Origin of the sequence: Streptomyces sp. RKND-216 (genome assembly GCF_004795255.1) — a bacterium.
Taxonomy (GTDB): Bacteria; Actinomycetota; Actinomycetes; order Streptomycetales; family Streptomycetaceae; genus Streptomyces; species Streptomyces hazeniae.
This window is the reverse complement of the sequence record NZ_SSBQ01000002.1, coordinates 4,667,583-4,723,574: the sequence shown is the minus strand read 5'-3', so window position 1 is coordinate 4,723,574 and position 55,992 is coordinate 4,667,583. Positions and strand designations below refer to the sequence as shown.

51 protein-coding genes and 8 pseudogenes (2 of these 59 running past the window's edge) are annotated in these 55,992 nt (G+C 71.5%); 28 read left to right on the top strand and 31 right to left on the bottom strand.

Annotated features, from left to right (window positions below):
* The 3 genes from E4198_RS20655 to E4198_RS25065 form a co-directional block, all read right to left on the bottom strand.
* Positions 1-388 carry the 5' portion of a CBS domain-containing protein gene (locus tag E4198_RS20655; RefSeq protein WP_136184471.1) on the bottom strand. Its footprint begins 287 nt before the window's first position, so only the first 388 of its 675 coding nucleotides appear in the window; its start codon is at positions 386-388; the stop codon falls past the left edge of the window.
* Between the two features lie 28 nt (positions 389-416).
* Positions 417-1,295: a universal stress protein gene (locus E4198_RS20650; RefSeq protein WP_136184470.1), complete on the bottom strand. Its 879-nt coding sequence runs from the start codon at positions 1,293-1,295 to the stop codon at positions 417-419.
* Positions 1,296-1,407: 112 nt separating this feature from the next.
* The gene (locus E4198_RS25065; protein WP_168711484.1) at positions 1,408-1,584 is read right to left on the bottom strand and encodes a hypothetical protein; all 177 of its coding nucleotides are present in this window, start codon (positions 1,582-1,584) and stop codon (positions 1,408-1,410) included.
* 380 nt (positions 1,585-1,964) lie between these two features.
* On the opposite strand from E4198_RS25065, the gene E4198_RS20645 reads away from it, so the two are divergent.
* Positions 1,965-2,963: a nitroreductase gene (locus tag E4198_RS20645; RefSeq protein ID WP_247597776.1), complete on the top strand. Its 999-nt coding sequence runs from the start codon at positions 1,965-1,967 to the stop codon at positions 2,961-2,963.
* 265 nt (positions 2,964-3,228) lie between these two features.
* Positions 3,229-4,950, top strand: a complete 1,722-nt coding sequence (locus E4198_RS20640) for a GAF domain-containing protein (RefSeq protein WP_247597775.1) — start codon at positions 3,229-3,231, stop codon at positions 4,948-4,950.
* A 64-nt stretch (positions 4,951-5,014) separates the two neighbouring features.
* Here the strand turns inward: E4198_RS20640 and E4198_RS20635 are convergent, their stop codons facing one another.
* Genes E4198_RS20635 through E4198_RS20625 form a run of 3 tightly spaced genes read right to left on the bottom strand, consistent with a single transcriptional unit; the run spans position 5,015 to position 6,883 of the window.
* Entirely contained in the window at positions 5,015-5,722 is a 708-nt protein-coding gene (locus tag E4198_RS20635) for a response regulator transcription factor (RefSeq protein ID WP_136184469.1), read from the bottom strand.
* A gap of 25 nt (positions 5,723-5,747) precedes the next feature.
* Positions 5,748-6,473, bottom strand: coding sequence for a CBS domain-containing protein (locus E4198_RS20630; protein WP_136184468.1), 726 nt, complete (start codon positions 6,471-6,473; stop codon positions 5,748-5,750).
* Positions 6,470-6,883 (bottom strand): cyclic nucleotide-binding domain-containing protein, encoded by a 414-nt coding sequence (locus tag E4198_RS20625; protein WP_247597774.1) that lies wholly within the window; start codon positions 6,881-6,883, stop codon positions 6,470-6,472. Before E4198_RS20625 ends, E4198_RS20630 begins: the two co-directional genes overlap by 4 nt.
* Before the next feature lie 484 nt (positions 6,884-7,367).
* Here E4198_RS20625 and E4198_RS20620 point away from each other — a divergent pair.
* From E4198_RS20620 to E4198_RS20605, 4 genes and pseudogenes are all read left to right on the top strand, one after another.
* Positions 7,368-8,041, top strand: a pseudogene (locus E4198_RS20620) (HAD family hydrolase).
* Positions 8,042-8,070: 29 nt separating this feature from the next.
* Positions 8,071-8,184: pseudogene (locus tag E4198_RS25730) on the top strand (hypothetical protein); the annotation flags it as partial.
* Positions 8,185-8,653: 469 nt separating this feature from the next.
* Positions 8,654-9,529, top strand: a complete 876-nt coding sequence (locus tag E4198_RS20610) for a universal stress protein (RefSeq protein ID WP_136184466.1) — start codon at positions 8,654-8,656, stop codon at positions 9,527-9,529.
* Positions 9,530-9,803: 274 nt separating this feature from the next.
* Complete coding sequence (locus tag E4198_RS20605) at positions 9,804-10,175, top strand: hypothetical protein (protein ID WP_136184465.1); 372 nt, start codon at positions 9,804-9,806, stop codon at positions 10,173-10,175.
* 60 nt (positions 10,176-10,235) lie between these two features.
* Here the strand turns inward: E4198_RS20605 and E4198_RS20600 are convergent.
* The 5 genes and pseudogenes from E4198_RS20600 to E4198_RS25830 all read right to left on the bottom strand — a co-directional run.
* Positions 10,236-10,669, bottom strand: a pseudogene (locus E4198_RS20600) (alcohol dehydrogenase catalytic domain-containing protein); the annotation flags it as partial.
* 27 nt (positions 10,670-10,696) lie between these two features.
* A complete protein-coding gene (locus E4198_RS20595) occupies positions 10,697-11,254 on the bottom strand; it encodes a flavodoxin domain-containing protein (RefSeq protein WP_136184464.1) in 558 nt (185 codons plus the stop codon).
* 533 nt (positions 11,255-11,787) lie between these two features.
* A pseudogene (locus E4198_RS25840) lies at positions 11,788-11,874 on the bottom strand (hypothetical protein); the annotation flags it as partial.
* 17 nt (positions 11,875-11,891) lie between these two features.
* Complete coding sequence (locus E4198_RS25835) at positions 11,892-12,209, bottom strand: hypothetical protein (protein WP_348771315.1); 318 nt, start codon at positions 12,207-12,209, stop codon at positions 11,892-11,894.
* A gap of 142 nt (positions 12,210-12,351) precedes the next feature.
* Positions 12,352-12,588: pseudogene (locus tag E4198_RS25830) on the bottom strand (hypothetical protein); the annotation flags it as partial.
* Positions 12,589-12,964: 376 nt separating this feature from the next.
* Between E4198_RS25830 and E4198_RS20585 the strand changes: the two are divergent.
* Positions 12,965-13,828 carry a universal stress protein gene (locus tag E4198_RS20585; protein WP_136184463.1) on the top strand — a complete coding sequence of 288 codons (864 nt, stop codon included), beginning with the start codon at positions 12,965-12,967 and terminating at the stop codon, positions 13,826-13,828.
* A gap of 125 nt (positions 13,829-13,953) precedes the next feature.
* On the opposite strand, the gene E4198_RS20580 is transcribed toward E4198_RS20585, so the two are convergent.
* Both E4198_RS20580 and E4198_RS20575 read right to left on the bottom strand, forming a co-directional pair.
* Entirely contained in the window at positions 13,954-15,750 is a 1,797-nt protein-coding gene (locus tag E4198_RS20580) for a hydrogenase maturation protein (protein WP_136184462.1), read from the bottom strand.
* Between the two features lie 206 nt (positions 15,751-15,956).
* Positions 15,957-16,442, bottom strand: a complete 486-nt coding sequence (locus tag E4198_RS20575) for a DoxX family protein (protein WP_136184461.1) — start codon at positions 16,440-16,442, stop codon at positions 15,957-15,959.
* A 178-nt stretch (positions 16,443-16,620) separates the two neighbouring features.
* Between E4198_RS20575 and E4198_RS20570 the strand changes: the two genes are divergently transcribed.
* On the top strand, positions 16,621-17,637 hold the full coding sequence (locus E4198_RS20570; RefSeq protein ID WP_136184460.1) for a sigma-70 family RNA polymerase sigma factor: 1,017 nt from the start codon (positions 16,621-16,623) through the stop codon (positions 17,635-17,637).
* A gap of 37 nt (positions 17,638-17,674) precedes the next feature.
* Positions 17,675-18,034, top strand: a complete 360-nt coding sequence (locus E4198_RS20565) for an arsenate reductase family protein (RefSeq protein WP_136184459.1) — start codon at positions 17,675-17,677, stop codon at positions 18,032-18,034.
* A 110-nt stretch (positions 18,035-18,144) separates the two neighbouring features.
* On the opposite strand, the gene E4198_RS20560 is transcribed toward E4198_RS20565, so the two are convergent.
* Both E4198_RS20560 and E4198_RS20555 read right to left on the bottom strand, forming a co-directional pair.
* On the bottom strand, positions 18,145-19,119 hold the full coding sequence (locus tag E4198_RS20560) for a Gfo/Idh/MocA family oxidoreductase (protein WP_136185516.1): 975 nt from the start codon (positions 19,117-19,119) through the stop codon (positions 18,145-18,147).
* 158 nt (positions 19,120-19,277) lie between these two features.
* Positions 19,278-19,715, bottom strand: coding sequence for an SPW repeat protein (locus E4198_RS20555; RefSeq protein ID WP_136184458.1), 438 nt, complete (start codon positions 19,713-19,715; stop codon positions 19,278-19,280).
* A 296-nt stretch (positions 19,716-20,011) separates the two neighbouring features.
* Between E4198_RS20555 and E4198_RS20550 the strand changes: the two are divergent.
* Positions 20,012-21,037 (top strand): annotated as a pseudogene (locus E4198_RS20550) (histidine kinase); the annotation flags it as partial.
* Here E4198_RS20550 and E4198_RS20545 read toward each other — a convergent pair.
* Entirely contained in the window at positions 21,009-21,773 is a 765-nt protein-coding gene (locus E4198_RS20545) for an SDR family oxidoreductase (protein ID WP_136184456.1), read from the bottom strand. The pseudogene E4198_RS20550 and the gene E4198_RS20545 sit on opposite strands and share 29 nt — an antisense overlap.
* A gap of 203 nt (positions 21,774-21,976) precedes the next feature.
* Between E4198_RS20545 and E4198_RS20540 the strand changes: the two are divergent.
* Positions 21,977-22,593, top strand: a pseudogene (locus E4198_RS20540) (response regulator transcription factor).
* 44 nt (positions 22,594-22,637) lie between these two features.
* A complete protein-coding gene (locus E4198_RS20535; RefSeq protein ID WP_247597772.1) occupies positions 22,638-23,366 on the top strand; it encodes a TetR/AcrR family transcriptional regulator in 729 nt (242 codons plus the stop codon).
* 13 nt (positions 23,367-23,379) lie between these two features.
* Here the strand turns inward: E4198_RS20535 and E4198_RS20530 are convergent, their stop codons facing one another.
* The 3 genes from E4198_RS20530 to E4198_RS20520 all read right to left on the bottom strand — a co-directional run bounded on the left by E4198_RS20530 (position 23,380) and on the right by E4198_RS20520 (position 30,958).
* Positions 23,380-24,024 carry an HAD-IA family hydrolase gene (locus tag E4198_RS20530; RefSeq protein WP_168711483.1) on the bottom strand — a complete coding sequence of 215 codons (645 nt, stop codon included), beginning with the start codon at positions 24,022-24,024 and terminating at the stop codon, positions 23,380-23,382.
* Between the two features lie 92 nt (positions 24,025-24,116).
* Positions 24,117-29,486, bottom strand: coding sequence for a pullulanase-type alpha-1,6-glucosidase (gene pulA, locus E4198_RS20525; protein ID WP_136184454.1), 5,370 nt, complete (start codon positions 29,484-29,486; stop codon positions 24,117-24,119).
* Between the two features lie 140 nt (positions 29,487-29,626).
* A complete protein-coding gene (locus E4198_RS20520; protein ID WP_247597964.1) occupies positions 29,627-30,958 on the bottom strand; it encodes an alpha-amylase family protein in 1,332 nt (443 codons plus the stop codon).
* Between the two features lie 403 nt (positions 30,959-31,361).
* Here E4198_RS20520 and E4198_RS20515 point away from each other — a divergent pair, with 403 nt between their 5' ends.
* From E4198_RS20515 to E4198_RS20505, 3 genes are all read left to right on the top strand, one after another.
* Positions 31,362-31,850 (top strand): VOC family protein, encoded by a 489-nt coding sequence (locus tag E4198_RS20515; RefSeq protein WP_136184452.1) that lies wholly within the window; start codon positions 31,362-31,364, stop codon positions 31,848-31,850.
* Positions 31,851-31,997: 147 nt separating this feature from the next.
* A complete protein-coding gene (locus E4198_RS20510) occupies positions 31,998-32,222 on the top strand; it encodes a hypothetical protein (RefSeq protein WP_136184451.1) in 225 nt (74 codons plus the stop codon).
* Positions 32,223-32,403: 181 nt separating this feature from the next.
* A complete protein-coding gene (locus E4198_RS20505; RefSeq protein ID WP_136184450.1) occupies positions 32,404-32,664 on the top strand; it encodes a hypothetical protein in 261 nt (86 codons plus the stop codon).
* A gap of 40 nt (positions 32,665-32,704) precedes the next feature.
* Here the strand turns inward: E4198_RS20505 and E4198_RS20500 are convergent, their stop codons facing one another.
* Entirely contained in the window at positions 32,705-33,151 is a 447-nt protein-coding gene (locus E4198_RS20500; RefSeq protein WP_136184449.1) for an ATP-binding protein, read from the bottom strand.
* Positions 33,152-33,250: 99 nt separating this feature from the next.
* Positions 33,251-33,688 (bottom strand): hypothetical protein, encoded by a 438-nt coding sequence (locus E4198_RS20495; protein WP_136184448.1) that lies wholly within the window; start codon positions 33,686-33,688, stop codon positions 33,251-33,253.
* A 201-nt stretch (positions 33,689-33,889) separates the two neighbouring features.
* On the opposite strand from E4198_RS20495, the pseudogene E4198_RS25600 reads away from it, so the two are divergent.
* Positions 33,890-33,979, top strand: a pseudogene (locus E4198_RS25600) (transcriptional regulator); the annotation flags it as partial.
* 15 nt (positions 33,980-33,994) lie between these two features.
* Positions 33,995-34,237 (top strand): hypothetical protein, encoded by a 243-nt coding sequence (locus tag E4198_RS25060; protein WP_168711338.1) that lies wholly within the window; start codon positions 33,995-33,997, stop codon positions 34,235-34,237.
* Between the two features lie 84 nt (positions 34,238-34,321).
* Here the strand turns inward: E4198_RS25060 and E4198_RS20485 are convergent, their stop codons facing one another.
* The 3 genes from E4198_RS20485 to E4198_RS20475 all read right to left on the bottom strand — a co-directional run bounded on the left by E4198_RS20485 (position 34,322) and on the right by E4198_RS20475 (position 35,877).
* The gene (locus E4198_RS20485; protein ID WP_136184447.1) at positions 34,322-35,011 is read right to left on the bottom strand and encodes a tellurium resistance protein; all 690 of its coding nucleotides are present in this window, start codon (positions 35,009-35,011) and stop codon (positions 34,322-34,324) included.
* 152 nt (positions 35,012-35,163) lie between these two features.
* A complete protein-coding gene (locus E4198_RS20480) occupies positions 35,164-35,472 on the bottom strand; it encodes a VOC family protein (protein WP_281727997.1) in 309 nt (102 codons plus the stop codon).
* Positions 35,473-35,595: 123 nt separating this feature from the next.
* On the bottom strand, positions 35,596-35,877 hold the full coding sequence (locus E4198_RS20475; RefSeq protein ID WP_136184445.1) for a metal-sensitive transcriptional regulator: 282 nt from the start codon (positions 35,875-35,877) through the stop codon (positions 35,596-35,598).
* 81 nt (positions 35,878-35,958) lie between these two features.
* Between E4198_RS20475 and E4198_RS20470 the strand changes: the two genes are divergently transcribed.
* From E4198_RS20470 to E4198_RS20435, 8 genes are all read left to right on the top strand, one after another.
* Positions 35,959-36,528, top strand: a complete 570-nt coding sequence (locus E4198_RS20470) for a rhodanese-like domain-containing protein (protein ID WP_136184444.1) — start codon at positions 35,959-35,961, stop codon at positions 36,526-36,528.
* A gap of 264 nt (positions 36,529-36,792) precedes the next feature.
* Positions 36,793-37,113 (top strand): rhodanese-like domain-containing protein, encoded by a 321-nt coding sequence (locus E4198_RS25215; RefSeq protein ID WP_136184443.1) that lies wholly within the window; start codon positions 36,793-36,795, stop codon positions 37,111-37,113.
* A complete protein-coding gene (locus E4198_RS20460; RefSeq protein WP_136184442.1) occupies positions 37,110-38,534 on the top strand; it encodes an MBL fold metallo-hydrolase in 1,425 nt (474 codons plus the stop codon). Before E4198_RS25215 ends, E4198_RS20460 begins: the two co-directional genes overlap by 4 nt.
* A gap of 124 nt (positions 38,535-38,658) precedes the next feature.
* Complete coding sequence (locus E4198_RS20455; RefSeq protein WP_210732863.1) at positions 38,659-39,450, top strand: sulfite exporter TauE/SafE family protein; 792 nt, start codon at positions 38,659-38,661, stop codon at positions 39,448-39,450.
* Positions 39,451-39,538: 88 nt separating this feature from the next.
* A complete protein-coding gene (locus E4198_RS20450) occupies positions 39,539-39,955 on the top strand; it encodes a hypothetical protein (protein ID WP_136184441.1) in 417 nt (138 codons plus the stop codon).
* Positions 39,956-40,012: 57 nt separating this feature from the next.
* On the top strand, positions 40,013-40,513 hold the full coding sequence (locus tag E4198_RS20445; RefSeq protein WP_136184440.1) for a hypothetical protein: 501 nt from the start codon (positions 40,013-40,015) through the stop codon (positions 40,511-40,513).
* Positions 40,514-40,569: 56 nt separating this feature from the next.
* Positions 40,570-41,319, top strand: a complete 750-nt coding sequence (locus E4198_RS20440) for a DsbA family protein (protein ID WP_136184439.1) — start codon at positions 40,570-40,572, stop codon at positions 41,317-41,319.
* A complete protein-coding gene (locus E4198_RS20435; RefSeq protein ID WP_136184438.1) occupies positions 41,316-42,239 on the top strand; it encodes a cytochrome c biogenesis CcdA family protein in 924 nt (307 codons plus the stop codon). The genes E4198_RS20440 and E4198_RS20435 overlap by 4 nt, the downstream gene beginning before the upstream one ends.
* A gap of 414 nt (positions 42,240-42,653) precedes the next feature.
* Here the strand turns inward: E4198_RS20435 and E4198_RS20430 are convergent, their stop codons facing one another.
* Genes E4198_RS20430 through E4198_RS20410 form a run of 5 tightly spaced genes read right to left on the bottom strand, consistent with a single transcriptional unit; the run spans position 42,654 to position 48,535 of the window.
* Positions 42,654-43,676 (bottom strand): LacI family DNA-binding transcriptional regulator, encoded by a 1,023-nt coding sequence (locus E4198_RS20430; protein WP_136184437.1) that lies wholly within the window; start codon positions 43,674-43,676, stop codon positions 42,654-42,656.
* Positions 43,673-45,322: a glycoside hydrolase family 13 protein gene (locus tag E4198_RS20425; RefSeq protein WP_136184436.1), complete on the bottom strand. Its 1,650-nt coding sequence runs from the start codon at positions 45,320-45,322 to the stop codon at positions 43,673-43,675. Before E4198_RS20425 ends, E4198_RS20430 begins: the two co-directional genes overlap by 4 nt.
* Before the next feature lie 47 nt (positions 45,323-45,369).
* The gene (locus E4198_RS20420) at positions 45,370-46,200 is read right to left on the bottom strand and encodes a carbohydrate ABC transporter permease (protein ID WP_210732862.1); all 831 of its coding nucleotides are present in this window, start codon (positions 46,198-46,200) and stop codon (positions 45,370-45,372) included.
* Positions 46,201-46,202: 2 nt separating this feature from the next.
* Complete coding sequence (locus E4198_RS20415) at positions 46,203-47,252, bottom strand: sugar ABC transporter permease (protein ID WP_136184434.1); 1,050 nt, start codon at positions 47,250-47,252, stop codon at positions 46,203-46,205.
* Positions 47,253-47,266: 14 nt separating this feature from the next.
* On the bottom strand, positions 47,267-48,535 hold the full coding sequence (locus E4198_RS20410; protein ID WP_136184433.1) for an extracellular solute-binding protein: 1,269 nt from the start codon (positions 48,533-48,535) through the stop codon (positions 47,267-47,269).
* A gap of 194 nt (positions 48,536-48,729) precedes the next feature.
* Between E4198_RS20410 and E4198_RS20405 the strand changes: the two genes are divergently transcribed.
* Together E4198_RS20405 and E4198_RS20400 are read left to right on the top strand one after the other, a co-directional pair.
* On the top strand, positions 48,730-49,746 hold the full coding sequence (locus E4198_RS20405; protein WP_136184432.1) for a LacI family DNA-binding transcriptional regulator: 1,017 nt from the start codon (positions 48,730-48,732) through the stop codon (positions 49,744-49,746).
* Between the two features lie 93 nt (positions 49,747-49,839).
* Positions 49,840-50,721 (top strand): phosphatase PAP2 family protein, encoded by an 882-nt coding sequence (locus E4198_RS20400; RefSeq protein ID WP_136184431.1) that lies wholly within the window; start codon positions 49,840-49,842, stop codon positions 50,719-50,721.
* A gap of 45 nt (positions 50,722-50,766) precedes the next feature.
* On the opposite strand, the gene E4198_RS20395 is transcribed toward E4198_RS20400, so the two are convergent.
* Complete coding sequence (locus tag E4198_RS20395) at positions 50,767-53,784, bottom strand: bifunctional [glutamine synthetase] adenylyltransferase/[glutamine synthetase]-adenylyl-L-tyrosine phosphorylase (RefSeq protein WP_136184430.1); 3,018 nt, start codon at positions 53,782-53,784, stop codon at positions 50,767-50,769.
* Between the two features lie 522 nt (positions 53,785-54,306).
* Positions 54,307-55,668, bottom strand: a complete 1,362-nt coding sequence (glnA, locus tag E4198_RS20390) for a type I glutamate--ammonia ligase (protein ID WP_027763001.1) — start codon at positions 55,666-55,668, stop codon at positions 54,307-54,309.
* A gap of 280 nt (positions 55,669-55,948) precedes the next feature.
* Between glnA and E4198_RS20385 the strand changes: the two genes are divergently transcribed.
* Positions 55,949-55,992, top strand: the beginning of a protein-coding gene (locus tag E4198_RS20385) for an aromatic acid exporter family protein (protein WP_136184429.1). Its footprint extends 1,159 nt past the window's final position; the window shows 44 of its 1,203 coding nt (coding positions 1-44); the start codon lies at positions 55,949-55,951; the stop codon falls past the right edge of the window.

Genomic DNA, 55,992 nt, shown 5'->3' with positions numbered 1-55,992 from the left:
ACAGTCGGTCCGTCTCGTCCACCACCGGGAGACGCTTGACCAGCTGGGTCTCCATCAGCTGAGCGGCCTCGACGACGGACCACTCCGGCCGCGCACAGATCGCCGGGGCGGACATCAAGTCCTCGGCTCGTTCTCCTCGCGCCTTGGCACGCTCCCATGCCTCCAGCGGAGGCACCGGCGCACGCCCGGCGATGCCGGGCTGATCACTCTCCTTCCGCAGCAGGTCCGCCTCGGAGACCACTCCGAGGGGCCTGCCTCCGGCATCGATCACAGGAAGCGCGGTGATCTCGTTCTCGGTCATCAGGCGGACGATCTCCTTGAACGAGGTGTCGTAGCGGGCACTGACCACGTTCCGCGTCATCAGATCCCTCACCGTGCGGTGCCGCATGCTCTTTCTCCCGGGTCGGGGCCGGATCTCAGTAGTGCGGGACGACGGCGACGGGCACGGACGCGTGATGCAGCAGAGCGTGTGTCACCGGGCCCACGAAGGTGGCGATCTTGACGTGCCTGCGCATAAGGCGCCCGGCCACGATCAGGTGCCCGTTCGTGCCGGCTTCCAGCAGGCGAGGGGCGGCCGAGCCGTCCAGCAGCACCCGCTCGATCTCCACTTCGGGAAAGGAGTCCTGCCAGGCGGCCAGGGCGGCGTCCAGGTCCTTCCGCGCGTTCGCTTCCAGGCCGGCTCCCACGTGCGGGTCCGGTAGCGCCGACGGGTAGGCGTACACGGACGACCTGGGCCAGACGTGCACCACACGAAGCCGCCGGCCTGTGCGTGCCGCCGCCCGCAGGGCGAACTCCAGCACCGGGTCGACCCGGTGCTCCAGGTCCAGACCCACCACCACCGGCCGACGCCGCTCGTCCTCCCCGTTCTCTGCCGACGGCCTCTCACGGACGAGAACCACCGGCCCGGTGGCGTGAGCCACCACCGGCAGGGCCACGCTGCCGGTCAAGAACCCCGACACCATTCCTGTGCCCCGAGAGCCGAGAACGAGCAGCTGCGACTCGCGTGACGCTTCGAGGAGCACCTTCGCCGGTGCCTCCAGCGTCTCGTCGCTGCTGATGTCCAGCTCGGGGTGCTGGGCGGAGGCTTGCCTCCAGGCGTCCCTGATCCTGTCCCGGGCCCAGTCCTCCTGAGCCGAGAGGCCGATGGAGAACTGCTCGTTGCTGCCGCGCCACACACGGGCATGCACGAGGCGTAGCGGTGCCCCACGCGCCGCTGCCTCGTCCGCCGCCCATTGCACGGCCGCCATGCTCGGTTCGGAGCCGTCCACTCCGACCGCAACCGGTCGATCCGTCATGTCGTCCTCCGCGGTGCCGCTCGTGCCGTCACGGGCCGATGGTCGCGAGCCCACCCGAAGAGTGCCGATCGGCGGCGACGGGACCAGGCGACATCGACCGGCACGTCCTCACTCATTCGGGGCCCTGCACAGCGATGGTGCGGCAGCCCTTCGCGGACTCCTCGGGCACGGGCACCGTGACCGTGAGGATGCCGCGGACCCCGGACATCACAGGGAACTCCGGCACGATCCGGTCGAACAGGTCGGGGAGCGACATCGTGCCGTGACGAGGCTCCATCGATGTGTGCATGGCGTCCTCCCTGGATGCGCTGGTGCTCTCGTCTTCACGGTGCCGTTCCTGCGGCATGGCCGGCGAGGGCCGAGCGGGTGCGGGCCTGGGGACCTTCGGTACCTGCTCGGGCATGCGGCGCACCGGGCACAGCTGAGAATTCCCCGCCGCCCGACGAGGCCCCCGCCCGTCCGGCCCTGTCAGAACGAGGCCGGTCGGCCCCTGGCACGCCGACCGCCGACGCGGTGCACTGAGAAGCGGGTCGGGGGCCCACCGGTAGGCGCGGAGAAACGGACGTTCCCGGCCGCTCACCGCGCGATCAGGGTCCGCGAGAAGCGGACGAACCCTCGACCCGTCCTCCATCCAGCCGGGGGCCACTACAGCAGTCGAGGAGATCGGCCGTGAAGCAGACGCCGCCAGCCGATGACCAGCATGTGCGGGCACTGGCTCAAGCCGCAGTCGCTGCCCCCTCGCTGCACAACGCCCAGCCGTGGCGCTTCCGCTACACCCGCAGCACCGCGACCTTCCACCTCTACGGCGACTTCACCCGGGCCCTGCCGCACACCGACCCCCAGGCACGGGCACTGCACATCGGATGCGGTGCCGCGCTGCTGAACCTGCGCGCCGCGGCATGCCAGGCCGGGCACTCCACCCTCACCCGGCTGCGGCCCAGCGGCGACGAGCCGGAACGGATGGCCACAGTGCGCCTCACCTCCCCTTCACTCGGCGCCGACGAGGATCTGGCCGTGCTCCATCCGGCCGTCGCCCGGCGCCATACCAGCCGCTATCCGTTCGCCCCGAAACCCCTTCCCGACCATATCCGCAGCGAGCTGATCGAAGCGGCCGCCCGGGAGGGTGCGATCTTGACCTTCCCCTCCGACTGGCACCTGCGATGGGTGCTCGAACTCGCTCAGGAGGGGGCGTCGCGGAACAGGGAGGACCCCGGACGAGCCGAAGAACTGGCACGCTGGACACGTGTCGGAGCGGCAGCCTCGGACATTGCGACCGACGGAGTGCCGCAATACGCGTTCGGGCCGCGCCGGCGAGGAGGACGGGCGCCGGTGCGCGACTTCGCCGGGAATCACCCTTCGTCCGACCTGGGTGCCACATCGTTCGAGAACCACCCGCAGGTCGCGTTGATCAGCACCTACTACGACGGCCCCACGGACTGGCTGCGCGCCGGACAGGCCATGGAACGTGTCCTGCTCACCGCGACCCTCCACGACGTGGCCACCTCCTTCGCCACCGAAGCGCTCGAGTGGACCGACACGCGGTGGCCGCTGAAGGACCCCATGACCGGGGTGGGACATGTGCAGATGCTGATGCGTCTGGGGTACGGCCCTCGCGGAACCGGCGCTCCGCGCCGACCGGTCACGGACGTTCTCGTCATCGAGCCCTGACGCCGGGCAGCGGGCGAGTCCTCGGCGGACGGGGCGCGCACCGCCACGCGGCGTGTGAGGGCGGCGTCGAGGGGCCCGGCCGCTGTCGGCGTGCGTGGCACCGGTGACGCATCTGGTCGTTGGACTGCCCCTCTTCTCGTTACGCAAGGCATCGAGATGACTACGCAGGGTCTCGCGTGCGGTGTCTTCGGCAGCGCCGCCGAAGACGAACCGCTACGGTTGTTCTGAGAGTCTCCGACGCGTTTCGGGTACCTCTGGAGGGCCGGTGACCCAGGACAGCCGAACCCCCGACCACCTGCCGCGACTCCACTTGGACCAGTTGCTGGAGGAGCTGCAGGCGCGCATCGAGGCGATGCGCGGTACCCGCGACCGCATTCATCATCTGCTCGAAGCGGTGTTGTCCGTAGGGAGCGAACTCGATCTCCCTCAGGCCCTGCGACGGATCGTCGAGGCGGCAACGGTCCTCGTCGATGCCGAGTACGGCGCCCTCGGGGTCATCGGGGAGGAGGGAGGGCTGTCGCAGTTCGTGCCCGTGGGGCTCACCCAGGAGCAGATCGAAGCCATCGGCCCCCTGCCCACTGGCCATGGTCTTCTCGGCGAACTCATCCGCCACCCCGAGCCCCTGCGCCTTGCCGAGATCTCCCGCCACCCGGCCTCCCGGGGCTTTCCGCCGCGGCACCCACCCATGCACACCTTCCTCGGCGTACCGGTGAAGATCCGCGGAGAAGTGTTCGGGAACCTGTACCTCGCCGGGAAGCGGGACGGCCGGGAGTTCGACAGCGAAGACGAAGCGGTCCTGTCCACTCTGGCTGTCGCCGCCGGCATAGCCGTCGACAACGCCAGGCTGTACGAGCAGGCCCGCAACCGGCAACGATGGCTGGAAGCCAACGCGGAAGTCACCGCCAGCCTGCTCTCCGGGACCGAGGAACCGGCAGTCCTGGAACTCATCGTCGATCACGCTCGTCGGATTCTGAAAGCAGACCTGGGCGCCCTCGCACTCGTCGAAGACGACCCGAGCACCCTGCGGGTGGCGCTGGCCACAGGAGCAGAGGCCGAACGACACCAAGGGCTCGTCCTCCCGCGCCGCGGGTCGTTCGCGGGCGCCGCCGTCGCTGCCGGAAGGCCCATCACGAGCCACAACATCTCCCGCGACCCCCGCATCACGGCCGGCCCCCCACGTTGGCGTGCCTTCGGCCCCGCCGCCGCCGTGCCCATGGCTGCCGAAGACGGAGCCCGCGGAGTGCTCCTCCTGGCGCGCAAAGACCCCCTCGCCGTCTTCACCGACCTGGAGACCGCCCCTCTCCTCGCTTACGCGGGGCAGGCCGCACTGGCGATGGAACTCGCCGACCGTCGACGCGACGCCGAGCAGATCACCCTGCTCGAGGACCGGGACCGCATCGCACGGGACCTGCACGACCTTGCCATCCAGCGCCTGTTCGCCACCGGGATCTCGGTGCAGAGCGCACTGCGCTTCGTCGAACACACCGAGGCACGCGAGCGACTGCTCCGGGCAGTCGACGACCTGGATGAGACGACGAGGATCATCCGTTCCACGATCTTCGGGCTGCGCCGACGAGAAGGAACCGGGAAGAACGGGCTGCGGTCGAGAATCGTCAAGGCCGTGGAAGACGCGGTGGCACCCCTTGGCTTCACCCCCGCGCTGCGCATGCATGGACTGATCGACACCGACGTCCCCGCAGATGTCGCCGACGCCGTCGAAGCAGTCCTGAGGGAGGCCCTTACCAACGTGGTCCGGCACGCGGGGGCGGCCGCCGTGGAGGTCTCCCTGACCGCGGCGAACGGCTCGGCGATCCTGTCGGTGGAGGACGACGGGGTGGGCATGCCGGAGAACGGGGGCCGGCGCAGCGGCCTGCGGAATCTGGCCGAGCGCGCAGAGAAACTCGGTGGTCGCCTCCGCGTGTCCAGGCGGCGCGAGGGCGGCACCTCCCTGGAATGGTCCGCTCCACTGACCGGTGGACCGGGCTGATCCCGTCCGGCCGGAGCCGGGGGAAGCCGGCCGCTCCGGCCTCCGCGAACCCCACGCGCCCTCGTCAGCCCCGGTGCTCTTCCGGCGCCGGACGGAGACCCGACTGCGTCGCGATCACCGCCGCCTGCACCCGGCGCTCCACACCCAGCTTGCTCAGCAACCGGGAGATGTTGTTCTTTACGGTCTTCTCCGACAGATAGAGCCGCTTCCCGATCTGCCGGTTGGTCAAGCCCTCGCCGATCAGTGCCAGGATCTCGCGCTCGCGCGTCGAGAGACCTGCCAGGCTCTCCTGCTCCGCGGGTTCCTGCGTCTCTCCCCGCAGGCTGTTCATCAGCCGACCGGTCGTCGCCGGGTCCAGCATCGACTGCCCCGCTGCGACCGTCCGCACGGCGGCAAGCAGATCGGATCCCTTGATCTGCTTGAGAACGTACCCGGCGGCTCCGGCCAGAATCGCATCGAGCAGAGCGTCGTCGTCGTCGAAGGAAGTGAGCATCAGGCACGCGAGATGCGGCATCCGCGAACGCAGTTCCCGGCACACGACGATCCCGTTGCCGTCCGGCAGCCTCACGTCCAGGACCGCCACGTCGGGCCGGAGGGCGGGCACTCGAGCGAGAGCCTGATCGGCGGTGGAGGCCTCACCCACCACCTCGATGTCGGATTCGCTTCCCAGGAGATCACTCAGGCCACGCCGGACGACCTCGTGGTCGTCGAGCAGGAACACACGGAGCGGTTGTTCGGGGGCCGCGGCCGGATGAGCACCTGTGTCGGGCATCGCCAGTCACCTCGAGGAGGAGCGGTTACGTAGCCTCATCATCGCCGGAACGTCCCGGTGACGCAGCAGCTCTCCGCTCTCCAGGCAGCGTACGGCCCGGTGCGTCGCCCGGGTGGCTGAGGCGGAAGTCGACATCGACCACTCCCTCGACGGAGCGAGCCATGCGTGCCGCCATGGGAACCAGGGAAGTGTCCCGGAACCAGCCGAGGAACGTCACCACGCCTCCCTCGACGGTCACGTGCACCGTCGCCTCTTCGAACGGGAACAGCGGAGCGATCACCTGTTCACGGACTTCCTCGGCGATGCCCTCGTCGGAACGCAGGAACACCTTCAACAGATCACTCCGGCTGACGATTCCCGTCAGGTGCCCCTCTGCATCGACGACCGGCAAGCGCTTGAGCCGTCGGCGGGCCATCGCGCGCGCCGCCTGGGCCAGCGTCGAATCCGAACGTACCGACACTGCGGGCGCCGTCATCAGATCGTGAGCCACCAGTGCTCCGGCCTTCACGAAGTCCCCGGGATACCGCGCCTCGTCAGCGAGGGTCGGCGGACCGTTCCGGTACTCCTCCTTGAAGAGCAGATCGGCCTCCGAGACCACCCCCACGACCCTGCCGTCACCTTCCAGCACCGGCAGCGCACTGACCTTCCACTTCTCCATCGTTTCCACGATCTCCTTGAACGAGGCGTCAGGACCCACCGCGACCACCGTGTGGGTCATCACGTCGTTCACTACATGAGGAGAGTGCTTCACTCCGCCCCCTCCGACGTCATGGCGTGCCTCCATGGGCCGTACGTGTGCAGAAGACGCATGCGAGCCGTCTGCAGCCGATGCGCGACGATGCGGGCCACCTGCCATACGAGAGACCGGCCGAACTCCGGATCGGAGTCGCACAACTCACGCGCCGCCGCAGCGTCGAACTCCCATGCCGTGACATGGCCTTCCGCCCGCGCGGTGAAATGCCACTCGTGCGGGGGAAACAGCCACGACCACCCCACAAGTTCCCCGCGATGCAGCCGCTCCACCGTCACGGGTGCCTGCAGCGGAACCTCCCACGCCAAACGGACCGAGCCACTGCGCAGAACCCAGAAGCGGTCTGCTCGCTGCCCCTCACGGAAGATCCGGGCACCGTCGGGGAACTCCACCGGCTTCGCCTCCCGCATCAGGGCCTCCCTGCCCGCTGGGGGAAGAGCTTCCAGCAGCACAGGACCGACCTCCACCATTGGGACTCACCTCCCTGCGGCACGGGCCCCTGCACCACCATCGTGGAATGCGGCAGAGCCGACCGGTAGGGGCCACTCGTCCCGAGGACTCTCTTGAGAGCACGGCCTTCCCCCGTCCATCGGACCTCCGCCGACGGAGAGCCGCACCGCGACGCGCCCGACCAGTGCGGCACGCCCCCGGTGAGAAACGCCACGGGAATCGGGCCACAGGTCCCGGCGTCCGGTACGGGAAGGCCCTGCATGCCGAAGGAGCAGCCGCGGCACCGTGGGGACCGGACCGTCACAGCCCGTCCGGTCCGGTGCGCCGAAGCGTCGCCGGGGCGGGAAGCTTGCTGACCCCGGCGTGCGGCGAACACGACGTGCGGAAGGAGGGCCTTCCCCGTGCGGCTGCCCCTTGCCCCCGCCGCTCCACGCGGTTCGCGCGATGATCTCCGACACGGACGGCGTGGTCACCGACTCGGCGCAGGTGCATGCGGCGGCCTGGAAGGACGCCTTCGACGACTACCTGGCCGCAACGGGGGCGTCCCCTTCGACGCGGCCGAGGACTACCGCTGCTACGTGGACGGCAGGGCCCGGACGGACGGTGTGGCGTCCTTCCTCGCCACACGAGGCCTGGAACTGCCGATGGGCACGGCGGACGACCCGCCGGGGTCCGCCACCGTTCACGCGCTCGCGGCCGCCAAGGAACGCGCCTTCCTGTGCCGACTGCGCCACTGCGCCACTGCGCCACTGCGCCACTGCGCCACTGCGCCACTGCGCCACTGCGCCATCGTCGCCTGGCCGGGGACGCTGCAGCTGCTCCACACCCTGGCAGAACTCCGCGTCCCCATGGCAGCGGTCTCCGCTTCCCGCCATGCCCGAGGACTGCTGCACAAGGCAGCGGTCCTCGCCTTGTTCACCACCGTCGTCGACGGCAACGAAGCGGCCAGGCTGAACCTGCCGGGAAGACCCGACCCGGCGCTCTTCCTCGAGGCCGCGCGGCGGCTCGATGTCCGCAGCAGAACCCCCACCCACACGGGCGACCTCCGCTCGCGGGGCGCCGACATCGTCGTCGACGATCTCGATCAACTCATCGCGCACACGGAGACGGCGACGTGAACGACCCCTCGCCTCAGGACCCCGGCTCTTTGTCGGCCTGGTCGTGGACCTACCAGGGCTACTCCCCGGAACAAGAACGTCTGCGGGAGACACTGTGCACCCTGGGCAACGGCTATTCCGCCACGCGCGGGGCAGCTCCCGAAGCCGCGCCCGCGGACCACGGCAGCGGGCCGGTTCTCCCGGAGCCGGGTTCTCCGAGCCGCGCGCCCGTCGGCGGAGCGTGATGCAGCGGGTCAGCGTGCCCGTCGTGCCGGGACACACGGTCACCTTAAAGAAGGCCGTGACCGTTCACACCTCACGGGACAGCGCCATCAGCCAACCGCTGCAAGCCGGGAGGTCTCCCGGGGCCTGCTCGCCTACCGGCACCGCCGGCTTCCACGAGCGGTTGAGGTTGGCACAGGCGGCCGGACACGCGGGTGCGATGTACCCCTGGCTCACCGGCGCGCCCGGCGGCTGCTACGTACTCGACACCCTCGAGGGACCCGTGCCGGGGCCCCTCGGATCGGAGCAGGGACCTGTGGCCCCTCCACCTCCCACCTCGCACGGCGGACGCTGAAGACGAAGACCCGTGGCCCGGGTGCCCGTCGGCTTGCTGCAGACAGGAGGTAGACCATGACTCCCACCGTCACCGTGGGTATCGACGGCTCGCGCGAGAGTCGGGCGGCCGTCGACTGGGCTGCGCGAGAGGCCCTCAGCCGGGACGCCGAACTCAACCTCGTCCAGATCAGGGAGACCGGCCCCTACCCCTACTCCCCCCTCATGGACGACGAGGTCGAACGCGAATGGGGGGAGGAGACCACCCGGGAGGCGGCGACCGACCTGGCCCGCCGCTACCCCGGCCTGCGGACAGCGACGCATCACTACTCCGGGCGCCCTTCGAAGGTCTTGGTGAGTTTCAGCGACCGCGACAACCTGCTCGTTCTCGGATCCCGGGGGCTGGGGCCGGTCACAGGATTCCTCGTGGGCTCCGTGGGACTGCCCACCCTCGCACATGCGCGGTGCCCCGTGGTGGTCGTACGGAATCAGGAAGCCGAGGACGACGCACCGCAGCAGCCTCAGCAACGACCGGTCGTACTGGGAGTCAAGCTGGAGGAGTCCGCCGACGAACTCCTCTCCTTCGCCTTCCGGACCGCGGAGCGCTGGGAAACCGCTCTGCGTGTCGTCCACGGATGGGAACTGCCGCCTGCCTTCGGGGTACGCCCGATCGCGGCCCCGCCCCGACTGGTGGAAGAACTGGTCGAAGAGAAGACGGAAGCGGTACGTAAGCTGCTCCTGCCGTGGCAGGAGAAGTTTCCCCGTCCCACCGTCTCCTGTCAGGCCCCCGTCGGATGGCCGGCCCGCACTCTCCTGACCGCCTCCGCCGACGCATCCCTCGTCGTCGTCGGACGTCGCAACCGCCGGTCGCGCTTCGGCACCCACATCGGCTCCGTCACCCACGCCGTGCTGCACCACGCCGAACCGCCGGTGGCCGTCGTACCCCACGACTGAACCGTGGGCGTCGCAAGGGGAAGGGAATCCGATGAACCCGAGTAGGTCACCGTTTCCTTCTGCACCAGAACCGCCACCGCACCGGAGTTCGCGACGCGAGAACCCTCTGCGCCGCCCCTCCGACCGTCTGTGGTCGTGGCTTCGAGTGATTCTGGCGGCGGTACTCGTGGTCGGCGCGGTGACCGCCGGCATCGTGGCCGCGAACGCCGGACACTCGGCGCACACGGCGCGTGTTCAGACAGAGCTGGCGGAGCGACGAGCAGTCACCGCGAGGGTGGTCACGGATCCGACGGAATCACAGGAATCCGGTACCCGGGACCCGTCGACATGGGCGCAGGTCCGCTGGACTGGCTCCGACGGTGAGACCCACACCGGTACGGCCCAAGTTCCCACCGCCTCCGAGCGCAACGAACGCGTACGCGTCTGGCTCGACCGGGCCGGTGGCCTCACCAGCCCTCCGGAGGCCCGGCCCTCGCCCGAGGCCGAAGCCTGGGCGATGGGCCTCATGGCCGCCGGCGCCGTCGTCGCCCTGACGCTCACTGCCAACGTTGGACTGCGCCGCCTCTTCGAGAGGCACCACGCCACATGTTGGGAGAAGGAGTGGGACGCGGTGGAACCGCATTGGTCGGGACGCGCGCACCCGTAGGTGACAACGGCCGACAGGAGGGATGACCGTCGTGCGGGCGCGCCTGACCATGCGGGTTCACATCTCGAAGGTCTCCGGTACACCGACGGCCTCCATCACCACATCCGCGCCCAGCCCGCCAGTGAGGTCCTGCACCACGCGTTCGGGCTCCTCTGCCGCTTGTACGACGACCTCGGCGCCGAGTTGCTCGGCCGCCGCGAGCCGGCTCGGCGCGAGGTCGGTGACGATGATTCGCCAAGGCATTGCCCATAGGAACCCTCCTGGCTGAAACCCGGTCACGTTGTGGCCTGCTGCCACGATTTCGCCTACGGCCTCGTGCCCGAGAACCTTCCAGGGACGACATCGGGCACGTCCCCCTTGAGGATGTGCAGGTCGGTGCCGCAGATGGTCGTGCAGTCGACACGGACCACCGCGTCCTCGGCGTCCTTGACCGCCGGATCGGGGACGTGCCCCCAGGCGAACTTCTCGGGACCGTAGTGGACGAGGGCGTGCATGATCTCACCTTTCTCAAGGGAGTTCGGCTACGCGGTCGGCTCAGAAGGGCGGCGGGGAGGGGAAGACTGCACCGCACCGGCGACTCCGTTCAGACGGCCGGCGATGCCCGCGGCCCATCTGTCGGCTTCCTTCGGATCGCAGTAGTCGCCGTACCGGCCTCCGAGTAGACGGAACAGCAGGCGTGCGCGCAGGGGTATGCGGTCGGGCATCACGATTCCTGAGAACACGTGGTGCCCACGAGGATGGACGTGGGGCAGGGAAGCGAGAACGATGTGCTCCTGCCTCATCGCCAGAGCGTGCATGCGCGGAGGAAGGGCGGCAGCCATGCCGACGCTGAACAGCCACACCGGGCATCGGGACAGCAGCGCGTGGTGGCGCTGCACGAAGTCCTGCGCCTCGGGCAACCAGGCCTGGTCGTGAATGGCGCTTCCGACGAGGAACGCATCGAACCGCGACACGTCCTCGACCATGTCGACGGCGCGCACCTCGACGTGAACTCCAGACGCTCCGAGCCGGGCTCCGATCCTCTCCGCGATCTGCCGGGTCGAGCCGTACACAGTGGCGTAGACGACCAGTATCCGCATGTTGTCGCCGACCTCCTCGGCTCGTGCGCCAGGTCCGGCTCCGGTCCGTGGCCACGTCCCGTCCTCTCCCAAGCATCGGCCGAGGAGTCGGTGGGGTCAGTGGGCCCAAGGTCCCCACAGCCGGGCGGACCGGCCCCGCCTCGTCCGGCCCACCTCTCCGGCCAGAGCCGGGACTGCACGCGCATCAGGAGGTAGCCGAGCACCGACATCCGCAAGCGGCCAGCAGCTCCGGCATGGTCGGCGCCGTGGTCCCCAGCAGAGAGCGCAGCGGCGGCAGATGGATCGCCGCGCACTGCAGGCCCAGAGCCGCACAGACCGTCAGGAGCAGGAACGGATTCGCGAGGGTTCCGGCCCCCGGGACCCCAGCGCGACGCCCAGTTGACTGACGCCGAGCGCGACGTCTTGTCCGTGGCGATGACCGTCACAGAACCCAGCGTCTCCACGGCCGGCAAGCGCCGCACGATCGCCCGACGCACGGCCATCCTCCGTGCACCCAGGGCCAAGGACAACGTCACCACCGCCGGCAGCGACTCCGGCACCGCCGCCACCGCGAGACTGACCGCCGTGACCGCCATCAGCTCCAGCGGTTGCCCCCGCACCAGCCCGGTCGCGAAGACCACGGTGCACAGCAACACGGTCACGGCAGCGAGGAGCCGGCCGAACCGTGCCAGCCGGTGCCCCCCGACACGATGTCGCCCTCCCCGTCACCCGCCGCCTTGTCCACGGGAAGGGATTCACCCGTGAGCGAGGACTCGTCGACAAGCAGCATCGCCGCCTCACGGACCCGGCCGTCGGCGGGGACGACATCGCCCTCCGCGAGGAGGACCACATCACCCGCGACGACCCCGTCGGCGGCCACCGAACGCGCCCGGCCGTCCCGCAGCACTCTCGCCGCCGGGGCGCTGAGGACGGACAGCGCGGCGACAGCACGCTCCGCCCGCACCTCCCGAGACACACCGACCGCCCTGTTCACCACCACGATGAAAAGCGATGACCACCGTGTCCGAGACGTCACCCGTGGCAACGGTCAGCAGCGCGGCGGCCAGGAGCACCAGCACCACGATCAGGGGGACCCGCAGCTGGAGCAACACCCGCCGCCACAACGGGGCCGGTGGCGCGGAAGGCACTGCGTTCGGCCACCAAGCGGCAAGCCGCAGCGATGCCTCGGCTTCCGACGGACCCGGATCCCGCGCGGCCGCCTGTGCCTCTCCCGCCCGGTCCCTCACCGCACCACCGCCCCACCACGCAGATCCCGACGCAGCCCTGGCCCCACCGGGAGCTGGAAGCACCGGCACGGGCCGAGCCAGGGCCGTCAGGACCACATCGAAGGACATTCGACCTCTGCGGACACCAGATGCCACCCGGCATCCTCAAAGGCACACACCCGCCACCGGCAGGAGGAGCCGCCCCATCGCAGGTGGACAAAGGCGCGCCCGCGGTACCCGGAGCGACGGCGCGACCTTCGGCGTCCTCGTGACGGCCGGGCCGGACCCCGTGGCGGCCCGGCCGACCACGCCTCCCTGCGATTGTCCGGCCTCTGCACCGGTCTGGCTGCCACCCCCGCAGGCCACTCGGGACATCTCCTTGCGCGGAGGCGCATTGGCGCCGGACACAGAGCAGGAGGTCGGCACCGATGCGCAATACGAAGTTCCGGATGAGAACGTCCGGTCACCCGTATCCGCGGGGAACCGGTGAATCGAAGGAGTGGTCATGGTGGGTCCGGTCGTGGTGGGAGTGGACGGCTCCGAGTCGAGCATCAGGGCGACACAGGCGGCAGCCGACGAGGCACGGCTGCGCGGGGTACGACTGCAGGTGGTGCACGCATACGGCATGCCCACCTGGGAACCGCCGCTCGGGTTTCCGCCCGACCGGCTTCGTGCCACCGCCGAGCAGGTCGCCGCTGACGCCGCCGCTTGCGCGCTGGCCGAAGAACCGGAAGCGGAAGTGATCGCCGAGGTGGAACAGGGCGACCCGCTGGTGGTGCTGGAAGCACACTCGCGTGCCGCGGCTCTCGTTGTGGTCGGCAACCGCGGGAGGGGCGCTTTCGCGGGACTCCTGCTCGGCTCGACGGGGGTTCAGCTCGCCGCTCACAGCCACTGCCCTGTCATGGTGGTCCGGGACGGGGCCCCGGGGCGGGGGGCCGTGGTCGTGGGCGTCGACGGCTCCGCGCCGAGCGACGCGGCACTCGACTTCGCGTTCGCGGAGGCGTCGTTGCGCCGCACCGGAGTCATGGCCGTGCACGCCTGGACCGTCTGGAACACCGAGGCCCCGGCCCCTCAGGATCCGTCCATGCCCTACGCGGCCAAGCCGGGCGAGCTCGCGGCCCAGGAAGAGCGCCTGCTCGCCGAGGCGGTCGCAGGCCACCGCGAACGCTATCCGGATGTCCGGGTCGAACAGGCGCCGCTGCGCCACGACACCCGTGAGGCGCTCATCGAGGCGAGCCGCCAGGCACAGCTCGTCGTCGTCGGAAGCCGCGGACGGGGTGGCTTCACCGGCATGCTGCTGGGATCCGTGAGCCAAGCGGTTCTGCACCACGCCCACTGTTCGGTCGTCGTCGTCCCCCACCGGGACTGACTCCATCCGGCGACCGGACGGCAGGCATGGAATTCAGCCGGGGAGAAGAACAGCTCTTCCCCGGCGGGGATTCCACGATGCCTCCCGGCGCCCGGGTGTTCCGGGGCGATGCCGGGTCTGCGGAGTCAGACGGGGCGATGGGCTTCCGTGGAGGGACGACGTGGTGAAGCTTCGCCGTCGCCTGCGGCCGGTGCACGGGCGGCGAAGCGAGGCTGCGGGGCCCCGGCGGGCGGGGCCTCCTTGCGGACGAACGCCGCCCGCAGCGCGTGGTACGGCGCGCCGGGGTCGTCGAACACGGCCCGCATCGCGGCGAGTTCCTCCGCACGGTGGTCGGCCAGGGGCCTGCGCGCCTCGCGCGCCTCCAGGTCGGACTTCTTCGCGCCGATGCGGCGTTCGGTCTCGGCCGAGCCCGCCGTCCGTGCGGCCCGTGCGGCCGTCTCCGCGGCGAACCCCTGCGGGGAGGTCTCCAGGACGCGGTCCACCAGCCCGATGCGGTGGGCGGGGTCCGCGCCGACCGGCAGCGCCCGCTCGGTGAGGTCGCGGGCGGTGTGCGGGCCGACGCGGCGGGGCAGGGTGGCGGTCCAGTACTCGGAACCGGGCAGGCCCATCAGCCGGTAGTGCGGGTTGAGCACGACGCCGCGGCGGCACCACACCTCGTCGGCGGCCAGCGCCAGCATCACGCCCCCGGCCGCCGCGTTGCCGCAGAGGGCGGCGACCGTCAACCGGTCGGTGGTGGTGAGAACGGCCCGCACCAGGTCGTTCATCGCCTCGATGTTGGCCCACGACTCGGCGGCGGGGTCGGCGGCGGCCTCGATGACGCCGAGGTGGATGCCGTTGGAGAAGAAGTCGCGGGCGGGGCCCAGGACCAGCACCCGGGTGGGGCGGGTGCAGGCGTAGCGGTAGGCGTCGAGCAGGCGACGGCAGTGCGCGGTGCTCATCGCGCCGCCGGGGAAGGAGAACTGCAAGAATCCGGCGGCGCCCTGCTCCCGGTAGCGGATGTCCGACCAGGCCGTACGCGCGTCCGGGTCCCCGTGGGCACCGGGCCCGGGCGGCGCCTCCTGGGCCAGCGGGACCGGCTCCTCGGGCAGGTCGGGCAGCCGGTCTCCGAGGGCGGTGACGGCGGGCAGGGCGATGCCACGACGGCCGTCCGTGCGTCGTTCGCGCAGGACGGGCAGCCACACGGCGCCGTCGGCGGTGGCCCGGCACACCGCACCGGCGCGGACGGCCAGGAGCGTGCCGGGCCGCCCCCGCAGCCCGTACTCGGGGTGCCCGCCGTGCAGGAACCATTCCGCGCCGAGCAGGGTGTCGCGGACGCCGGGCTGGGAGTCGGCGGCGCGAAGAATGCGCAGCACGTCGGCAGTGGTGTGCCGGTGCCAGTCCAGGCGCCGGTCGGCCTGCCGCATCCCAGGCCGTACGCACACCCCGGCGCCCAGCGCCGGGTCGTCCTGCCGGGTTGGGGTGTGGGCGCCGGAGGCGAACCGTTCGACGGCGAGGTGCACGGCGGTCAGGGCGGCGTCGGCGATCTCGCCGCGGTACAGGTCACTCTTCCCGCGTTCCGGGAGCGGGCAGGGCGCCCAGGCCCAGACACGTCCGGCGTCCATCTCCGCCTCGGCCTCGAGGACGGTCACGCCCCAGCGGCGCGCTCCCCCGGCGATGGCCCAGTCCAGGGAGGACGGACCGCGGTCACCGGGCGGTCCGGGGTGCACGACCAGGCAGGTGTGGGCGGTGAACACCTCGCGCGGGATCGCGGCCTTCAGCATGGGCGCGAGCACCAGTCCGGGGCGGTGCCGCCGTACGGCCGTCCGGATCGCCTCGCCGTCGGCGACCGTCTCCACGGCGACGGCGTGACCGCGTGCGGTCAGCTCGGCGTGGACGCGTTGGGTGAGGCTGTTGAAGGCGCCGGCCACCAGCAGAATGTGCAACGTCGACCTCCCGGCCGTCCGGGGCGCGGCCCGCGGAGCGGGCCCGATCCGCGACGATCATGCCCCGGACGTGCGCCGGACGGCCGGAAGGCCCGCCCACGGGTCACCCGATAGCCGTGCGTTCCCTCCCCCGACGAGCGGAAGGGGGCCGCGACGCCCGGTGACCGTCCGCGCCACGCCCCCGAGGGCGCGGCTCCGGCGGACGGTCATGGGCGGCGGACGGCGCGCAGCAGCCGCAGCGCGCTGTCCCGGCGGAACCGCGCGAGGATCGCGACGAAGATCAGCGCGCCGAGGGGCGGGACGGCCATGACCGGCCCGTGCACAGCGAGCTCCAGGACGATGGCACCGGCCATCATCGGCACGAAGCACAGCGCGGCGAGCCCGGCCAGGCGCGGCACCAGCAGGCCGATGCCGCCGGCCAGCTCGGCCATGCCCACCAGGTACATGCCGGGCAGGCCCAGCCCCAGCTCCGCGAACGCCTCGGGGGATCCAGCGAGTCCGCCGAGCTTGAGCACGCCGCCGTTGACGAAGAGGAGCGCGGTGACGATCTGGAGCGTCCACAGCGCCACGTTCGCCTTGCGGCTGCGGGGCGGGGAGCCGAGGGTGGAGGGGGTGGCGTTCGCCCGGGTGGCGGTTGCCGAGGTGGCTGCGGCTGTGGTCGTGGTCGCTGTGTCCGGCGTCGGAGCGGTCATGGTCTTGGCCTCTCGTAGCGAGGGTGTCGCGTGTCGCACAGGGAGACGGCGGCCGGGCCGGAAACTCATCGGTGGGGTCGGCGAAGGGCGGTCGCGGTCGTTTCGGGGGCGATTGTCAGACCCCGGTGCCAGGATGTCCCCATCCGCATCGGAGCTCCTGCGAGAGAGGGCGTGGACCATGGCGGAGAACCAGGTCAGCGAGGATTTCCCGAAGCTTGCCGATCCCTTCCGGCGTGAGCTGCTGGCCCACTGCTACCGGATGCTCGGCTCCGTGCACGACGCGGAGGACTTGGTGCAGGAGACCTACCTCCGCGCCTGGCGGGCGTACGACAGGTTCGAGGGCAGGTCCTCGATGCGCACCTGGCTGCACCGGATCGCCACCAACACCTGCCTGGACGCGCTGGAGAGCCGTGGCCGGCGCCCGCTGCCGACCGGCCTGGGAGCTCCGAGCACCGACCCGGTGGACGACCTGGTCGAGCAGCGCGAGGTGCCCTGGCTGGAGCCGGTGCCGGACGCCATGGTGGGTGCGGAAGGCGCGGACCCGGCGGCGATCGTGACGTCGCGGGAGAGCATCCGGCTGGCGTTCGTCGCCGCCCTCCAGCACCTGCCGCCGCGACAGCGTGCGGTGCTCCTGCTGTGCGAGGTGCTGAAGTGGAAGGCCGCGGAGGCCGCGGACCTGCTCGGCACCACGACCGCGTCGGTGAACAGCGCACTCCAGCGCGCCCGCGCGCAGCTCGGCAAGGTGGCCCCCAGCGAGAGCGGGACGAGTGAGCCGGTCTCCGCGGAGCAGCGCGAGCTGCTGGACCGGTATGTGACGGCCTTCGAGAAGAAGGACATGAAGGCCATCGTCGGGCTGTTCACCGAGGAGGCGGTCTGGGAGATGCCGCCGTTCATCGGCTGGTACCAGGGCCCGGAGAGCATCCGCACGCTCATCGACCTCAACTGCCCGGCCGGTCCGGACGAGCTGCGCCTAATACCGACGGGGCTGAACGGGCAGCCCGCGTTCGCGATGTACATGCGCGGCGAGGACGGGCGTTTCCTGCCGTTCAGCACGATGGTGCTGTCGCTGGAGGGCGACCGCGTGTCGCACGTCGCCGCGTTCTTCGACCTGAGCCTGTTCGAGACCTTCGGGCTGCCGGACCACCTGCCCGCGGGCACCGCGCCGGCGCACGCCGGGGCGGTGGAGCACGCCTGACCGGCGGTGCTCCGCGCCCGGCGCTACCGTTGCCGGCATGGAGATCTGGATCAATCCCGCCTGTTCGAAGTGCCGCAGCGCGGTGAAACTGCTGGACGAGGAGGGCAGGGACTACACCGTCCGCCGCTACCTGGACGACCCGCCGGGCGAGGAGGAGCTGCGCGCCGTGCTGGACCGGCTGGGTCTGGAGCCGTGGGACATCACGCGGACCCAGGAGGCGGCCGCGAAGGAACTGGGCGTGAAGGACTGGCCGCGCGACGCCGCGTCCCGCGACCGCTGGATCGCCGCCCTGGCCGGGCATCCGAAGCTGATCCAGCGGCCGATCATCACGGCAGACGACGGTACGGCCGTGGTGGGCCGCAGCGAGGAAGCGGTCCGGGACGTGCTCTCCCGCTGATGAAGCCCCGCCGGGGTAGGGGGTGCGGGGGTACGTCGCGGGGTTCCGGATCTGCGGCGCGGCGACGCCGCGCCGCAGCGCCCCCCTGCGGGCCGGACGGCCCGTCCGCGTCAGCGCGCGGCGGCGCGCTCGGTGTCCTGACCGGGCACGGCGCCGAGGGCGGCCTCCGCCCCGGCCAGGATCTCCGTCACCCGCCGGCCGAAGCGCAGGTCGCAGGCGTCCGGCGTGCCGCTGCGCACCGCGCGGAGCAGGGCGTCGAGCGCGTGGGCGAAGGACTCGGCCGGGGGCTCCTCGCGCTCGGGCAGCACGGCGACGCCGGCGGGCCCGCGCACCTCGGCGGTGACGCCCGCGGCGCCCGGCGGCACGGTGTGGCTGACGGTGACCGTACTGGAGGCTCCGCCGTGGTGCCGCAGCGTCAGGTGCACGGTGTCGCCGGGGCCGGCCACGGCCGCGACGTCGGCGACGTCGCCGAGCACCGGCAGCAGGACGGACAGCGCGTGCGGGCCGACGTCCCACAGCGCGCCCTTCTCCTTGCGCCAGGGTGAGGCCGCGTACGGGGAGTCGGCGCCGCCAAAGACCGGCGACAGCCAGTCGGCGCGGCCGAGCAGCCAGTCGCCCGCGGCAGCCCGGGCGTCGATCCAGCCGGCGGTGGTGGGGCTGAACCGCAGGGTGAAGAACACCACGGAGGCCACGCCCGCGCGTTCGGCGGCGGCGGCGACCTCCGCCGCGCCGCCGGGAGTGGTGGCGACCGGCTTGTCGAGCAGGAGGTGGCAGCCCGCTTCGGCGGCCCGTACGGCCAGGGGTGCCTGGATGTCGGGTGGCAGGGCGACGGCCACCGCGTCGCAGCCGGCGAGCAACGCGTCGACGTCGGAGTGGGCGCGGGTGCCGAACCGGTCCGCGAGTTCGGCGGCGGCTTGGGGCCGCCGCCCCCACACGCCGGCGAACTCCACGCCGGGGTGGGCGTCGAGCGCGGGCGCGTGCGTGGCGTGGGCCCACGGTCCGGTGCCGAGCAGACCGAAGCGGAGAGGTGCGGGCGGCGGCGCGCCGTGCGGGGTGCCGGGCAGGTCGTCGTGCGGCGTCGTCATCGGCATGCCGACAGCGTAGGCCGTCCCGTACGCCGGGCGGCGCGCCGCTTCTCGCGCGAGCGGCGCGCCAGCCGTGCCCGGGCCCTTTCACCTCCGGGCTCTTGCGGGGTTCGGGGTGTGTGTCGTCGGTGCCTTCCCCGGCCTACGCCGGGCTCCGGTCACGTGGCGCGGCCGCTCCTGGCTACCACGCCGACGCAGGCCACGCCCAGAAGGAAGGCGAGCCCGCCGACGATGATGTTGTTCCAGATGATGCCGGCGTCGGGACTGTCGCCGACCACCCAGGACGAGACGATGATCCATGCGCCCATCGCGCACATGGCCCAGCTCAGGCCGTACATCCGCTCCGGCGTCACGGTGAATCCGAGTGCCAGCAGGGCGATCGCGATGCCCATGATCAGGGCGTGCGTCGTCAGTGCGGGCTGATTGCCGGAGTAGTGCACCACCCAGGGGGACACGGCGCAGTACAGGCCGACGAGGAAGACCGGCCCGTCGACGAACGCCACGTCCCTTCCCTTGAGTACGCGGGAGTACCTCTCCCGCATCTCCATCGCGTCGGGGTGACCCGCCAGGTCTCCCCGGTGAGACACATCGGCCATCCGACTCGCCTCCTACTCGTGTCGCAAGTCCGACCGCGTGGTGCTCAGCCGGGCGACATATACATGTCGCCTTCTCCCATTGTGCGCGCCGGAACGCCGAAGAGGTATATACCCGGGCAAAAAGGTTGACCGGGTAACCACGTTCCCCGCCGGGGGTGGTGACAGCACCACCCCCGGCGGGGCGGCGGCATGCATCCGCACCAGCGTGAGCACGGCGGGCGTCGTGAGGAAGCCGACGCCCAGCAGCAGGAAGGCGAGCGAGACCACCGTGACGATGAACAGCGCGAGCGACACCCGAGCGGTGCACACTGCTCCTGCGCGACCCGGCCACCTGGCGCGACGTGCTGTGGCTGCTGGTGGACGCGGTCGCCGGTTTCGTCACGGCGCTGCTGCCGGTGGCGCTGATCGCGTACGGCGTCGAGGGGCTGGTGCTGCTCGCCGGGCTGTGGCACGCGGTCTCCGGCGCCTACTGGTACGCGTTCATCCCCGTCTCGGGCTTCGGCAGCGCGGTGCTGTGCGCCGCCCTCGGTGCGGCGCTGATCGCCCTCGGGCTGGTGGCCAATCCGGCACTGCTGCGCGCCCACTTCCACCTCGTGCGGGCGCTGCTCGCGCCGACGCGGGAGGCACGGCTGGAGCAGCGGGTGCGGCGCCTGGCCGAGACCCGCCACGACGCGGTGGACGACTCCGCGGCCGCCCTGCGGCGCATCGAACGGGACCTGCACGACGGCGCGCAGGCCCGGCTGGTCGCCATGGGGATGGACCTGGGCACCGCTCTGGCACTGATCGAGAAGGACCCCGCGGGCGCCAAGGCACTGCTGGCGCAGGCCCGTTCGTCGTCCGCGGCAGCCCTGACCGAACTGCGCGACCTGGTGCGCGGCATCCACCCGCCGGTGCTCGCCGAGCGTAGCCTCGCCGACGCGGTGGAGGCGCTGGCGCTGCACTGCTGCGTGCCGGTGGAGACCGACATCGACCTGCCCGGCCGGTACGGCGAACCCGTCGAGGCGGCAGCCTACTTCGCGATCAGCGAGGTGCTGACCAACGCGGCCCGGCACGCGGGCGCGCGACGCGTCTGGCTGGACCTGCACTTCGCCCCGGCAGCGGGCGGCGGGGGCGCGCTGTGCGTCGCCGTCACCGACGACGGACGGGGCGGCGCCGACCCGTCCGCCGGCAGCGGCCTGCGCGGGGTGGAACGCCGCCTGGCCGGGTTCGACGGCGTCCTCGCGGTGAGCAGCCCGCCCGGCGGCCCGACCATGGTGACCATGGAGGTGCCGGCCGCCCCCGCGGCGGAGCCGGTCAGTTCCCCTTCCGGGCACCGCCGTTGACCTGCACGATCTGGCCGGTGACGTGACCCGCGCCGGGCGAGCAGAGCCAGTGCACGGTCTCGGCGGCGTCCTCGGGGACGCCGGCCCGGCCGGTGTCGGTCTGCTCGACGAGGACGCGCCTGCGTGCGTCGGTCATCCCGCCGCGGAAGAACTCGGTGTCCTCGATGTAGCCGGGGGCCACGGCGTTGACCGTGACGCCACGCGGTCCGAGGGACCCCGCCAGGTCGTAGACGTACGGGTGCAGCGCGGCCTTTGCGGCGGCGTAGGAGCCGGTGCCGGAGCCGCGGAAGGCGGCGATGGAGCTGAGCAGCACCACCCGGCCGCCGGGCGAGGCGAGCGAATCGCGCAGCCCTTCGGTGAGCAGCACGGCGGTCAGCACATTGGACCGGAAGTTGCCGGTCCAGTGCGCGGCGGCGCCCGCCAGTCCCTTCGTCGCCTCCGCCGGAGCGCCGATCTCCACGTTGCCGCCGGCGTTGTTGACCAGCACGTCGACGCGGCCGTACCGCTGGGCCAGTTCCGCGCAGAGATCCTCGACCTGCGCGGGCTCGGCGAGGTCCACGGCCCGGGTGCTCACTTCGGCTCCCGCGACACGCGCCCGGAGGTCGTCCGCCGCCGTCTCCAGCACTTCCGCCCGCCGCCCGAGCAGCACGACCCGGTCGCCGTCCCGCGCGAAGCGCTCCGCCGTCGCCCGGCCGATGCCGGTGCCCCCGCCGCTGATCACGCTCACACGTGCCATACCCGGTGCTTCTCCTCCGTGCCCGATGTGTTCGATCCGCACACGCTATGTCACCGCGCGCCGCACCGCAGGGTCTTTCGGGGCCCGCCCGGCGACCCGCCCGCCGGGCCACGCGCCGGGGAGGTGGTGACGCCGTGACGGGCGGTACCGCGCGCGTCGTGCTCGCCGAGGACCTGTTCCTGCTGCGGGACGGCCTGGTGCGGCTGCTGGAGGCGTACGGCTTCGAGATCGCGGCCGCCGTCGACACCGGCCCCGGGCTGACCCGCGCCCTGGCGGAGGATGTCCCGGACGTGGCGGTGGTGTGGACGTACGACTGCCGCCGACCTTCACCGACGAGGGCCTGCAGTGCGCGCTGGCCGCACGCCGCGCCCGCCCGGGGCTGCCGGTACTGGTGCTCTCCCAGCACGTGGAGCAGCTCTACGCGCGCGAACTGCTCGCCGACGGCTCCGGCGGCGTCGGGTACCTGCTCAAGGACCGGGTGGTCGACGCGGAGCAGTTCGTGGACGCGGTGCGGCGGGTGGCCGCGGGCGGCACGGCCATGGACCCGCAGGTGATCCGGCAGCTGCTGTCCCGGCGCGAACGGGACGAGGGCCCGGTGGGCAGGCTGACGCCGCGGGAGCGCGAGGTGATGGAACTCGTCGCCCAGGGCCGCTCCAACGCCGCTGTCGCCGCCCAGCTGGTCATCACCGAGCGGGCGGTCGGCAAGCACACCTCCCAGATCTTCGCCAAGCTCGACCTGCCGCCCTCCGACGACGACAACCGCCGCGTCCTGGCGGTCCTCGCCTACCTGGACCGGGGCAGGCCCCCTTCCAGGGCCTGACGCCCTGTCAGAACACGCGCCCGGTACCGCTTAGTCTGGGGGACATGACCACCACACCGACCGCCGGTGCGCGCCGCAGGATGGGTGTCGAGGAGCGGCGGCAGCAACTGATCGCCGTCGCCCTGGAGCTGTTCAGCAGCCGCGCGCCGGAGGACGTGTCCATCGACGACATCGCGAACGCCGCCGGAATCTCGCGGCCGCTGGTGTACCACTACTTTCCCGGCAAGCAGAGCCTCTACCAGGCGGCCGTCCGGATCGCGGCGGAGGAGCTCGCGGGACGGTTCAGTGAGCCGCACGAGGGCCCGCTGAGCGGACGCCTGCTGCGCGTGATGCGCCGGTACTTCGACTTCGTCGCCGACCACGGCCCCGGCTTCTCCGCGCTGCTGCGCGGCGGCACGACCGTGGGCTCGCCGCAGACGGGCGCGGTCATCGACGAGGTGCGGCAGGCCGCGTACGAGCAGGTGCTCTCGCATCTGGGCATCGAGTCGCCCGGCCCGCGCCTGTCGCTCGTGGTGCGCTCCTGGGTGGGGCTGGCCGAGACCACCGCGCTGACCTGGCTGGACGGGCGGGAGGTGCCACGGCGTGAGCTCGAGGTGCAGTTGGTGCACGACTTCGTGGCGCTGGCGGCCGTGACCGCCGTGCACGACGAGGAGACGGCGGCCGTCGTGCGGCGGGTCGTGGAGCAGGAGCCGGCGGACGGCCCGCTCTCCGACCTCGTGGCCGGACTCCTCGCCCTCCTGCCCCACCCCACCGAAGCCCCGCACGGGCCGTAGGCCGAGGAGGGCGCTAGCGGTCCGAAGCGTCCGAGGCGTCCCGGCCGGAGGTGACGGCGAGGATCTCGCGGACCGCTGCGCGCAGGGTGGCGAAGTGACGGTGCACTCCGTCCACCGCCGCCGGGGTGTTGACACCCCAGACCGTCATCCCGGCGTCCAGCCCGGACCGCACGCCCGACGGGGCGTCCTCGACCACGAGGCAGTCCTCCGGAGCGGCCCCGAGGAGCGCGGCCGCCCGCAGGTACGGCACGGGCGACGGCTTGCCCTCCTCGACCGCTGCCGCGTCCACGAGCACCTCCGGCACCCGCAGGCCGGTCCGGGCGAAGCGCCCGCGGACCCGGTGCGCGTAGTTCGAGGTCACCACGGCCCAGGTCCCGGGGTGGAGGCTGTCCAGGAGTTCCGCGGCGCCGTCGAAGGCCGCGTACGTACCGGACCGGACGTCCTCGTCCTCCAGTTCGTGCAGCAGGGCCAGGCACTGCTGCGGATCACGGCCCGGAGCGACCTCCGCGAAGGTCTCCAGCGGCCTCGTCCGCACTGCCACCCGGTAGACCTCGTCGGCGTCCAGCCCGTGCCGCCGCGACCAGGTGCGCCACACGCGCCGCTGGTTGTCCACGGCGTCGATCAACGTGCCGTCGACGTCGAGCAGGACGTACTGCACGGCCACTCCACTCACCACTCTCCGCTCATGCCTCGCCGGGACGGCTCCCGCTTGGAGCCGTCCCGGCGAGGAAGGACCGCGGACGCGGCCCGTCAGCGGGCGGCGAACACCGCGACCGTACGTCCCGGCACCTCGAACGTGCCCGTCGCGGCGTCGAACTCCGCCGACTTCACGACCTCGTCCGAGCCACGGGCCTGGGCGGGGTGCAGGGCGAAGCCGCCGTCCTGCCACCCGTCGTCGGCGACCCGCCGGCGCTCGGGTGTCGCGTTGAGGACGACGACCAGGTCGCCGACCTCCATCGCGATCACCCCGGCGACCTGCCGGTCCGTCCCGGACAGCGGGAAGGACACGCGCTCCTGCACCCGCGCGGCCGTCCCCAGCGAGAAGGCGTCCTCTCGGGCGCGGATGCGCAGCAGGTCGCGGTACGCGCCCGACGCCCCGCGGATCTCCTCGCACCCCGGCGTCAGCGCGTCCCGCGTGAGCAGCGGCTTGGCGTACGGCCACTTGTCCTCGTTGTCCCACGCGGGGGGCAGCCCGCGGCCGAAGCCGTTGCCGTCGCGGCAGTCCCAGTGGATGGCGTTGAACCAGTCGCCGGAGTCGTAGGAGTTGCGGTCCAGCGACTTGGAGCGCAGCAGGTCGGTACCGGCCTGGCTCAGCGCCGGTCCCTGCGAGAGTGCCGCGGTCGCCATCGCGAGGACCTGCATGCGGGCCCGCTCCCCGGCCGTCGTGTCCTTCGGCAGCTTGTAGGCGAGCGCGTCGTACAGGCTCTCGTTGTCGTGCGCGTCCGCGTAGGCGAGCGCGTCGCCGGGAGCGTCCGCGTACCCGGCCGGCGAACCGTTGTAGTCGACCTCGGCTCCGGTGACCCGCTTCCCGCCCGAGTCGGTGAAGGCGTAGTCGGCGAGGTTGCCGGTGAGCCCGACCTTGATCAGGTCCTGGTAGTGCAGCAGGCGCTGCTTCTGCTCCTCCCGGGTGCCGTTGTTCTCCGAGTCGTTGGGGTCGGTGTAGAGGCCGGAGGCGAAGCCCTGCACGCCGGGGTCCTCGTCGAACGGGCCACCGCCGCGCACCGCGTCCCGTGCCCGGTCGGAGAAGGTGGCGATGCCGGTGCCGGCCATGTGCTTCTGCGTGGCCTGGGTGAACCGGGCGTCGTCCGCGACCTCGCCGAAGTTCCAGCCCTCGCCGTAGAGGATGATCGACGATCCGTCGACGCCGTCCTTCGCCGGCGTCAGCTCGTCCAGCGCCTCGCGCACCGCGACCATGTTCGCCTTCGGGTGGTGGCCCATCAGGTCGAAGCGGAAGCCGTCGATCTTGTACTCCTTCGCCCAGGTGACGACGGAGTCGACGACAAGCTTGCCCATCATGGTGTGCTCGGGCGCGGTGTTGGCGCAGCAGGTGGACGTGGCCACGGTGCCGTCGTCCAGCAGCCTCTGGTAGTAGCCGGGAACGATGCGGTCGAGCACCGACTTCCCGTCCTGCCCGGCGGCGTAGGTGTGGTTGTAGACCACGTCCTGCACGACGCGCAGGCCCGCGTCGTTGAGTCCCTGCACCATGCGCCGGTACTCGCGGGTGCGCTGCGGCCCGTCCGTCCGGGTGGCGTACGAGCCCTCGGGCACGGTGTAGTGCAGCGGGTCGTAACCCCAGTTGTACGCGTCCTCGCCGCGCACCGCGCCGACGCACTCCTGCTGCTTCGCCGAGTCGGCGGGCAGCGCGGCCAGGTCGCAGTCGGGTTCCTTCTGGTCGCCGCGCCGCTCGGGCGTGGAGGCGAGGTCGTAGGTGGGCAGCAGGTGCACGTAGGAGGTACCGGCCTTCGCCAGCTTCCGCAGGTGCCGCATGCCGTCGGAGTCCTCGTCGGTGAAGGCGAGGTACTTCCCCGGGTGGCGGTTGGTGTCGTCGGCGACGGAGAAGTCGCGGACGTGCAGTTCCTGGATCTGCGCGTCGCGCAGCGGCGTGGCAGCCGGCTTGTCCAGCTGCTCCCAGCCCTCCGGCTTCAGCTTCCGGTCCGACAGGTCGACGACCAGGCTCCGCTTCGAGTCGGTCGTCAACGCCGTCGCGTACGGGTCGGTGACCTTGTTGGTGACGAGCTTCTGCACCGTCGGCGCCCACACCTCGATCACGTACCGGTACGGCTTCCCCTCCCAGTTCCGGCCGCCGCGCACGCTCCACACGCCGGTGGCGTCGTCGCGCCGCATCCGCACCGTGCGGCCGTCCAGCTCCAGGGAGACCGTGCGCGCGGTGGGGGCCCACACCGACAGCGTGGGGCGTCCCCGGCCGTCGAAGACCGGGCCCAGCTCGGCGTCCTTGGCCCGGGCGCCGTACAGGTCGTCCAGCACACCGGGGAGCTGCACGCCGGTGGCGGCCAGCAGGGCGCCGTTCTGCGCCCGTTGGGTGGCGACGAGCTGGTTGCGGGTCGCCTCGTGCACCCGGTCGCGGTCGCGCGGATCGATGCGGAAGGCGGCGTAGTCCTCCAGGTGCGGGTACTGCGCGCGCTGCTCCTCGGTCAGCCCGCCCACGACCGGGGTGAGCCGGATCCACCGGCCCTCGTGGGACAGGGCGCCGTCCTCGATCCCGATGCGGCCTTTCGGGTCGTGGACGAGCTGCTCGCTGGTGGCGCCGGTGGCCTCGACGTTCCAGGCGACGGTGTCGCGGTCGATCCACTGCGCCTCGGCCTTGGTGAGGTCGAGGTCGGGTGCGCTGCCGCCGGCGGGGAGCAGGTAGCCGTCCTTGCCGCTGAGCTTCCACGCGACGCGGCCGTGGGTGGCGAAGTCGAGGGACTGGTCGGCGGCCTGATCCTTCTGGTCGCCCTTGTGCAGGATGTAGCTCAGTGATCCCGCGCCCTCGGCGAGCGGCACCTCGAAGGTGACGCCGAACGCGTCGCGGCCGGTGGGCTGCAGCGGCTCCGCCCAGTCGGTGGGGTCGGCGGCACCGGTCCAGGTGTGCAGGCCCCAGCCGTCGTAGTCGCCGTCGGGGCGGTGGTAGTGGACGACGGCGGTGTTCTCGTCCTGCGGCGGGTACGCGCCGTCGGGCGCCTCGGGCAGCGTCTCCTCGCCGCCCTGCCGCACCCACACCTCGCCGGTGCGGCCCAGGTCGATGCTGCGCTCCCCGCCGTCGGCCGAGCCGTCCTTCTCGATGCGGAAGTCGACGGCGCTCTCGCCGTCCGCGACGGTGACCCAGGCGAACGCGCCGTAGGCGTCCCGTCCGGTGAAGGGTGCGGTCCGCTCCCCCGCGGTGAACTGCCAGCCGTCGTAGTCGCCGTCGGGTCGCTGGTAATGGACGACCGCCCAGTCACGGTCCAGTGCGGACGGCGGCTGTTCGGCGGGCGGCTGCCCGGCGGTGCTGCCGGCCGTGTCGGAGGCGAGGCGGCCCTGCCGGTCCACGGCGACGGCCTTGTAGCGCAGCGGTGTTCCGGCGGCGACGTCGTCGCCGACGTGCTGGGTGACGCGGTACGGCGCGTGGTCGGCGGTGCCGAGGGTGCGCCACGTCCCGTCGCCGGCCTGGGCGGCGAAGACGACGCGGGTGAGGGGGCCGCCGTCCACGTCGGCGCTCAGCTCGACGGTGCCAGTGGCGCCGGCCTCGGGGGCGGTGAGGGTGACGGACGGCCCGTCCTCCGGCTCCGGCACCGGTTGCGCGGCGTGCAGCACCCGGGCGGACAGCGGGGGCACGGTGACCTTCACCGTGCCGTCGGCCTGGCTGGTGACGGGCTTGCCCTCCCCGTGGAGGGTGCGGAAGCGGGTGCCGGGCGAGGCCGTGTCGAGGGTGGCGGTCCGCTTCTCCTCGGCGTTGTTGACGGCGACCAGGTACTCGCGGGCCGGTGCGTCCTGCTCGGCGGGGAAGCGGGAGAAGGCGTACACGCCGGGGCCGTCGGCCGCGTGCCGTTCGACCTGCACGCCGTCGCGCAGCGCCGGGTGCTTCGTGGTGAGCTTCGAGAGTCGGGCGACGGCGCGGTACAGCGGGTGGCGGGTGTCGTAGGCGTCCTCGGCGTGGGTGCGGTCGGTGCCGAGCTGGTCGTCGTCGAGGTAGTCGGGGGTCTTCGAGGCGAAGAGGGTCTGGCGGGCGCCCTTGTCGCCGCCGGCGCCGGTGAAGCCCTGCTCGTCGCCGTAGTAGATCACCGGGTTGCCGCGGCTGAGGAACATCAGCTCGTGGGCGAGGGCGTCGCGGCGCAGCAGTTCAGCCTCGTCCGCGTCGGGGTTGTCCTGGCGGACGAAGGCGCCGATGCGGCCCATGTCGTGGTTGCCGAGGAAGGTGACCTGCTCGTAGGCGTTGGCCGCTTCGGTGGTGTAGCGGTAGTCCTGCGCGAACACCTCGGCCAGCTTCTGCGCGGAGCCGCCCTGGGAGGCGAAGCCGCGGGCGGCGTCCTGGAAGGGGAAGTCGAGGGTGGAGTCCAGCCGGCCCCGCGTCACGTACGGCGCGGTTGTCTTCACGTCGGAGGAGTAGACCTCGCCGAACATGAAGAAGTCGTCACGCCCCTTCTTCGCGGCGTACCGGTCCAGTGCGGTGGCCCACTGCGACCAGAAGTCCATGTCGACGTGCTTGACGGTGTCGATGCGGAAGCCGTCGATGTCGAAGTCGCGGACCCACCGCTGGTAGATCCGCTCCATGCCCCGCACGACCTCGGGGCGTTCGGTCCACAGGTCGTCGAGCCCCGCGAAGTCGCCGTATTCGCTGGACTCGCCGGCGAACGTGGAATCGCCGCGGTTGTGGTACATCGCCGGGTCGTTGAGCCACGACGGCACCTTGACGTCCCGCTCCGCCTCCGGCACGACGGGCGTACGCGGGAAGGAGCCCTCGTCCACCTTCGGGAAGGGCTTCCCGCCGGCGTAGTCGCGGTCGTCGAACGGTTTGCCGCCCTTCGTCAGGTAGGGGAAGGCGCCCTTGGACAGGTAGTCGTAGGACGCCGGCTCGTACCCGACGACGTCGGCGGTGTGGTTGGTGATGACGTCGAAGAAGACCTTCATGCCCTTGTCGTGGGCCGCTTCGATCAGCGTCTCGAGCTGTGCGTTGGTGCCGAAGTGCGGGTCGACCTGCGTGAAGTCGGTGATCCAGTAGCCGTGGTAGCCGGCGCTGGCGTTCTTCCCCTCGCCCTGCACCGGCTTGTTCTTGAAGATCGGCGCCATCCAGATCGCCGTCGTCCCGAGGTCCTCGATGTAGTCCAGCCGGTCGATGATGCCCTGGAGGTCGCCGCCCTGGTAGAAGCCCTTGTCCGTCGGGTCGAAGCCGGTCCGGAGGCGTCCGCCGGTCAGGCCGCCCTCGTCGTTGCCGGTGTCGCCGTTGGCGAAACGGTCGGGCAGCACGAAGTAGAACTGCTCGCGGGTGAGGTCGTGCCGCGTCACCTCAGCGGCGAGGGACTTGTCGGACGGCGGCGGTGGCGCCTTCTTCGCGGCCGCGGGTGCGGCGGCGGTGACGAGGGTGGTGAGAACGGCGGCCGCTATGCCCGCGGCCACCCCTCTGCGCGCGGAGGAACCGAGCACGGTGGCTCTCCTTCAGGGGCGGTGGAGGAGGGGGAGGGTGAGTGGCTGGAACGGGCCGCCCGGCAGCGGGGTTCGGAGCGTGCCGGGCGGCCCGGGTGGTGCGGTCCCGCCTCAGAGCGATCGGAGCGGGAGTGCGGCGGTCAGCAGGAGCGGGCGCCGGTGTGCAGGGCGAGCGCCGTGTTCGCGCCGAGGGTGGCGCTGAAGCGGCCCTCGCCGTCCACGCTCACGGTGGTGCCGCTCTGCACGTCGCAGTACGTGCCGCCGGGCAGCGCGCTGTCGTAGGTGCGGGTGACGGAGGAGCCCTCGTGGTTGATCACGACGTAGCCCTTGCCCCCGCGCCCGAAGGCGATGTGGTCGTTGCCGTTGTCCCACCAGCCGGTGACCGGCTCACCGCGGGTGGTGTTGCGGAAGGCGACCATCGACTCGATCTCCGGCCAGGCGTGCTGGCACTTCCAGCCTCCCTGCCAGCAGGCGTCCACCCGGCCGCCGTTGGGCGGTCCGGCGTCCTTGTTCGACCACTCGTAGCCGGAGTTGACGTCCGGGGAGCCGTACGGCCAGGCCAGCATGAACACGTTGGCGAGGGTGTAGTTCGCGCCGCTCTTGTAGTTGAGCGTCTCGCCGTTGCGCTCGGTGTCGTGGTTGTCGACGAACACCCCCGCCCTGCCGCTGTCCAGGTAGCCCCAGCCCTCGCCGAAGTTGTTGAGGTAGGCCAGCTTCTCGTTCTCGAAGACCCGCTTGAGGTCCCTGCCGTACTGGAACTCCTGCACGTCGCCGACGCCCAGGTACTCCTCGGGCGTGACCGGCTCACCGGCCGCCCGGATGACCTCCTGCTTGAGGTACACCCCGGAGTCGCTGAGCCGGCTCTTGATGTTGGCCAGGTCCCCGGCGGGGATGTGCTTGGCGGCATCGACGCGGAAGCCGTCCACACCGAGCGACAGCAGGTCGTTCAGGTAGCCGGCGATCCGGCCGCGCACGTAGTCCTCGCCGGTGTCCAGGTCCGCGAGGCCGAGCAGTTCGCAATGCTGCACCTGGTACCGGTCGCCGTAGTTGCTGATGTCGTCCCGGCAGTCGTCCATGTCCGCGCCGGAATACGTGCCGGGGTAGTCGTAGTGCGTGTACGACGAGCCGCCGGTGCCCGTGCCGGAGCCGGCGGTCATGTGGTTGATCACGGCGTCCACGACGACCTTGACGCCCGCGCCGTGGCAGGCGTTCACCATGTTCCGGAACTGGGCGCGGTCGCCGAGCCGTCCGGCGATCTCGTAGCTGACCGGTTGGTACGACGTCCACCACTGGCCGCCCTGGATGTGCTCCTGCGGCGGCGAGACCTGTACGTACCCGTAGCCGGCCGGGCCGAGGGTGTTCGTGCATTCGCGGGCGATGGAGTCGAAGTCCCACTCGAAGAGGACGGCTGTGACGTCCTTGCCTCCAGGCGGGGCGGCCTCTGCGGTGGGGGTGGGCGCGACGGTCAGCAGTCCCGCGACGGTCGCGACCGACGCGAGTGCGGCCCCCGTGGTCCTTCTCCTGGCCACAATGCCTCCTTGGGGGTGGGCTGGGGGTGATCCCTCCCGGGGTCGGAGGCCCTCGGGAGGATGGGTGTGCCGCCCCGCCGGGCCACGCGCCGCTGCCCGCAAGGCGGTTGAAGCTGCCGGTGTGAACCGGCCCGGCCGACCGGGCGCGTGGGCCCGATGCGGCGGGCCCCGGCCGACCGGGCCGGACGGGAAGGAACGTAACAGCTTGCTGAAACTTGCGGAAGACCTTGCGCGCCGTTGCGTGCACCCGCCCGACACCGGCGCTTGACTTGAACCAAAGGTGAACTTCTACGTTCGTTCCAGAGCCGTCGGACCGACCTGCGGCGCCCGGAGAGGGAGCTTCACCATGCCCGAGCACGCCACCGCCGTCGAGATTCCCGAGCAGTACCACTACGCCGTGGTCCCGCACATCATGGTCGACGACGCCGCCGCCGCGATCGACTTCTACCGGCGGGCGTTCGGCGCCCGCGAGGACTTCCGGATCGACGCCCCGGGCGGCGGGATCCTGCATGCCGAGATCACCGTCGGACGGTCGGCGCTGATGCTGGGCGACGCCAGCGTGGACGAGGCGGAGGCCGGCCGCTTCGCCTCCCCCGCCGCACTGGGCGGAGGTACATCCGTCGCGCTGCACGTCTTCGTACCGGACGTCGACGACCTGGCGGAGCGTGCCGAGGGCGCCGGCGCCGAGATCCTCCAGCCCCCGACGGACATGTTCCACGGCGACCGCACCGTCATCCTCAAGGACCCCCAGGGGCACATGTGGGTCTTCCTCACCCACCTGGAGGACGTCCCGGATGAGGAGCTGCGGCGTCGCCTGGCCGCTGCCGCCGAATAGGCTTCGGACCGTGGACTACGACGCACGGGGGCTGAGCGTCAGGCCAGCGCACGCGGCCGACGCGGGTGCCGTACTGCGCCCGCCGTCCGGTGGAAGGACCAGGGAACGCGGGCGTGAAGACCAGGCACCTGCAGATCGGCGAGATGGTTGGTCGCGCGGACGGAACTGCCCCTGCGCACCATTCGGCACTACGAGGAGACCGGCCCGGACGCCGATGAGCGCGATGCTCTGCTGGAGCGCGTGCGAACCTACCAGCACCCGCCGCCGAACAGGTGGAGAAGCTGCATGCGGCTGGAGACGGCCGAGGACTTCGCCGCAACCCCGGGGAGCCGCCTGGAGCAGAGCACACCGATCGCCCCCGTCCAGAGCTGAGAGCGGCATCGCCTGATCCGTCGGCGGGACCCGCAGGCTCATCACCGCCTGGGCCGGTCACGACCTGGCGACACCAGCTTCTACCCACTCGCGGGGCGCTCATCCGCGATGCGGCGCACCTGCTGGCGGAAGTGCTGGAAGCCGTCGGGTCCGGTGTCGACGTGCGGGGCGGTGGCTCACCATGCAGTACGGCAACACAGAACGGAACGAGCGGTTCCGGCAGAACGGAGAGGTGGCCCGCATGCAGCGGTGGAAGGTCCCGATGCAGATCGCGGTGGGGGTGCTGCTGGTCGCTATGACCGTCGCGGTGCTGCTCACCACGCCGCTGAACAGCATCGCGGCGAAGGGCGCGCTGGCTGGCATCGCCATGGGTTTCGCGGGACTGATCTTCGGGGTCTACTACGACCGCAAGCAGGCCGCCGCACGCCCCCGGGAGGAGTGACCCCGGCCGCGCCCCGCCGTGCGGCGGGGCGCGGCCGGGGTCAGCGTGGCAGGTCCAGCTCGGCGGCGACCGTCTTGCCGACCGGCACCCGGTCCAGCACCTCCCACCGGTCGGCCAGCGCCTCGACGAGGTGCAGGCCGCGCCCGCGCTCGGCGTGCGGCTTCGGCTCGGGAAGGTGACCCGGTGGCGGCGGTCGTCGCTCGTCCCGCGCGTCGGTCACCTCGACCCGGAGCGTGCCGCAGGCCAGCAGGAGCCGCAGCTCGAAGTCCCGCCCGGGAACGCGGCCGTGGGTGACGGCGTTCGCCGCCAGCTCCGCCACGAGCAGCGCGGCGGCGTCGGACACGGCCGTGCCGTGCGGGTGGTCCCAGCGCTCCAGCTGATGCAGCGCCAGGTGCCGCGCGAGCCGCGCGCCGAGCCGCGTGGAGCTGAACCGCTGCGTGAACAGGCGCACGGCGCCGGTGCCCTCGGGGGCGGAGGTCGATCGCATGGACACACCCTGACCTGCGCGGACGCCCGTTTTCCAGCCTGGGTCCGCGTACTGCGAGCCGTCGTACGCGGCACCGCGGCGCCACGTACGCGTGCCCCCTCAGTCGGCCACGATGCCCCGTGCCGCGAGGAGTTCGACGGCGTCCGGCACCGACATGATCGCGCAGGCCTCCACGCCCTCGACGCGCCGGAGGTTCGGCAGCAGGTCCAGGTCGTCCAGTGAGCGGACGTCGAACAGGTCGTCCTCTCCGTCCCAGACGGGCGCGCACTCCTGGTAAACCTCCAGCCCACCGTCGACGCACAGCTCCTCGACCTTCGCCAGCAGGTCGTCCGGGATCTCCAGCTCCGCGAAGTACGCCCGCGACTCCTCCAGCACCGTGAACGCGAGGTCGTTGTCGAACGTCCAGCCCTGCACGTCCGTGACGCCGCGCTCCCGCATGCGGTCGGCGATCCGGAACTGCGGGGTGAGCAGTTCGCGCCGGTACATGAGCTGCTCGACGACCAGCAGCTTGAAGTTGAAGTCGCGGAAGACGGCCATGCGCAGAGCATCCCCCGGCCCGGCACGCCCCGTCGGCAGCCCCGTGGCGTGCGCGTACGCGCCGGGAGCGTACGCGCACCAACGGCTGCGGTACGCGTTAGACAGTGTGACGATCCGTCAGGCGGGCGGGTACTGCGGGAGGGTGGCCGGAAGGGGCGAGAGCAGGAACGGCAAGGACAACGCGGGCGGCGAACCGGAGGCTCCGACAGCCTCCGCACCTTCGGCGCGGTCGTCCAGGCGCTCCGCGAACACGCGAGCCTGACCCGCGACGAGTTCGCCCGCCTGGTGCGGGGGCATCGCCTGTGGATGCCGGTCACCCACTTCCAGGGCGACCTTGAATGCCTCGACATGCGACCCGGCCCCGGCCGGGGACGCATGGGCCTGGTCCCGCACGACGCCCCGGGCACGTTCGACGAAGCCGCCGCCTGGCGTTCCCTCGGCGCCTGCCTGGAGACGTTCGCCGACGTGCTCACGACCGGCCGCATGCCGGACCCGCCGCCGTTCGACCAGCCGCACGCCACCTCCACCGGAGAACTCGGCTGGGGCTGACCCACCGGTTCTTCGGCTCCGTCGTGAAGCGCGGCGCGCCGTCCGGACGCGGACGGGCTCCTCGCCGTCTCCGCGCCCCTGGTGCTAGTCCTTCCGCCCAGGAGCCCAGCTCAGCCCCCAGCCGTACGCCTGGTCCAGCACGCGCTGGGAACCCTTGACGTAACGGACCTCGCGCCGCACGGAAAGGCCCTGAGCGGTGTTCTCGATCAGCGCGACGCCGCAGATCCGGGCGTTGGGGTCGGCCTCGTCGAGAAGGACCTCGATCGGCGCCTGAGCCGGGGCGTCCAGCGTCACGACCGCCCGCGCGGCCTCCCAGTTCGGCACACCCTCGTAGATCATGGCGAAGACCAGGACCCGCTTGAGGGAGTCGATCCGACCCAGGTCGATACGCAGGTTCTCGCCGCCCGCCGCGGCACCGGAACGGTCGTCGCCGTCCAGCTGGAGCACGGGCCGCCCGGAGGAGTCCCGGGCCTCGAAGGAGTTGCCGACTGCCTGGACCGCGCCCTTGGAGCCGTCGGTGAACTCCCAAAGACAGCCGAGGTCGAGGTCAATCCCCTGCTTCGGCTGCAACGCCGTCTGCAGCTTGGCCATCAGGCCCCGCTTACCCGTCCCGCCTGCCGCACCCTCGGCACCACGGGCGTTCCAGTTGAGATTCACGGTGAGTTCACCGCCGGAACGGGGCTTGTCGAGTGAGACCTTGGGGGCACTCTTGGTGAGCGTGACCTTCCCGGAGGTGTCGCTTCTCACCGGACCGCCGCTGTCGGATTCCGCCATGTCTGACTTCCTTCTGTGCTGGGCTGTACGCGAGCGTCGAGCGGGACACCGACGCCGGTGCGCTCTTCGTACGCACCATCCCGACGGGTAGCTCTCCCCCGCACGGTACTCCCGCCCCGCCTTCCTCCGCCCTTCCCGGCCCGGACCAATAGCTACTTGCTGTGCACGATCTGGATCAGGTTGCCGCAGGCGTCGTCAAAGACCGCGGTGGTGACGGGCCCCATCTCCAGGGGTTCCTGGGTGAACTGCACGCCGAGCTCGCGCAGCCGGCCGGCTTCCGCCGGTACGTCGGCCACGGCGAAGGAGGTGGCCGGGATGCCGTCCTGGACGAGCGAGGTCTTGTACGGCTGCACGGCGGGGTGCCCGGAAGGCTCCAGCAGCAGCTCGGTGCCGTCGGGGTCCTCGGGCGAGACCACGGTCAGCGAGCGCGCCTCACCGAGCGGTACGTCGCGCTTCTTCACCAGCGTCTGGCCGTCCCGTTCCGCCAGCTCGCCGAGGATGCGCCGGCGAGGCCCGGCGCACGCCCAGCGGACCCTCGCAGACCCTCGCAGACCCTCGCAGACCGAGAGAGGGTGACGGGCTCCTCAGGCCAGGGACAGGAACAGCTTTTCCAGGCGGGCGCGTAGCCGCTCCCGGTCGCCGGGCTGCTGCTCGCTCTGTTCGGTCAGGCAGTGCTGCAGCCCGGTGGCGATGATCGCGAAGCCGGCTCGGTCCAGGGCGCGGGAGACGGCGGCGAGCTGGGTGACGACGTCCTCGCAGTCCCGCCCGTCCTCGATCATTTTGATGACTCCGGCGAGCTGCCCTTGAGCGCGCCGCAGCCGGTTCAGCGCCGCCTTCAGCTCGTCGGCGGCCATGTCCAGCTCCACAATGCCTCCTCTTGAATACCCCCATGGGTATTGTACTCTCGGGGGAAAGCTCATCCGTCAACACCGAGAGGACACTCATCGATGCCCGCCCCCACCGCGGTCCACCCCACACAGGCGGCCTCACGCCTGGAGGACTACACCATCATCGACGTCCGCACGCCGGGGGAGTATGCCTCCGGTCACCTTCCGGGAGCACACAATGTGCCCCTCGACCAGCTTTCGACCGCTCTGCCGACGCTGCAGAACGCAGCCGCCCGCGGTGAGCTGCTGGTCGTGTGCGCTTCCGGCGCGCGCTCCAGCCAGGCATCCGCCACGCTCGCAGAACACGGCGTAAGCGCCACCACGCTCACTGGCGGCACGCAGGCGTGGACCCAGCACGGAGGCGAAGTCCACCGCCCCGAGGGAGCCCGTACCACCTGGGGCATGGAACGCCAGGTCCGCCTCACCGCAGGCGCACTCGTCCTCACCGGACTCCTCCTCGGCCTTCTGGTGCACCCGGCCTTCCAGTTGCTGTCCGCGGGCATCGCGGCCGGCCTGGTCTTCTCCGCCGTGACCGACACGTGCGGCATGGCCGCCGTGCTGGCCAAGCTGCCCCACAACCGCACACCCCAGTGCGACCTCCGCGACACCCTGAGCAACCTGGACCGTTAGCGGAACCGGGGCGCCGCAGCGGCCCATTCCTGGACCGAGACGCCTTCCACCCGGACACCCCGCGGCTTGGGCGCGAGAAGCGGGCCCCGGCCTCCCGTGCCTAGACCCCACCCCGCCGCCGACAGGCCCCTGCAACGGAATAAATACCCCCCCGGGTATTGTAGATGTGGGTGGATACCGGCGACGGGAACCACCGCTGCCGGGTTTCCAGGCGCCACCCTGCGGCAACCCGAAAAATACCCCCTCGGGTAAGGAGTCTCGGTGATGAACAGCACGGTGCGCGAGGTGACCGTGGAAGAGCTGGCCGCCGCGCGGGAGCGCGGGGTGCGGGTACTCGATGTGCGCTCGCCGCAGGAGTACGCGCAGGGCCATGTGCCGGGGGCGGTGAATGTGCCGCTGGAGGAGTTGCTGGCCGATCCCGCGAGCGCGGGATCGGACGGTGTGCACGTGGTGTGCCAGTCCGGCCGTCGCAGCCTCGAAGCTGCGCGCGCGCTGGAGCAATCAGGAGTGACGGCCGTCTCGGTCGCCGGCGGTACGTCGGCGTGGATCGAGTCCGGTCGCGAAGTCGAAGGAGCGAAGCAGTGACGGACACGGCGAACAAGCAGGCCGAGGAGACGCTCCCGGGCGGGCTGTCGGTGTCAACGGTGGCGACGTCGTCGCTCGGTGACCGCAGCTATCTCGCGGCCGACGGCGAGGTGGCCGTGGTGGTCGACCCGCAGCGGGACGTGGACCGGGTGATCGCCGAGGCCGGGCGGCTCGGCGTGCGGATCGCGGCCGTGCTGGAGACGCACGTGCACAACGACTACGTCTCCGGCGGGCTGGAGCTGGCCCGGCTGACCGGTGCCGAGTACGGCGTGGCCGCAGCGGACCAGGCGCCGTTCGCCCACCGGCCACTGCGCGACGGCGAGGTGCTGGAACTCTCCGGCCGGATGCGCGTCCGGGTGCTCGCTACCCCGGGGCACACCTTCCACCACCTGTCCTACGCGCTGGAGGGCGACTCCGGTCCGGTCGGCGTGTTCACCGGCGGCTCGCTGCTGCTGGGCACCACCGGCCGCACCGACCTCCTGGGCACCGAGCACAGCCACGAACTGGCCCGCCACCAGCACGCCTCCGCCCACAAGCTCGCCGACCTGCTGCCCGACGGTGCACAGGTGTGGCCCACCCACGGCTTCGGCAGCTTCTGCTCGGCCACCCAGGCGGCCGGCGACACCGCCGACATCGGCGAACAGCGCCGCATCAACCCCGCCCTCACGCTTGCCCAGGAGGAGTTCGTCGAGCAGACACTGTCCGGCCTGGACGCCTACCCCGCCTACTACGCGCACATGGGCGTGAAGAACGCCGAAGGGCCCGAGCCGCTGGACCTGCGCGCCCCGGCGACCACCACACCGCAGGAGCTGGCGCAGCGCCTGGAGAGCGGCGAGTGGGTGGTCGACCTGCGCAACCGCAAGGCATACGCCGCCTCCCACCTCGCTGGCATCGTCAGCCTCGGCCTCGACGGCCCCATGGCCACCTGGCTCGGCTGGATGATCGACTGGGGCGCCCCGGTGACCCTGGTCGGCGAGAGCAGTGAGCAGGTCGCCGCAGCACAGCGGGAACTGGCACGCATCGGCATCGACGACCTCGCCGGCGCCGCCACTGGCCAGCCCGCCGAGCTCGCCGCCGACCCCGACCAGCTCCAAGACGCCGACACGGCCAGCTTCGCCGACCTGGCCGCCGCGCTGCAGGGCCGCACCGGCGGCCTGCCGGCCGCGGACGTGGTCCTGGACGTGCGGACCAACAACGAGTTCAGGGCCTCGCACGTCGAGGGCGCGGTGCACATCCCGCTGTACGAGCTCAAGGATCGCGTCGGCGATATCCCTGCCGGCGCCGTGTGGGTGCACTGCGGCAGCGGCTACCGCGCCACTGCCGCAGCCTCGGTCCTGGAACAGGCAGGCCGCCGCGCGGTCATCGTCGACGACCACTTCGACACCGCCGAAGGCGCCGGGGTACCCGTGACCGGCGCCTGACTGAGCCGGCCATCATCGGGTCGGTGACCGGGGCGCTCGCAGCCCCGGTCACCGACCCCGCCCCGGCACGTCGCTACCAGTGGTGTCCGCCCTGACGATCCGCGGGGCGCCCTACACACATGAGGTGATCAGCATTCTGGCCGTGCTCTTCGGCGCCGTCATCGGACTCGCGCTCGGCCTCCTGGGTGCCGGAGGATCCATCCTCGCGGTGCCGGCCCTGGTCTACGGCGTCGGGCAGCCACTCCACGCCGCCATCCCCGCCTCCCTCGCGGTAGTGGCCGTCTCCTCCCTCGGCGGCGTCCTCCCCCGGGAACGCCGGCACGCGGTCCAATGGCGCATCGCCGGTGTCTTCGGCGCCGCCGGCATCCCGGCCGCCTTCGCCGGCGCCGCGCTGGGACGCCTGATCCCCGAGCGTTGGCTCTTCCTCGCCTTCGCCGCCCTCATGGTGGTCGTCGCGGTGCGCATGCTCCGTGGCAGCGACGAGGCCGGCGGCGCCTGCCGCACCCGCGAGGGCGGCATCAACTGGCGTAGCTGCCTGCCCAAGTCGATTCTCGCCGGCGCCGGCGTCGGGCTGCTGACCGGTCTGTTCGGCGTCGGCGGCGGTTTCGTGATCGTTCCCGCCCTCAGCCTCCTGCTCGGGCTGGGCGCCCAGCAGGCCGTCGCGACCTCCCTCGCCGTGGTGTTCATCAACTCCGTCGCCGGACTCAGCGCGCACGCGAGCGCCGTGGGCGGCATCGACTACACCGTCCTGGTGCTCTTCGCCGCATCGTCCGTGATCGTCTCGCTGCTGGCCGCCCGCGTCGCGCCCCGGCTCCCGGCCGCGACCATACGCCGCGCCTTCGCGTACGTCGTCCTCGCCGTCGCCGCAGCCGTCGCCACCACCGCGCTGCTCGCGCCCTCGGTGCTGGCCTCGTGACGCAGCCGCGAGTTTGCGGCAACCCGGCGCCCCCACGTGGCCGGCCCCGGCTGTCAGCTAGGCTTGCCGCCGCGGGAAGGAGGCAGGCTTGAGAGCCACCAGGCGCCAGACAAACGCGGCCTACGGGTTCGCGCTGCGTACCGCCATGGCGCTGCTGATCGCCGTCGCCGGTCTCGCCTGCACGCAGGCCTCCGCCACCGCGGCCTCGCACCATCCTGCCGCCCCTTCGTCCGCTGCCGCTCAGCCGCATGTGCAGCTTCAAGCGGCCGACGGTCCCTCCACCGATGCCACCGCCTCTTCGTCCGGCTGCGCGAACGCTGCCGACGAGCAGGCCGAGGCACCGGCATCCATCCGCCACGAGGCGGCCTCCACGCCCGTCGCTGTCCCAGGCGCGCCCACGGCCCGGGATCACGGCGGCGCACGGGTGGTGCCGGGCCGTGGCGGCCCGGCACCACCGCCGCCTTCTCCACCGTCCTACGAAGAGCTCTCCGTCCTGCGGGTGTAGGACGCGCGGCAACCACCCCGCGTCCGTGACACATCTCGGAATCAGGAGCTCTTTGTCGTGACTTCTTCCAGTAGGTCGCCTCGCCGTGCGGCCCGCTCACTGACCGGCTGGCCCCACAACCGATGGGCCACCGCCGCCGCAGGCGCCCTCGTCACCGCACTGCTGGTCGGCATGCCGACCGATGTGGTGCCCAATCCGCTCTTCTCCCGGTCCGTCCCCGTGCAGTGGTGGAACTACCCCACGCTCGCCGTGACCGCGGCCCTGGCCGGCATCGTGCTGGCCACCTACATCCGTACACCGGATGCCGCGGGGACTCCCACGGCCGGGCGTCTCGGCTCAGTGGGCGGTGTGCTGTCGTTCTTCGCCGTCGGCTGTCCGGTCTGCAACAAGCTGGTGCTGCTTCTGCTGGGCACCTCCGGCGCGCTGAGCTATTGGGCGCCGCTGCAGCCGCTGGTCGCGCTGGCCTCCATCGGCTTGCTGGCCGAGGCGGCCCTGCGGCGCCTGGCCACCGCCGACGCCTGCCCCACCCCCACCGCCGCTCGCGCGTCCGCAGCCTGAACCGGCTCCGCGCGAACACTCACCCGCAGCCTCGTACGCTCTTCCGGAGTACTCCTATGCCTGCCACGAAGCAGTCGACCACTCGCCGTCACATCGCCCTGGCCGCGACCGTCCTCGCGCTGTCCCTCACCGTAGTCGTCACCTTCCTCACCACCGGAGGGGACGATCCCTCGGGCCGGAGCGAGGGGTCCTCCCCGGTCAACACCCCCAGCGCACGCCCTGACGACTCCTCCAGGCAGGGGCCCGACCTGAGCCACCTCGCGCGCCGGGACGCCGGCGACCCCATGGCGCTGGGCCAGACCGACGCCCCTGTAGTCCTCATCGAATACGCCGACTTCCAGTGCCCGTTCTGCGGCAAGTTCGCCCGCGAGACCGAACCCGAACTGATCCGTGACTACGTCAAGAAGGGTGTCCTGCGCATCGAATGGCGCAACTTCCCCGTTTTCGGACAGGAGTCCGACCAGTCGGCTCTCGCCGCCTGGGCCGCAGCGCAGCAGAACACGTTCTGGGAGTTCCACGAACTGCTCTACTCCCAGGAACGCGCGCGCAACTCCGGCGTCTTCACCCCCGACAACCTCGTCGACTTCGCCCGCAAGGCGGGCGTCCCGGACCTGGAGGAGTTCCGCAACGACATGAACAGCAAGGCCGCCCGCGACGCCCTGCAACAAGACAAGGAGGAGGGCTACCGCCTGGGCGTGACCAGCACCCCCGCCTTCCTGGTCAACAACACTCCCATCCTCGGCGCCATGCCCACCCCCACCTTCGAGAAGGCCATCGAGAAGGCCGCCAAGGAGTCGAAGCGGTGAGCGACACCGGCTACCTGCTGGCCCTGCTCGGCGGCCTCCTCACCCTGCTCAGCCCCTGCAGTGCCCTCCTCCTTCCCGCCTTCTTCGCCTACTCCTTCACCACCGCCACCAGACTGGCCGGACGCACCGCACTCTTCTACGCGGGGCTGTGCACCACCCTGGTCCCCCTCGGAGCCGCCGGTTCCTTCGCCAGCCGCCTGTTCTACGGGCACCGCGACCTGCTCATCACCATCGGCGGCTGGACCGTCATCGCCCTCGGCCTCGCCCAGATCCTCGGCCTCGGCTTCGGCTCCCGCCGCCTGCAACAGACCGCCGCCGGACTCAAACCCAGCACCGCCTTCTCCACCTGGGCACTCGGCGCCGTCTACGGGCTGGCGGGCTTCTGCGCCGGCCCGGTACTCGGCGGCATCCTCACCGTCGCCGCCCTGGGCGGCGACCCGGTGTACGGCAGCACACTCCTGGCCGTCTACGCCCTGGGCATGGCACTGCCGCTGTTCGTCCTCGCGCTGCTCTGGGACCGGTTCGACCTCGGCCACCGACGCTGGCTCCGCGGTCGCGAGATCAGCTTGGGGCGGCTCCGCCTCCACACCACATCTCTGGCAGGCGGAGCTATGTTCATCACCCTCGGGGCCCTTTTCCTGCGGTTCGACGGCACATCCGCGCTCCCCTCCCTCCTCGACGTCGACACCGAATACGCAATCGAACAGCAGATCTCCCACCTCGGCACAGCGGTCTCCGACCGCACCCTCCTGCTCGCTGCCGCAGCCGTCGCCGCCGCAGCGGCCGTCGCCGTGCTCCTCCGCAGCACCCGCAGGCGCCGCGTCACCGACCAGTCGGCGGAGCACCCACTTCAGGACGCAACTCGTGCCGGACCCGGGGAGGACAAGACACCGACAGACAACACGCCGCCTACCAGATAGCGCTTGAATGTCCGCAGCCCTCCTCTCCGTGGGACACCGGCCGTTCCTGTGGCCGACCGACACAACCGAACATCCCACCGGGCAAGGCAAGAGGTGTACCTGTGCACGGTCAAGGAGGCCTGCTCCGGCCGGATCGTCGGGGACTCCATCGACACCCGGATGAAGGCCCGGCTCCCGGTGAGCGCGCTGGACAACGCCGTCGTCAGGAGAGGGAACGTGGCCTGCGGCATCGTCCGGTTGAATCCGAGCCACCACGGGCAGGGAAGTTCGTTCACGCTCTGTACCGCCACGGCCTGCCGGGTCCTTCGCGTGGCGGTCCGTGGACAAGCAGCCGTGCCTCGTCCTCGGCGCCCTGGTTCGGCTCGGAAGGGCTCACGGACCGCTTTGCGGGCCGAAGCCCGGCCGAGCTTGAGGTCAGGCCGTGTCCGGGGCGGCTCCCGTGGAGTTGCGGACGACCAACTCCGGCTGGAAGACGAACTCGGTGCGCTGGACGGGGTTGCCGCCGATCTCCTCCAGGAGGGCATGCACGGCGGCGTTCGCCATGGCGCGGACGGGCTGGCGGACAGTGGTCAGCGGCGGGTCGGTGAAGGCGTTGAGCTGGGAGTCGTCGTAGCCGACGACCGACACGGAGCCCGGCACGGACAGGCCGCGCTGACGCGCGGCCCGCACGGCGCCCAGCGCCATCAGGTCGCTGCCGCAGACGATGCCGGTGCAGCCCTCGTCCAGCAGAGCGCCGGCCGCCGCGTGGCCGCCCTCGACGGTGAAGAGGGTGTGCTGGACACAGCCGGTGACGCCGCCGGACGAGGCCAGCGCCGCCGTGAAGCCCTCCGCCTTGCGGAGGGACGGCACGAAGCGGGCCGGGCCGACGGCGAGGCCGATGCGGCGGTGTCCGAGGTCGGCGAGATGCCGTACGGCCATCCCGGCCGCCGCGCGGTCGTCCGGCGAGACGAACGGCGCCTGGACACGGTCGTTGTAGCCGTTGATCAGCACGTACGGCACACCGCGCCCGGTCAGGCGGGCGTACCGCTCGGGGTCGGCGGAGAGGTCGGCATGCAGGCCGGAGAGGAAGATGATGCCGGTGACGCCGCGTTCGACGAGCTGGTCGACTAGCTCGTCCTCCGTGGCGCCGCCGGGCATCTGCGTGCCGAGCACCGGCGTGTAGCCGTATCCGCTCAGCGCCTGCTCGATGACCTGCGCGAACGCGGGAAAGATGGGGTTGGTCAGTTCCGGGATGACCAGCCCGACCAGTCCGGCGCTGCGCCGCCGCAGCCGCACCGGGCGCTCGTAGCCGAGGACGTCCAGCGCGGCCAGGACCTTCTGCCGGGTGGCGGCGGCCACGCCGGACTTGCCGTTGAGGACCCGGCTGACCGTCGCCTCGCTGACGTTCGCCTGGAGGGCGAGGTCGGCGAGACGTGCGGCGGTCGGCAGCGTCGTCATACGGCGGACCACCAGACCGTGGTGTCGGCGGGCAGGGTGGTGCCGTCGGCGGGAGGGTCGGTGGGGAGGCCGGCACGGCTGGAGAGGATCCGGCGCCCGGGAAGGGCGGGCAGCTCGACCGGCTGGGCACCGGTGTTGGCGGTGCAGACGAAGGCACCGCGCCGGAAGGCGAGCACGCTGTCCGGGGCGGGCAGCCACTCCACGGCGTCGCCGGCGCCCAGGTCAGGGTGCTCCCGGCGGACGCGCAGCGCGCGCCGGTACAGCTCCAGGGTGGAGGCCGGGTCCCCGGTCTGCGCCTCGACGCTCAGCCCGCCCCAGCTGCGCGGCTGCGGCAGCCACGCGCCGCCGTCACCGAAGCCGTACGAGGAGCCGCCCGAGGACCACGGCAGGGGCACGCGGCAGCCGTCGCGGAGCCCGTCCTGGCCGTTGGACTTGAAGAAGGACGGGTCCTGCCGCACCTCGTCCGGCAGGTCGGTGACCTCGGGGAGTCCCAGTTCCTCGCCCTGGTAGACGTACGCCGAGCCGGGCAGTGCCAGCATCAGCAGGGTGGCGGCGCGGGCCCGGTCGAGGTCGTCGCCGAGACGGCTGCGGTGCCGGACCACATCGTGGTTGGACAGCACCCAGGTGGTGGCGGCGCCGACCGGCCGCATCGAATCCAGCGACTCGTCGATGACGCGGCGCAGCGCGCCGGCGTCCCAGCCGGCGTCGAGGTAGTGGAAGTTGAAGGCCTGATGGAGCTCGTCGGGGCGCAGGTAGAGGGCGGTGCGGTCGGCGCTGGGGGTCCAGGCCTCGGCGACGCCGATGCGGTCGCCGCCGTACTCCTCGAGAATCTGCCGCCAGTCGCGGTAGATCTCGTGCACGCCGTCCTGGTCGAAGAAGGGCAGGACCTGGTTGCCGAGCAGCTTGAGCTGGTCGCCGTGGCCCATGTCGGGGAGGCCGTCGGCCTTGACCATGCCGTGGGCGACGTCGATGCGGAAGCCGTCGACGCCCAGGTCGAGCCAGAAGCGCAGCACGGTGCGGAACTCGTCGCGCACGGCGGGGCAGTCCCAGTTGAAGTCGGGCTGCTCGGGGGCGAAGAGGTGCAGGTACCACTCGCCGGGGGTGCCGTCGGGGTTCTTGGTGCGCGTCCAGGCGGGGCCGCCGAAGATGGACTCCCAGTCGTTCGGAGGCTGTTCGCCGTCCGCGCCCTTGCCGGGACGGAAGTGGTAGCGGGCGCGGGCCGGCGAGCCGGGGCCCTCGCGCAGCGCCCGCTGGAACCAGTCGTGCTGGTCGGAGGAGTGGTTGGGCACCAGGTCGACGATGACGCGCAGGTCCAGGCGATGGGCCTCACGGATGAGCGCCTCGGCGTCGGAGAGGTCGCCGAACATCGGGTCGATGACGCGGTAGTCGGCGACGTCGTAGCCGGCGTCGGCCTGCGGGGAGGCATAGAAAGGGCTGAGCCAGACGGCGTCCACGCCCAGGCCGGCGAGGTACGGCAAGCGCTGCCGTACGCCGGCGAGGTCGCCCATGCCGTCGGCGTTGCCGTCGGCGAAGGAGCGCGGGTAGACCTGGTAGATAACGGCGTCGCGCCACCAGCCCGGGCGTGTCTCGACGCCCGGTGCACGGCCGGTGGAGTCGGTGGTCGTGGCCGGTGAGAGCTGGGTCATGTCTTCCCTGGGTTCGAAAGGGTGGTCCGTGAACGTGAGCGTGCCGGTCAGGACTTGACCGCGCCGGCGGTCATGCCGGACACGAGGTAGCGCTGCGCGAAGCCGAAGACGAGCGCGGCGGGGACGGCGATGATGACGGCGGCGGCCGTCATCGAGCCCCAGTCGGCGCCGTACTGGTTGACGAAGGTCTGCAGGCCGCCGGCGAGGGTCATGTTCGGTTCGCCGGTCATGAACGCGGTGGCGTAGGCGACCTCGGCCCAGGCAGTGACGAAGGTGTAGAAGCCGGTGACGGCGAGGCCGGGCTTGGCCAGCGGCATGATGAGCCGCCAGAAGGTGCCGAAGGGCGAGAGGCCGTCGACGCGGCCGGACTCGTCGATGGAGACGGGCACGGTGTCGAAGAAGCCCTTCATCATCCAGGCGCAGAACGGCACCGCGATGGTCAGGTAGGTGATGATCAGACCGGCCGGTTGGTTGAGCAGGCCGAGGGTGGCCATCGTGTTGTAGAGCGGCACGATGAGTACCGCCATCGGGAACATCTGGGTGACGAGCAGCGTCCACAGCAGCGGCCGCATCCCGGGGAAGCGGAAGCGGCTGAGCGCGTAGCCGGTGGTGGAGGCGATGAACACGCCGATCACGGTGGTGCCGAGGACGACGACCAGCGAGTTGCCGAACCAGTCCAGGAAGTGGGTGTCGGCGAGGACGTGGTCGTAGTTCTCGAAGGTGAAGTCCTGCACCAGCGCGGTGCTGAACGCCTGGTTCTTCGGCTTGAAGGACGTCACCACCAGCCACAGCGGCGGGAACAGCGCGATCACGGTGCCGAGCAGCAGACCCGCGTGCAGTCCGGCGGAGGCCAACGGGCTCCTCGTGTAGGTGCGCATGGTCACCACACCTCTCCCTGCTTGCGCAGCGTCCGGCGGTAGAAGACGGTGAAGACCGAGAGCAGCAGCAGGATGAGTACGCCCCATGCGGCGGAGGTCGCGAAGTCGCGCGGGCTGTTCATGAAGGACAGCCGGTAGGCGTAGGTCACCAGGATCTCGGTGGAGTCGCCCGGTCCGCCGCGGGTGAGCAGGAAGATGACCGGGAACATGTTGAACGTCCAGATGGTGCTGAGCAGGATCACCGTGCTGCTGACCGAACGGACTCCTGGCAGCGTGATGTTCGTGAACCGCTGCCAGGGGGAGGCACCGTCCATCTCGGCGGCCTCGTACAGCTCGCCGGGGATGGACTGGAGGGCGCCCAGCATGGCGACGATCATGAAGGGGACGCCGAGCCAGACGTTGACGGCGATGACGGCGAGCTTGGCCCAGGTGGGGTCGCTCAGCCACGGCACGGAGTCGATGCCGCCGCCGGAGAGGATCTGGTTGAGGATGCCGTACTTCTCGTTGTAGAGCATCCGCCAGGCGAAGACGGACACGAACGCGGGCACGCCCCAGGGGACGATCATCGCGATGCGGTAGAAGGTGCGGCCCTTGATCTGCCGGTTGAGCATGTTGGCGAGGGTCAGGCCGAGCAGGAAGGTGACGCTCACGCAGCCGACGGTCCAGATCAGGGTCCAGCCCAGGCGGCTCCAGAAGACGGGGCCGGTGAGGATGTCCACGTAGTTGTCGAGGCCGACGAATTCGTAGGTCGCCGGGATGACGTTGACGCCGATGTGCCGTTCGACGTTGGCCTCGTCGGCGTCGGTCAGCGACAGGTAGAGGCCGCGGCCGAGCGGGTAGCCGATGATCACCGCGATGACGGCGACCACCGGGGCGATCATCGTCCAGGCGTACCAGTGCCGGGCCAGCGCCCGGCGCAGCGGCCCGGGGGCCCTGCCGCCGGGATACTTCGTCGTGTTGTGCTTCGTGTGGGCCCTCGTGCGGTCGCGGCCGCGGGCGGAGTCGTCTCCGCCCGCGGCCGTGACCGCCGACCGGCCGGTGTCCACAGACATGGGTCGGTCAGCCCTTACTTGTAGTCCTCGAGCAGCTTGCCGAACGCGTCGCCGGTCTTCTGCGCGGCGTCCTTCGGGCTGGTGCCGCCGAAGAGCACCTCGTTCATCTGGACGCGGATGGGCTCGAAGAGGGAGTTGGCTTCGGGGATCCAGGGGCGCTGGTGGGCCTTGTCGACGGCCGGCTTGAAGAACTGCACCATCGTGTCGTCCTGCACCGACTTCTCCTCGTAGACGGAGGCGCGGGTCGGCAGCAGGCTGAGCTCCTCGGTGGTGCGCTGCTGCACCTCGGCGGAGGACATGTACTCGGCGAACTCGTAGGCCGCGTCGAGGTTGGCGGAACCGGCGTAGACGGAGAGGTTCCAGCCGCCCTGCGGGGCGCCCTGGGCCTTGCTGCCGGCCGGGACGGCGGCGACGCCGAGGTTCGCGGGGTCCTCGAACGCCTTCCCCTCCAAGGCGCCCGCGATGTCCCACGGACCGTCGATCATCATCGCAACGTCGCCGTCCTGGAAGGCCTTGAGCCCGTTCTCCTGGCCGCCGGTGGCGTCGGTGACGGCGGCTCCGGAGTCGACCAGGTCCTTCATGGTGGCGAAGGCGCGGGCGCCGCCGCCGTCATCGATGGTGATCTTCTTGTTCTTCGCGTCGACCATGTCGCCGCCCTCGCCGTAGAGGTAGGGCAGGAACCAGTACGGGTCGTCGCCGCGCAGGTAGAAGCCGTCGGCGTCGGTCTTCTGCTGGATGGTCTCGGAGACCTTCTTCAGCTCGTCGAAGGTCTTCGGCACCTCGACGCCGGCCTTCTCCAGCAGTTCCTTGTTGTAGAAGAGCCCGAGCGTGTCGGTGACCTGCGGCACGGCGTAGGTCTTGCCCTCGAACTTCGTGCTGCCCACCGGAGCGTCGAGGTAGTCGTCGGTCTCCGCGAGCGCCGGGGTGCCGTCCAGCGGCGCGAGGTAGCCGAGGTTGGCGAAGTCGGCGACCCAGGCGACCTCGGTGCGCATCACGTCCGGGGCACCGGAGTTGCCGCCCGCCGCGTTCTTGAACTTCGCGTTGGCGTCACCGAAGTTGACGTGCACGTACTTCACGTCGACCTCGGGGTGCTTCTTCTCGAAGTCCTCGGCGATCTTCTTGTACGTGCCCTTCTCGGCATCGTTCGAGGTGTCCCAGTAGGTGACGGTGCCGGAGATCTCCCCGTCCGAACCCTTCGCGCTGTCCGTGCCGTCGCTGCCGCAAGCCGTTGCCGCAAGCGCGAGCACCGCGACCAGCGCAGTGGCCCCTATGCCACGCCGCATGTCGTCCTCCCATGGTGTGTGCCCCGGTCACCTTCAGTGGGCGCCCGGCTGCCGAGGAACGTAACAGCGTGCAAGACCTTGCGAAAGACCTTGCGGCAATTTTCTGCAAACCCGTGATGCCCGAGCGCCTGCGCGGCGCCCCGTGAGGGGGACGCGCTGTGCACGCGGGGACGCTGCCGGTACAGTTCCGGAGCGTGACCGCACGACTGGCTGACATCGCATCCCAGGCGGGGGTCAGCGAGGCGACGGTCAGCCGGGTGCTCAACGGCAAGCCGGGCGTCTCCGCGGCCACCCGCGAGTCCGTCCTCGCCGCCCTCGACGTCCTCGGCTACGAGCGCCCGGTGCGGCTGCGGCGGCGCAGCGCCGGCCTGGTCGGGCTGATCACCCCGGAGCTGGAGAACCCGATCTTCCCCGCCTTCGCGCAGGTGATCTCGCAGGCGCTGACCCGCCAGGGCTACACGCCGGTGCTGGCAACGCAGACGCCGGGCGGCTCCACCGAGGACGAGCTGACGGAGATGCTGGTCGACCGCGGCGTCGCGGGCATCATCTTCGTCTCCGGGCTGCACGCCGACACCACCGCGGACCCGCAGCGCTACGAGCGGCTTCGCGGCCAGGGTGTGCCGTTCGTGCTCATCAACGGTTTCTCGCCGAAGGTCCGCGCGCCCTTCGTCTCACCGGACGACCGGGCGGCGATGCGGCTGGCCGTCACCCATCTGGTCGCCCTCGGGCACCGGATGGTGGGGCTGGCCGTCGGGCCGCGGCGTTTCGTGCCGGTGCAGCGGAAGACCGAGGGCTTCCTCCAGGCACTCCAGGAGCAGGCGGGGCTCACGGGCCCGGCGGCGGAACGGATGATCGAGCACTCCCTGTACACGTTGGAGGGTGGTCAGGCCGCGGCGAGGGCGCTGCTGGAACGCGGCTGCACGGCGGTGGTGTGCGCCAGCGACATGATGGCGCTGGGCGCCGTACGGGCGGCGCGGGAACGCGGGCTGGCGGTGCCGTCGCAGGTGTCGGTCATCGGGTTCGACGACTCGCCGCTGATCGCCTTCACCGACCCGCCGCTCACGACGATCCGGCAGCCGGTCCAGGCCATGGGACAGGCCGCGGTGCGGGCGCTGCTGGAGGAGGTCGGGGGCACCCCGGCACCGCACAGCGAGTTCGTCTTCCTCCCCGAACTGGTGGTCCGCGGCTCGACGGCGGCGGCCGCCCCCTGAGCCCTCCCCTCGTCCGGACGGGTGAGGCGGCGGCATGAACACCCGACCGAAGGATGATCGGCGCAGGACCGGAATCTGGCAGACTGTCGTCACATGGGGGCACCGACAGCGAAGGTCAGCGTCGCCCGCCCGTCGGCCGCCGCGGCACCTTCCGAGGAGACGCGTGAGGCCGGCCGGGCGGCCGGGGGGAAGCACGCGTTCGTCGCCCGGATGCGGCGTCCGCGCAGGCCGCGGATCTGGTTCGAGATCGCACTCGTCGCGGTCAGCTACTGGACCTATTCCATGATCCGCAACGCGGTGCCCGAGCAGCAGGCGGCGGCGATGCACAACGCCGACTGGATCTGGCACGTCGAACACCTGCTCGGCATCGCGGTGGAGCGGTCCGTGAACCATGCGGTCAACGGCGTGACGTGGCTGATCGTGTCGATGAACTACTACTACGCGACGCTGCACTTCGTGGTGACCATCGGTGTCCTGGTGTGGCTGTTCCGCCGCCACCCCGGACGATACGGAGCCACCCGGACGGTCATCTTCGCGACCACCGGCGTGGCCCTGGTCGGCTACTACCTCTTCCCGCTGGCACCGCCCCGCCTGATGGAGGGCGGCGGATTCGTCGACACCGTGCGGGTGCACGGCACCTGGGGGTCGATGGCCTCCGGCAACCTCGCCGACATGTCCAACCAGTACGCGGCGATGCCGTCCATGCACATCGGCTGGGCGGTGTGGTGCGGCATCACCCTCGCCGTGCTGGCGAGACCGCTGTGGGTGCGGGTGCTGGGCGTGCTCTACCCGGTCACGACGCTGGTGGTGATCGTGGCGACGGCCAACCACTTCTGGCTCGACGCCGTGGGCGGGGTGCTGTGCCTGGGCTTCGGCTACGGCCTGGCCTACACCTGGTACGGGCACCTGCCACACCGGCTGCCCCGGCACCTCGCCCTGGCGCCCGCCACCTCCTCGCGGCAGGCCACGGCCTGACCCGCGCCGCCCGACGCGAACGACCCGACCGCCGGGGCCCTGGGGTCAGGCCCCGTAGAAGATCCGCTCCATCACCGCGCGGGCGCGGCGGGTCGTACGGCGGTAGTCGTCGACCATCTCGCCCGTGCCGCCGTCGTAGCCGAGGTAACGGCCCACGGCAGCCAGGTCGCGCGGCTCCGACGGGAAGGTGTCACCGGGCCGGCCGCGCACCAGCATCGCGGCGTTGCGAACCCGGGTCGCCAGCAGCCATGCCTCGTCGAGGGTCTGCGCGTCCTCGGTCTCCAGCAGCCCGGCCGCGTGCGCCGCGGCCAGCGCCTTACGGGTGCGGGTGGTGCGCAGGCCGGGCTCGGCCCAGGCGTGCCGCAGTTGCAGCAGCTGGACGGTCCACTCGACGTCGGACAGGCCGCCGCGGCCCAGCTTGGTGTGCGTTGTGGGGTCGGCGCCACGCGGCAGTCGTTCACCCTCCATCCGCGCCTTGAGCCGCCGGATCTCGCGTTCGGCGTCCTCCCCCGGCCCTTCGGCGGGATAGCGCAGCGGGTCGACCAGGTCCGTGAACCTCCGGCCCAGCTCGGCGTCGCCGGCGACCGGCTCGGCGCGCAGCAGCGCCTGGCTCTCCCAGACCTGCGACCAGCGTTGGTAGTAGGCGGCGTAGGAGGCCAGGGTGCGTACCAGCGGCCCGGACTTGCCCTCGGGGCGCAGGTCGGCGTCGACCGGCAGCGGCGGGTCGGCGGACGGCAACTGCAGCAGCCGCCGCATCTCGTTGGCCACGGCGAACGCCGCCTTCGACGCCTCCTCCTCGCCGACGCCCTCGCGCGGCTCGTGTACGAACAGCACGTCGGCGTCCGAGCCGTATCCCAGCTCGCGGCCGCCGAAGCGGCCCATGCCGATCACGGCGAAGCGGGTGGGCAGTTCGTCGCCCCACTTGCCACGCACGGCGGCGCGCAGCGCGCCCGCGAGGGTCGCCGCGTTGATGTCGGACAGCGCGGTGCCCACGCGGTCCACTCCCGGGCCGGGGTCCTCGGGGACGGGTGACTCCTCCGTCCCGTAGGCGCCGACGATGTCGGCGGCGGCCGTGCGGAACAGCTCGCGCCGCCTCACACCGCGGGCCGCGGCGACGGCCTGCTCGGGGTCGTCGGCACGGTTGACGGCCGCCAGGATCTCCTGGGTGAGCGCGTCACGGCCGCGCGGCTCCAGCCTTTCGGTGGTGCCGAGCAGGGCGACGGCCTCGGGGGCCCGCAGCAGCAGGTCGGGGGCGAAGCGGCCCGCCGAGAGCACCCGTGCGAGGTTCTCGGCGGCGGCGCCCTCATCGCGGAGCAGCCGCAGATACCAGGGGGTCTTGCCGAGAGCGTCGGAGATCTGCCGGAAGCCGAGCAGCCCGGCATCCGGGTCGGCGGAGTCGGCGAACCAGCCCAGCAGCACCGGCAGCAGCGTCCGCTGGATGGCGGCCTTCCGACTCACGCCGCTGGCCAGCGCCTCCAGATGACGCAGCGCCGCGGACGGGTCGGCGTAGCCCAGGGCCTCCAGCCGCTGGGTGGCGGCGCGGGTGGAGAGCCGGGTCTCACCGGGTGCGAGCTGGGCGACCGCGTCCAGCAGCGGCCGGTAGAAGAGCTTCTCGTGCAGCCGCCGCACCGAGGCCGCGTGCCGCCGCCACGCCTTGTGCAGCTCGACCACCGGCTCGACCCGGAAGCCCATCGAGCGGCCGAGGCGGCGCTGGTCGGCCTCGGCCTCGGGCATCAGGTGGGTGCGGCGCATGCGGTGGAGCTGGATGCGGTGCTCCATGGTGCGCAGGAAGCGGTAGGAGGCGTCCAGCGCGGCGGCGTCCTGCCGCCCGACGTAGCCGCCGGCTGCGAGCGCTTCGAGGGCGTCGAGGGTGGTGGAGCTGCGCAGCGTGCCGTCGGAGCGACCGTGCACGAGCTGGAGGAGCTGCACGGCGAACTCGACGTCGCGCAGGCCGCCCGGACCGAGCTTGAGTTCCCGCTCCACGTGCGCGACCGGGATGTTGGCCTCGACGCGGCGGCGCATCTGCTGCACGTCGGGGACGAAGTTCTCCCGCTCCGCGGCCTGCCACACCATGGGCGCCACGGCCTCGCAGTACTCGCGCCCCAGGGTCGGGTCCCCGGCCACCGGGCGGGCCTTGAGCAGCGCCTGGAACTCCCACGTCTTGGCCCACCGCTGGTAGTAGGCGACGTGGCTGGAGAGCGTACGCACCAGCGGGCCGTTGCGGCCCTCGGGGCGCAGGTTGGCGTCCACGGGCCAGATGGTGCCCTCGGGGGTGGTGTCCGAGCAGATCCGCATCAGGCGCGCGGCGAGGCGGCCGGCGGCCCGGAGCGCCTTGTCTTCGTCGGCCCCGTCGGCGGGCTCGGCGACGAAGATGACGTCCACGTCGGAGACGTAGTTCAGCTCCCGGCCCCCGCACTTGCCCATGCCGACGACGGCGAGCTTGCACACGGCCGCGTCCTCGGGCTCCTCGCTCCTGGCCATGGCGAGTGCGGCGCGGAGGGTGGCGGTCGCCAGGTCGGCCAGCTCGGCGGCGGTCTCGGCCAGCTCGGTGGTGCCGCACACGTCGCGGGCGGCGAGCGACAGCAGACAGCGGCGGTAGGCGACGCGCAGGGCGTCCGGGTCGCCAGCTTCCGCGAGGGCGTCCTCGAAGTCCGGCAGTCCGGGGTGGAGGTCGGCCGACTCGTAGGTGGCCAGCGCCTTCCAGTCGTGCGGGTGGCGGGCGAGGTGGTCGCCGAGCGCCTCGGAGGCGCCGAGCACGCCGAGCAGGCGGTCGCGGAGCGGCTTGGCGGTGAGCAGGGTGTCGAGGAGGGTCTGGGCGCCGTTGTCCGCGCCGTCCACGGCACGTTCGTCCTGCGAGGTCAGCGACTCGACGAGGTGGACGAGGCCGCGCAGGGCGAGGTCGGGGTCGGCGGTGGCGCCGAGGGCGTCCAGGAAGAGCGGGTCGTCGTGGATCCCGGCGAGGGCGGGGACGTCGAGGAAGCGACCCGCGGCGGCGGGGTCGGTGAAGCCGCGGCGCAGCAGCCGTCCGAATCGGGTGTCGCGTCGGCCGCCCTGCGTGGTCACTGCGTTCCGCCTTTCGCGGTTGCGTATCCGTCGTGGCCCCGCTCAGCGCGGGGGCTCTCCCACCCCTACCCGAATCTTCGCAGCCTGCGCCCCTGGGAGCACGGCTGCCGTCCCCGGGCGAGGGGCGGGCCGGGTCGTGTCCGTGGCCGGTCCTGCTTCGCGGTCGTCGTCTGCCCGTACTCGAAGACGTCGGCAGCCCTCTTGAGGGAAACTGGCGGAAGATGCTGAAATACCATCACATCACAGACAGAGGGGGTCGTTCATGGGTGACAGGTGCACCACGTGCGGGGGGAGCGGCATGATCGTCGACGGCAACGGACGCCCCATGCCCTGCCAGAGCTGCGCGGGCATGGGTCGCCGCTGACGGCGGTCAGGCGCCGGTGGTGACGCCCCTCGGGTCCGTCCGGCAGGCGGACCCGAGGCCCGACGAGCACGGGGGCCGGTCTTCTGCCGCGCGCCGGTTCCGATGGCCTGCAGCCGTCCGTCCCGGTTCACGCGGCGACGGGACCGTCCGACCTGGCCTTACAGCACCGGGAGGGACTTGCGGAGCTCGAAGGCGGTGACCTCGGAGCGGTACTCCTCCCACTCCTGCTTCTTGTTGCGGAGAAAGAAGTCGAAGACGTGCTCCCCGAGACATTCGGCGACCAGCTCGCTGCGCTCCATCAGGGCGATCGCCTCTCCGAGGTTCTGCGGCAGCGGCTCGATGCCCATCGCGCGCCGTTCTGCGTCGGACAGCGCCCACACGTCGTCGTCCGCCCCCTCCGGCAGGTCGTAGCCCTCCTCGACGCCCTTGAGACCGGCGGCCAGCAGCACGGCGTAGGCGAGGTAGGGGTTGGCGCCGGAGTCCAGGGAGCGGACCTCGATCCGGGTGGACCCGGTCTTGCCGGGCTTGTACATCGGGACGCGGATCAGCGCGGAGCGGTTGTTGTGGCCCCAGCAGATGTACGACGGGGACTCGCCGCCCTCGCCCGCGGTGCGCTGGGAGCCGCCCCAGATGCGCTTGTAGGAGTTGACCCACTGGTTGGTGACGGCTGAGATCTCGTCCGCGTGCCGCAGGAGGCCGGCGATGAAGGACCGCCCGACCTTGGAGAGCTGGTACGGCGCGCCGGACTCGTAGAACGCGTTGCGATCCCCCTCGAAGAGGGAGAGGTGGGTGTGCATGCCGGAGCCGGGATACTCCGAGAACGGCTTCGGCATGAACGTCGCCTGCACGCCCTGTTCCAGCGCGACCTGCTTCATGACCAGGCGGAACGTCATGATGTTGTCGGCCGTGGACAGGGCGTCCGCGTACCGCAGGTCGATCTCCTGCTGGCCGGGGGCGCCTTCGTGGTGGGAGAACTCCACCGAGATGCCCATGTTCTCCAGCATGGTGATGGCCTGGCGGCGGAAGTCCTGCCCGACGTGCTGCGGGGTGTGGTCGAAGTAGCCGGAGGAGTCGGCCGGGGTGGGGCGGCGCCCGTCCACCGGCTTGTCCTTGAGCAGGAAGAACTCGATCTCGGGGTGGGTGTAGAAGGTGAAGCCCAGGTCCGAGGCGCGTGCCAGGGTGCGTTTCAGCACGTAGCGGGGGTCGGCGTAGGAGGCGGAGCCGTCCGGCATGAGGATGTCGCAGAACATGCGGGCCGTGCCGGGCGCCTCGGCGCGCCACGGCAGGATCTGGAACGTGCTCGGGTCCGGTTTGGCGATCATGTCGGACTCGTAGACGCGGGCGAAGCCCTCGATGGCGGAGCCGTCGAAGCCGATGCCCTCGTCGAAGGCCTGCTCCAGTTCCGCAGGCGCGACCGCGACGGATTTCAGGAAGCCGAGGACGTCCGTGAACCAGAGGCGGACGAACCGGATGTCACGCTCCTCGAGCGTGCGGAGCACGAATTCCTGCTGCTTGTCCATTTCCACCCATCCTCGCTGTTCAGAAGCCCTCTCCGACGCCGCCGGGCACACCGCGTCACTGGATCATCCCACCACACGGTTTCCGTCGTGTTTCCCGCCACGCGTGGCACCCGGCCGTGTCCCCCGCGCCGCGGCCGGGCCCGGCGGGGCGTCGGAGCCGGGGTCGCCGGACGTGTTCCGGGGGGCGGGACCGGCACCGGCAGGGCCGTCCGGGTGTCTCGAAGCGCCCTGAGCGGGAAGGGGCCACACCGTGCCCGTACTGTCCGCAACCCTGAAGTCCGTGTCCCGCGAGTCCCTGCGGAAGCTCCGCACCGAAGTGCCCCG

What these genes read in the sequence shown, in the direction of transcription:
- E4198_RS20650 (WP_136184470.1), bottom strand. Translation starts at nt 1,295, where the DNA reads ATGACGGATCGACCGGTTGCGGTCGGAGTGGACGGCTCCGAACCGAGC.
- E4198_RS25065 (WP_168711484.1), bottom strand. Translation starts at nt 1,584, where the DNA reads ATGCACACATCGATGGAGCCTCGTCACGGCACGATGTCGCTCCCCGAC.
- E4198_RS20635 (WP_136184469.1), bottom strand. Translation starts at nt 5,722, where the DNA reads ATGCCCGACACAGGTGCTCATCCGGCCGCGGCCCCCGAACAACCGCTC.
- E4198_RS20625 (WP_247597774.1), bottom strand. Translation starts at nt 6,883, where the DNA reads ATGCGGGAGGCGAAGCCGGTGGAGTTCCCCGACGGTGCCCGGATCTTC.
- E4198_RS20610 (WP_136184466.1), top strand. Translation starts at nt 8,654, where the DNA reads ATGACTCCCACCGTCACCGTGGGTATCGACGGCTCGCGCGAGAGTCGG.
- E4198_RS20595 (WP_136184464.1), bottom strand. Translation starts at nt 11,254, where the DNA reads ATGCGGATACTGGTCGTCTACGCCACTGTGTACGGCTCGACCCGGCAG.
- E4198_RS20585 (WP_136184463.1), top strand. Translation starts at nt 12,965, where the DNA reads ATGGTGGGTCCGGTCGTGGTGGGAGTGGACGGCTCCGAGTCGAGCATC.
- E4198_RS20575 (WP_136184461.1), bottom strand. Translation starts at nt 16,442, where the DNA reads ATGACCGCTCCGACGCCGGACACAGCGACCACGACCACAGCCGCAGCC.
- E4198_RS20570 (WP_136184460.1), top strand. Translation starts at nt 16,621, where the DNA reads ATGGCGGAGAACCAGGTCAGCGAGGATTTCCCGAAGCTTGCCGATCCC.
- E4198_RS20565 (WP_136184459.1), top strand. Translation starts at nt 17,675, where the DNA reads ATGGAGATCTGGATCAATCCCGCCTGTTCGAAGTGCCGCAGCGCGGTG.
- E4198_RS20560 (WP_136185516.1), bottom strand. Translation starts at nt 19,119, where the DNA reads ATGACGACGCCGCACGACGACCTGCCCGGCACCCCGCACGGCGCGCCG.
- E4198_RS20555 (WP_136184458.1), bottom strand. Translation starts at nt 19,715, where the DNA reads ATGGCCGATGTGTCTCACCGGGGAGACCTGGCGGGTCACCCCGACGCG.
- E4198_RS20545 (WP_136184456.1), bottom strand. Translation starts at nt 21,773, where the DNA reads ATGGCACGTGTGAGCGTGATCAGCGGCGGGGGCACCGGCATCGGCCGG.
- E4198_RS20535 (WP_247597772.1), top strand. Translation starts at nt 22,638, where the DNA reads ATGACCACCACACCGACCGCCGGTGCGCGCCGCAGGATGGGTGTCGAG.
- E4198_RS20515 (WP_136184452.1), top strand. Translation starts at nt 31,362, where the DNA reads ATGCCCGAGCACGCCACCGCCGTCGAGATTCCCGAGCAGTACCACTAC.
- E4198_RS20505 (WP_136184450.1), top strand. Translation starts at nt 32,404, where the DNA reads ATGCAGTACGGCAACACAGAACGGAACGAGCGGTTCCGGCAGAACGGA.
- E4198_RS20500 (WP_136184449.1), bottom strand. Translation starts at nt 33,151, where the DNA reads ATGCGATCGACCTCCGCCCCCGAGGGCACCGGCGCCGTGCGCCTGTTC.
- E4198_RS20495 (WP_136184448.1), bottom strand. Translation starts at nt 33,688, where the DNA reads ATGGCCGTCTTCCGCGACTTCAACTTCAAGCTGCTGGTCGTCGAGCAG.
- E4198_RS25060 (WP_168711338.1), top strand. Translation starts at nt 33,995, where the DNA reads ATGCCGGTCACCCACTTCCAGGGCGACCTTGAATGCCTCGACATGCGA.
- E4198_RS20485 (WP_136184447.1), bottom strand. Translation starts at nt 35,011, where the DNA reads ATGGCGGAATCCGACAGCGGCGGTCCGGTGAGAAGCGACACCTCCGGG.
- E4198_RS20470 (WP_136184444.1), top strand. Translation starts at nt 35,959, where the DNA reads ATGCCCGCCCCCACCGCGGTCCACCCCACACAGGCGGCCTCACGCCTG.
- E4198_RS25215 (WP_136184443.1), top strand. Translation starts at nt 36,793, where the DNA reads ATGAACAGCACGGTGCGCGAGGTGACCGTGGAAGAGCTGGCCGCCGCG.
- E4198_RS20440 (WP_136184439.1), top strand. Translation starts at nt 40,570, where the DNA reads ATGCCTGCCACGAAGCAGTCGACCACTCGCCGTCACATCGCCCTGGCC.
- E4198_RS20430 (WP_136184437.1), bottom strand. Translation starts at nt 43,676, where the DNA reads ATGACGACGCTGCCGACCGCCGCACGTCTCGCCGACCTCGCCCTCCAG.
- E4198_RS20425 (WP_136184436.1), bottom strand. Translation starts at nt 45,322, where the DNA reads ATGACCCAGCTCTCACCGGCCACGACCACCGACTCCACCGGCCGTGCA.
- E4198_RS20420 (WP_210732862.1), bottom strand. Translation starts at nt 46,200, where the DNA reads ATGCGCACCTACACGAGGAGCCCGTTGGCCTCCGCCGGACTGCACGCG.
- E4198_RS20415 (WP_136184434.1), bottom strand. Translation starts at nt 47,252, where the DNA reads ATGTCTGTGGACACCGGCCGGTCGGCGGTCACGGCCGCGGGCGGAGAC.
- E4198_RS20410 (WP_136184433.1), bottom strand. Translation starts at nt 48,535, where the DNA reads ATGCGGCGTGGCATAGGGGCCACTGCGCTGGTCGCGGTGCTCGCGCTT.
- E4198_RS20400 (WP_136184431.1), top strand. Translation starts at nt 49,840, where the DNA reads ATGGGGGCACCGACAGCGAAGGTCAGCGTCGCCCGCCCGTCGGCCGCC.
- glnA (WP_027763001.1), bottom strand. Translation starts at nt 55,668, where the DNA reads ATGGACAAGCAGCAGGAATTCGTGCTCCGCACGCTCGAGGAGCGTGAC.